This is a genomic window from Chloroflexota bacterium (genome assembly GCA_016219275.1).
Taxonomy (GTDB): Bacteria; Chloroflexota; Anaerolineae; order UBA4142; family UBA4142; genus JACRBM01.
Map to the genome: position 1 here is coordinate 1 of JACRBM010000028.1, position 57,671 is coordinate 57,671.

The window sequence follows — 57,671 nt, forward strand, 5'->3', positions numbered from 1 at the left end:
CGAGTCCTAAAAATGCGGCTTCCCGTTGTGGGCGTGATTGCTGACGAGACATTGCTTGACTCCTGGCGCAAGATTCACACGCACCTGCAGTTTATTCAATAGATGGTTCTACGCAAGCCCCGACACTTTTGCGGTATACTCATTTTCCCGGGCGCAGCTCACACCGTTTTTGCGCAGAGCGAAGCAAACACGCGCGGCATAATCCACAGTCTCGAATTTTACGCGCGCATGCGAAGCATCCACCGGCGCGGCGAAAGCCATTGCAGTTGCCGCATCCGCCCAAGCACACCCACCACCATCGGCGGCGCGAAGATGACCGCGACGAACATCATGTTGACCTGCAAACTTTGCATCACTTTGAAATTCCAAATCCATACGAAATTGGCGGCATACGACAATAACGCCGATGCTGTGAACACGACGAGCACACGGCGCGCGAGGGGATGGCTGACCCAGATGCCGAGAGTGAGGGGCCAAATCACAAACCAGGGCTGAAAGTGCATGCACGCGATTCCGAGATACGCGACGACCAGCCATGTGCTCAACACGATCAGCGAGTACGGTCGTTGCTGGCGCAGAAGCATCCGCAAGCTGAACGCGTACACCAGCAAATACGAAATAAACGACCCGATGATCGTCAATGCTTTAGCCGGTTTGTCGCCTATGCCAGGCAACAGCACGTTGTAGGCAAGCGAGGGAATCGCTAGCAGACTGTAGAAATTCGCTTCCTCCAACAATCCGACCGGCACTTGGAGAAATGGTAGGATAATCGCGCCGATGAACAACGCCGTGATGGCGGACGTCTTGATGAGGTAGGCGACCTGTTGGCGTCGTCCTTCCTGCGCGCGCCAACAATAGATCAGAAAAGGCAGAACCAATATCGCAGTGATATATTTGACGAGCACGGACGCGATGAGCACCGGAATGACCCAAGCCCACCGTTGGCGCACGAGGAGATAGATCGCGCCGAGCGCGAAAAACATCATGATGATACCATTATGCGTGTTGCCGGCGGCTTCGAACATCACCAGCGGGTTCCATGCGAAAAGCAGAGTGCCGATGAGTTGCTGACCAGGGTTTTTGTGTCGCAGCGTCGCGGCGATCACGAGCGCGCAACTCAGCAGAAATACAACCGGCAATCCGCGCATCAAGACGAGGTTCAACATCAGGTCATTGCCGGCGATCAAACTCCCCGGCACGGTGAGCAAAACCCACAGTGGACCGTACGGCGAAGGATGCCGCGCCCAATTCACCATTTTCAAGAACGGATCGCCCTTGAAAACGATTGGTGGAACGGCGAGTGGATTCTGTCCATAGTGCGTCAAGATCCGGCTGTGAAAAACGTACTCGAAGACATCCGTCGCGGTGATCGGATACATCGCGAGCAGGGTCACGGCAAAGAGCGCGGCAAACGCAATGATCAACCAGAGTAAGCGGTGATCGGAGGGGTGGCGGCTCACGATGCGCCAGGCGAGGAGATACAAAAAGAACGCGCCAAAAATCGAGATGAGGAAATCAATGAGCGACGCCTGACTCCAGTTCTGTGCGCGACCAAAGTCGGTGAGGAGGTGCCGCTCTAACATTCCTTGGAGCGGATAAGTCAACGTGAGATGAAGATAAGCAATCCAGCTAAACAAACCGACGACCACGATTTGGAGGAACGGATTGTGAAACCAGGCGGGGAATTTGAGGTGCGATTCGTTCATCGGCGTCCTTGACGATTTACATGTTCAATTCCATTTTATCGCGTCGCGTCGTGTTCGTCAATTTTTTCGTTTTCCTGATTTCAGTTGGACAACACCTTCGCCAAACGGAGTTTCGGACTTGCGAAGTTTTCAAAAACTTCGCAAGTCTTGAGCGGGCGAAATCATTATGGCGAAGATATTGAGTTGGACGGAACGGGTAGAAATGGTGCGGGCGGGATCAAATCGGAGATTCGATCCCGCCCGCTCGCGTTTGCCGCGATAGGTGTCACGTAGGTGAATGGTTCGACGTTGTTGTCTGGTTGCGATAACGATGTGTCTAAATTGTTCGAATGTAGATGAGATTATGGCTCGCGGCGCGCGCGCTTGATTACTTCATCTCCGTCATACCGGCTGGCAATGAGCCGTTCAGGTCTTTGAGCGAGAGTTGCAACAGCGCGACCGAGCGTTTGAAATTGTGCATGGCTTGCGCCTTGCCTTCGTTGCCGTTGCCGGTGTCCGTGCCCCACATCACGCCGTAGACAAGGCGGAAGTTGAACCAGGCACTGCGAAGTTTCAAGTCCGCGCCTTGCGGTAAGGTGGCGTACGGATAGCCCGTGTCCACTTTCTTAAAGCCCTTGGCTTCCAAGGTCTTCCATACGACGTTCAGCAAGCCCTTGACTTCGTCTTGCACGCCTTCGGTCTTGCCGTTGCCGTCATAGTCGGCTTTGGCGGTTAGGTTGAAACTCTTTTGATCGCCGTGGCACGACTTGCAGGACGCGGTGTAATCGAACTTGCCATCCGGGCTTTTGGTGTTGAATGAGTGTCCACCGACTTTGTCATAGTTCGCATCTTTTTGATCGCTGATGGGCGCCCACATGTGGCATGCGACGCACGGACCCGGAATGTTACCCTTGGTGTCTGCCGGCGAACTCCACAGGAACTTGGCGACATCAGGATTCTTGACCGCGTCGTAAGCGGGGTTCGCGACGGGCGCAACGCCAACGATTGTACCATGCGGCGAGTTCGGTACGGTCGCGCCGTAGGTAACGCCGCCGGTGTCGCTGATCAATTCCGCGATGCTACTATAGTGCGGGGTGCTTGTGGATGTGCCAGCAGCAAATGCTTCCGAGCTGACGCGGCTGTTGTGGCATTCAAAGCAGGTTGCCGAGAGACCGACTTCCTTGGTCACTTTGAACGGCAAGCCGACAAGTTGCGCGGTGCCGCTGATACGCAATTGCCACGCGTTCTTGTCGTCGTGCGGATCGTGGCAGGTCGCGCAAGAGATTGTTTGCTTTTCGTTTTCCCAGGCGGCAGGGTTGGTCGGGTTCTTGGTAAAGGTCACATAGCCCGCGCCTGAGTGGCAACGCACGCACGCTTGCTCGCCGATGCCTTCAATCGCGAAGGCGGGCGAGGTGCGATCGGCGTGACCGGCGTTCTTGAGTTGTTCGCCCTTGTCGTGGCGGCTCGAACCATTGTGGCAGATATTGCACACGCCTTCGTTAAAGCTGGTTGCCATCGTGGCTTCACCCTTGACGTGTCCACCGGCAGGACCATGGCATTGTTCGCATTGAATGTTCGCCATGTTTTTGACGGGAGCGGGTGCTTTGTCCCAGTTGCCACCGGCTTCGATTTCTTTCCAGGTTGGCATCTTCCAGCCGGCTTTGGTTGCCGCATCTTTGAATCCACCACTGCCCGCGCCGACGGGGGGCACAAAGTAACCCGTCACGTGACACGACACACAACTTTCAGTATAGTGCGTGGGCTTGACATCAATTTCTTCGGTAAAGATTTTGGCGTGACCGGTTTTCTTCCATTCGACGACCTTGGTCGCGTGGCAGGTTTCGCACTTGCCATCGGTTATGCCGACGAACGTGTTCGCGTACACGCGCACGCCGCCCACTTCACCGCCGCCACCCAGGTTGCAAGTGACGGCGAACCAACCGACCACATCGGGCGTGAACTTGGTTTGCTTGGTGTTGGTGAACGCAAGTGTCGCTTTGGATTCCGCCGGTTTGATCAACGACCACGCAGGCTTGCCAGGATTTTTGGCGTCATCCGATACGCACTGCGCGGTGACGGGCACATTGATCGGAACGTTATTCAAACCGGTCGTGCCCATCGCGATGGTGAGGTTGTACTCGCCCACCGCAGTGTCGGTCACGGTTTTGATCGTGCCGGTGATGACGTTTGGATCTTTGGTCGCGTTTGCCGCGACCGGAACGACGCTGACGACCGCGTTCGGCGGCTTGGGCGTCGGGGTTGGACCTTGCGCCGATACACTCTGCGGCGCGGACAACAGCATTAGCGCCGCAACGGCGATGAGCAAGGCAACCCCAGTGATCATGACGAGGGTCTTGATTTTGGACATGTGATCTCCTCACTGAGAGTAAATTGGGTTATCCGATTGACGTCTGTAGTCGGGATTGCTTCCTCTCCACTCCTCCTTTCGATTGCCAAGCGCGTCAGGGCATTCCCTCGTCAGAATGACCGCGACATTCTTGCCAGTATTTCGTCCAGCATCGGACGGTACGCACAGTGGTGCGTTTGAGCCGCAAACAAAAACGCGTCTCGTTTGCACGCGAATCATGCTCGCGCGCGCCATGACGAGACGCTCGGAAAATGCAACGGGCGCGACATTCGTCGTCGCGCTCAAATCACACACTTGCTCATATCCGAATATAACAAGCAGGAGTTCAAAAGTCAAATTCAGTCTGGTCAAAGAATGGTCAAAAGCGCGCGAAAAACGGGTCGAGCGGACTCGCTCGACCCGTTGGGAGACTCGCCAGGGGAGGGCTATTTCGGGGCGTGATAGTTCTTGGCTTTGGCTTTCAATTCGTCGTTGGTTTTGACGCTTGCTTTGCCGCCTTGAACATGGCACGACTTGCACGCAAAGTCGAGCGTGATTTGCGAAACGACTGCCTTGCCATCCGACGTGAATTGGGCGGTGGCTTCCGGATCAATCGCGAACATGTGCACGCGAATGTCGCCTACAAACTTGGCGGCATCCACGGACGCGCTCGAACCGATCATGCGCGGCATGTGGCAATCCGCGCACGCGACCTTGATCGCGAGGTGCGCGGCAGACGCTTGATTGCGCGCTTCCTTAAAGTGGCAGTTCTCGCACAACGTGCGCGTCGTTTGCTTGTTCGCTTGACGCAAGTGCACGACGCCTTGATGCGGATTGTGGCAATCCACGCACTTGAGCGAGAGGTGCTTGCTTTGATAGAATTCTTCGTACTGTTCGTGGTGATCTATCAAACCGCTCTTTGCATCAATGACCGTGATGTCGCTACGGCGGTGACACTTGCCGCACAACTCCGGATCGCGATCCACTTTCAGCGCGACGCCGTAGGGATTCGCGGCGTGCAAACTGCCGGGACCGTGACACGCTTCGCACTGGATCCCAGTTTCACTCCACGTGCCGACGATGCCAGGCAGATTGTCCTGACTGCCGGTCGGCTTGTAACCGGTCGTGTGGCAGGTACCGCAATCGTACTTCAAGTTCTTAGTGCCAGAGTTGTACTTGCTCCACGCCGCGTCTTTGCCAGCCGCGGGGTTGGTAAAGTTCCACTGGTTCAAATAATTCGTATCGCTGACGGTCGCGCCGGGTTTGTCTGTGATGATGTAACCCTGTTTATCCATAAAGCGATACTTCCAGTTGTAGCCGCCGATGACGTACGAAATGTCATTCCAGGTATATCCTTCTGGAAGTTTTTCGATTTTGGTAAAGGGCAGCGTGGGCGGTTTGCCATCTACGACCTTGTTCACTTTCCACGGGTGTCCCGATTTCATAAACGTGTCGTAGATGCCTTGATGACAGGTCTTGCAGGTTTCCGATTTGACGTATGTTGCGCCAAATGCCGGTCCCTGCGCGTCCGTCGGAAGTGCGAACAAGATTCCCGCGATGGTCAGAGTGACAATCGCGGAAATCAGAACGACGAGGGTTCTTGTGAGATTCATTAGAGTTCTCCTCTTTGATTTTGACTCATCCGCTCAATCGAACGAACCGGTGTAGTTGGGGCATGCCTCCTTTCTATGCGCCACAGGGTTCCCTCGTCAGAACTGGCGCGCGTGGTCCTGCGTCTTCTCGGGGCGCGCGCAAATAAAAAACGTCGCGATGAAACGCGCGCGCAATTCGCGCAAACGCCGCATCAGGACGTTGGGGGACGCAGAGAAAACGAAATGCCTTCCTCGGCATCGCGTTCTCATCGCAGTTTAATGTAACTCGCGGTGTGGGGGTAGGGACAAGTGTCCCGCTTATTTTGCCGTTTTGTCCCGGCGCCGCGCGGCGTTTGCTCAATTTGCATTCGTGCGTTAAAATAATTGTATCGGTGGTGACTGGTGGGCGAATTCTTTCAACTCAATCGCGAGATTGTATTTTTCATATACGGTCAGGCGTTCTTTGTGCTGGGCTTGGCGGTCGCGCTGCAATCGTTCAAGCATAGCGAGATCGCGTTGGCGCGACATCTGGGATTGCTCGCACTCTTTGGGATCGTGCACGGCGTCTACGAGTGGGGCGCGGTGTTCATTCCGATTCAACGCGCATATCTCTCCCCCGATGGAATCAACGCGCTCCGCTTGGTGCGTTTGCTCTTGGAAGCGATTTCGTTTTTTGCCTTGTTCCAGTTCGGCGTCGCGTTGAGCATGCCCAGCGCGCGCGCCGCGCCGCTGGGACTGTTTACGCTGTGGGCGCTGGTGGGCGCGGGCGCGCTCATCGTCGCGCCAATGGACTGGACGGAATCGTTCGATCTCGGCGATATTCTCGCGCGCTACTTGCTCGGCGTGCCCGGCGCGTTTGCCGCCGCGTGGGGCTTGAACCTCCAAGCGCGCCAAGCGCAACGCATGAACCTCGCGCGCATCGCGCGCTATTTTCGCGGCGCGGCATTCGCGTTCGCGGGGTACGGATTTCTCTGCGCCATCACACCGCGCGCGAATTTTTTCCCGGCATCGGTCCTGAATTACGATCTGTTCAATCAAAACCTGGGTGTCTCCGCCGCCGTCTTTCGCGCGCTGTGCGGCATTTCGATCGCGTACCTCATCATTCGCGGCTTGGAAATTTTCAGCGTCGAGACGGAGCACCAGTTGGAAGAAGCCGCGCAAACGCGCGCGGTCTCGGCGGACCGCGAGCGGATCGGGCGCGAACTCCACGATGGCATCATTCAAGCGTTGTACGGCGCGGGGCTAATGCTCGAAGATGCCGCGTTGTCGCTCGACGGGCACGCGCCGCCGGCGAAAGAAAAAATCAATCACGTCATCGGCATGTTGAATCAAACGATTCGCGACCTGCGTAGTTACATTCTCGACTTGCGGCGCGAGACCGGCGCGACCGATTGCGCCGCCGATCTCGGCGAACTCGCGCGCGCGTTTCGTTTGCAAACACTGGTTGACGCCGAGTTGCGCGTCATCGGTACGCGTCGCGATGAACTGACCACGGCGCAGAAAAAAGAAATGCTCGCGATTGCGCGTGAAGCATTGATCAACGTCGCCAAGCACGCGCGCGCCACGCGGGTCAACATCACGTTGACGTACCTTCCAGACGCGGTCGAACTGCAAATCGCGGACAACGGCGTCGGCTGGCAGACCAAACCCAGTCCTGCGCCCGGGCAGGGACAGGGTTTGACGAATATGCGCGAACGCGCCGAGCTCATCGGCGCGCAGCTGGCGATTCAGGCAGAACCTAATCAGGGCACGATAGTGCGCGTGACGGCGCCGCTCACGCGCCAGAAGGAACAGGATGGCGCTGCGAATTCTACTCGTTGACGATCACGAAGTTGTACGGATCGGTTTGCGAACTCTGCTCGCGCGCCACGCCGATTTTGAAATCGTGGACGAAGCGTGTAACGCAATGCAAGCCATCGAAAAAGCGGCGCGGCTCAAGCCGGACGTGGCGTTGCTGGACATTCGCCTGCCCGATCAGAGCGGCATCGAAGCGTGTCGCGCGATCATCGCGCAATCGCCGCAGACGCGCGTGGTGATGCTTACGTCCTACGCCGAAGACGAAATGCTGTTCGATGCGATTGCCGCCGGCGCGTCGGGCTATGTGCTCAAACAAATCGGCAGTGGCGCGCTCGTGGACGCGCTGCTCGCGGTCGGGCGCGGCGAATCGTTGGTGGATCCGACGTTGATGCAAAAAGTGTTTGCGCGCGTCCGCGAGACGGCGCGCCGCGCGGAGACGCACGCGTTCGCCAAATTGAACGAACAAGAAATCAAAATTCTCGCGCACATCGCGGCAGGCAAGACGAATCGCGAAATTGCTGCCGCCGTTTTCCTCAGCGAAAAGACTGTCCGCAATTATGTCAGCGCGATCCTCAGCAAATTGAATCTCGCCACGCGCGCCCACGCCGCGGCGTACGCGGTGACACATCGCATCGGCGACTATGTGCGCGCGGAGTAGCCCTCGCGTTAAATCGAAAACACAGCCATGCTACCTCCTGTGCCTCTCGCAAAACGACGCGATCTGTTCGATGTCGCCGCGCTATTTCTGAAACTCGGTTTGACTGCATTCGGTGGACCCGCCGCGCACATCGCGATGTTGCGCGCTGAGACCGTGCATCGCCGCAAGTGGGTGGACGAACAACGCTTTCTCGATCTGCTCGGCATGGTCAATCTCATCCCCGGACCGAGTTCCACCGAGTTGGCGATCAGTCTCGGTTTTGTGCGCGCGGGTTGGCGCGGCTTGATTCTTGGCGGCGTGTGTTTTATCCTCCCCGCGATGCTGCTCGTTCTCGCGCTGGCTTGGATGTACGTGCAAGTGGGTGCGCTGCCCCAGGTTGGTGCGGTGTTGTACGGCATCAAGCCGGGCGTGATCGCGATCATCCTTCAAGCATTGTGGAATCTGGGACGAACCGCGGTCAAGGGTTGGCTGACCAGTGTCGTGGGGGTTGTCGTTTTTGTCGCGTACCTGCTCGGCGCAAATGAACTCGTGTTGTTGATCGCCGGTGGATTGGTCGTGATGGCAAGCCGAAACCTGGGACGCGTCGGGCGCGCGCAGCTGGTTTATTTGCCAGCATTGGGCAGTGCGTCGCTTCTCGGACTGGTTGCGACGCCGTTCAGTTTGGGTGTACTGTTTCTGACTTTTCTCAAAATCGGCGCGGTGTTGTTTGGCAGTGGCTATGTCTTGCTGGCTTTTCTCCGCGCGGATTTTGTCCTGCGCCTGGGTTGGCTCACCGACCAACAATTGATTGATGCCATCGCAATTGGGCAAGTGACGCCCGGTCCGGTTTTTACCACGGCGACTTTTATCGGTTATCTCGTCGGTGGTCTCCCTGGCGCGTTGTTGGCGACGCTGGCTATTTTTCTTCCATCCTTCATTTACGTGGCGATCATTTATCCACTCGTTCCGCGTCTGCGCGGTTCGACATGGGCAGGTGGATTTCTCGATGGCGTCAATATTGCCGCGCTCGGGTTGATGGCGGCGGTCACGCTCCACCTCGCGCGCGCCGCGTTAGTTGACCCGCTCTCGGTTGGATTGGCGCTCGCGGCACTGCTCCTCATGTTTCGATTTCAAGTCAATCCGACGTGGGTGATCGGATTGGGGGCAAGCATCGGACTGATTACCGGATTGTGGCGCGGCGGATGAACGCGATTCACAAACCCAAGATTGTGCTATAATCCCTGCACTGGAGGTAGACCATGTTTGTCTCGCGTGAAGAATTGGAACAACTCGAACTGGCGCGCCTCGCGCCCTACGGCATGCCCAGCCGCGCTTCGCGCGGACGTAAATATCCCGACCCCGAACACCCCTATCGCACCGCGTTCCAACGCGACCGCGACCGGATCATTCACACGACCGCGTTTCGCCGGCTCGAATACAAGACCCAGGTGTTTGTCAATTACGAAGGCGACTATTATCGTACGCGGCTCACACACTCGCTCGAAGTCGCGCAGATCGGCAAGACCTTTGCGCGCGCGCTCGGCGCGAACGAAGACCTCACCGAAGCGATTTGTCTCGCGCACGATCTCGGTCATCCGCCGTTCGGTCACTCGGGCGGCGATACGCTCAACGCATTGATGAAAGAACACGGCGGGTTCGATCATCAAGTTCAATCGCTCCGCATCATCGAGGAATTGGAAGAACGCTATGACGATTATCCTGGCTTGAATCTCACGTACGAAGTGCGCGAAGGGATTGCCAAGCACGAAACCGAGTACGATGTTGTGAATCCCACCGAGTACAATCCGCTCGAAGCCGCGACGATTGAAGCGCAATTTGCGAGTGCGGCGGACGAAACCGCGTACAGCACCGCCGATCTCGACGACGGCTTGCGCGCCGGTATTCTCGATCCGCGCGATCTGCCCACGATCGAGTTTTGGCAAGAGTGGTGCGCGCAAACCGGCGCGTGCGAAGATCGTTTTACGGATTTAATGCGCCACCGCTTTGTCCGCTGGCTGGTCAATTTGCAAGTGACTGATTTCGTGACGACGACCGATGCGCGGTTGCGCGCAAAGCAAATTGATTCGGTCGCCGCGTTGCGCGCGGTGGGCAAGCCGATCACGGCGTTTTCCGACGAGGTGACGCGCAAGAATCGTGTGCTCAAAGATTATCTGATGGAAAATTTCTATCGCCACTATCGCGTCGCGCGCATGGCGGCGAAAGCCGAGCAAGTGCTGGAGGGTTTGTTCACGGTGTTTATGGAAAACCCACGTGTGCTACCCAAGTCGGTGCGCGCCAAAGTCAACCTTCGCCCCTTGCCGCGCGTCGTGTGCGATTACATCGCCGGCATGACCGACCGTTTCGCGCTGCAAGAGTACCTGCGTCTGTTCGACCCAGGTGTTCAGGTTTGATGGGCTGTAACGCAAATTTCCAATTTGCGAAAAAAACACTATACAATCAATGGAGATTGGGATGAACTCACAATTCGCCGAACTCAAAATTCGCTTGACCGAAATCGCCGACCTGAACAAAATCGGCGCGGTGCTCAGTTGGGATCAGCAAACGATGATGGCGCCGAAAGGCGCGGCGGTGCGCGCCGAACAAATGGCGACGCTCGGTCGTCTCGCGCACGCGAAATTTACTTCGGACGAAATTGGCAAACTGCTCGACGATCTGCGCGAGTACGAAGCCACCTTGCCGTTCGATTCGGACGATGCAAGTTTGATTCGCGTCGCGCGCACGGATTACGAAAAGCAACGCGTCGTGCCGACCGAACTGCGCGTCGAAATGACGCGCGCGGCGTCGTTGGGACAAATGGCATGGGCGGAAGCGCGCAAGCAATCCGATTTCAAATTGTTTCTGCCGCACCTCGAAAAGAACGTCGCGCTCAAACATCGCTACGTCGAGTGCTTCCAGCCGTACGATCACGTCTACGATCCCTTGCTCGACGATTTCGAGCGCGGGATGAAAACCGCCGAAGTCAAGACGATTTTCGACGCGCTCAAAAAAGAGTTGATTCCACTCATCGCGCAAATTCGCGAACGCGCGGACGCGGTGAGCGACGCGTGCTTGCACGGACATTTTCCAATTGACCAGCAACGCGAGTTTGCGCTCAACGTCGTCGAACGCTTTGGCTTTCGTTCGGACTCGTGGCGACTCGACCCAACGGTGCATCCATTCGCGAGCAATTCCGGCATCACCGACATTCGCATCACGACGCGATACTATGAAGATTTTATCAACCCTTCGCTATTCGGTTCGATGCACGAGTGCGGTCACGGCTTGTACGAAAACGGAATTGATCCCGACTTGGAACGTTCGCTCCTTGCACGCGGCGTGTCGAGCAGTTTGCACGAATCGCAAAGCCGCATGTGGGAGAATCTCGTCGGGCGTAGTCGCGCGTTCTGGACATTCTTTTATCCGAAAATCCAAGCGACGTTTCCCGATCAACTCAAACACGTCGAGATGGAAACGTTCTATCGCGCGGTCAATCGCGTGCACCCGTCGTTCATCCGCGTCGAAGCGGACGAAGCGACGTACGGTTTGCACATCATCGTGCGCTTTGAACTCGAACAAGAAATTATGCAAGGCGCGCTCGCGCTAAAAGATATTCCCGAAGCGTGGAACGCGCGAATGAAACAATACCTGGGAGTGGATGTGCCCAACGACGCGCAGGGTTGTTTGCAAGATGTGCATTGGTCGGTGGGGTTGCTGGGTTATTTCCCGACGTATCAGCTCGGCAACATCGTCAGCGCGCAGATTTGGGAAAAAGCGCTCGCGGACATTCCCGATTTGTATACCCAGTTCGAGCACGGCGAGTTTATGGTGTTGCGCGAGTGGCTGCGCGAGAAATTGCATCGGCACGGGCGCAAGTTCACGCCGCAAGAAACCTTGCAACGCGTCGTCGGCGCGCCGATGGACGTTGCGCTGTACATGCGGTATCTCAAAACCAAGTTTGGCGAAATCTACGAACTCAAGTGACGAGTGACGAGCGGCGAGTGATGTAATGAAAGTGTTTTGCGTCAATGCCCTTGCCATCCATCACGACGCCAAGTCGTCAATTGGGCGGCTGAGAGGAGCAGGGATACCCGATGAAAACACAGACAATCCGGGCATGGAGCAGAATACTCCTGCTGTTCCTCGTGACAATTCATCTGGTCACCTGGTATGTCCTGGGTACACACGCCGTCGGCAGTATCGGAATTGAAGCCCTATTTTCTGGACTTTCGCGGGGCGTATTGAATACTGGATTCGTGTTTTGGATGTTGGTCTTGATGTCCGTACTGCTCTTTGGACGAGCATTCTGCGCCTGGTTCTGTTGGTTTGGAGGTTATCTCGATTTGGTTGAATGGGGTATCGGCGACAAACTTAAATTCAAGCTTCCGCACACGTTGCCCTTACATTTGGCGGTGATACCCTTTGTCGCGCTGTTCGCGAAAGTGTACGGCAGTCTGTTGGTAAATTGGCTCAATGGCGTTCCCGCCACGCTCACATTTAACGCGGCGGACACCGAACCTTGGGGCGGGCAACAAACGGGTATTTCGATATTGATTACTTTTGTTCTTTATGGACCAGTCCTGCTTTACTTTTTCGGTCGGCATGCCTGGTGTCGCTACTTGTGCCCGATTGGTGCGTTGTTGAAGATTTTCAACAGAATCGGGATCGGCAAAGTACGCTTGGTGAATCAGGAATGTAATGGCTGTGGAAAATGTAATCGTTTGTGTGAAATGCAGGTAGATGTTTTAGGCAACCTCAAAGATCATGGTCAGGTAAATAGTGCGGACTGTATTCGTTGCCTAAAATGTACCGATGGATGCCCTACAGGTGCAATCGCTTTTAGGATGCAGCGGGAGAAGGGTGTCTCATTGAACGCCGATGCGGCGAGTAGAGCTGTCAAGACGTCTTTCAAACGCCGGCGCAAGTCAGCGTTTGACATGACGGTTGCAGTACTGTGGATTGGCGTAACGATCTTCTTCACGTTCACCGCGCGCCAGGGCGCTCCCCAGGAACTAAAAGTTACCATGGCAGCTGGACTATTACTGGTATGTTATGGATTGGTGTGGATGATGCAAAAAGGGTGGTATCGTTTCGGGAGAAAAGGACGGGAGACTTGGTGAATTCCTTCCACACACGACACGGTTTTTAGACATGATTCGCTTGAAACGACTGTACGCTCACAACTTTAAACAACTGCAAGAAATCGAATTACGCTTTCCCGATCACGCGCGCGTGCTCGTGCAAGGAAAAAACGAAGCCGGCAAGTCCACGCTGTTCGAAGCGATTTTCTTCGCGCTCTTTGGCAGCGCGCTCGCGACCGAGACCGGCGCGCGCGGACTGGACGACCTGATTCGGTACGATGTCGAGAAAGCGCGCGTCGAATTGGACGTGCAATTTGGCGCGCGCGTCTTGAGCATCAAGCGCACGATTGTGCGCGGCAAATCGAACACCTGGGAACTCGACGTGGCAAACGACGGTCAGCCGCTGGAAGAAATTCGCGGCAACACTGCCGTCAATAAACGCCTCGTCGCCGAACTCGGCTTCGACGGCGACGCGTTGCTCAATACCTGTTTCGTCGAGCAAAAGAAGCTCGAAAAACTCGAAGGGCTGAGCCGCGCCAAGCGCGAAGAATCGCTCGCGAAATTATTGAACCTCGATCAACTCGTCGCGCTCGAAGGCGATTTGAAAATTCGCGCGGAAGACAAGCAGCTGCTCGACCGCTTGAAGAAACGCGCCGATCTCGCGGATATCCAAGCCGATTTGCCCGCGCAAGAACTCGCGTTACGCGCCGTCGAAGAGAAACTGCAATTGATTGACCTGAGTCGCTCGGTCTCTGGCGCGGTCGAAGAGACGCGTGCGGTCGCGCAATTGGATGCGACGATTCAAACGCAAAATGCCCGGCGCGCGCATCTCGCGCAACAGGTCGAGCGGATTGACGCGCTCAAGCAAGCGATGCTCGCGGTCAAAGAGGCGCGCGACGCGGTCGAGCGCACGTCCGATAACGCGCGCGAGATCGAACGACTGAAACAAGAGCAGAACGACGCGCAACGCGCGGCGGATTCCGCGCCGCAACTTGTCGCACGCGCCAACACACTCGCGCGGCTCGAACGGCGGCTCAAACGACTAGATTCCATTCGCGCGACGCGCGACGCGGCGCAACAACGCGCCGCGCAAATCGCGATCGTCGAAACGCGCGCGCGCGAACTCGACGCGACGATCACGCGCGAAGAAGCATCGCTCGCGCAAGCCGAGGCGCGCGTGCGCGAGTACGCCATCGGCGACGCGCTGGGCGAGTGGATCGCCGCGCGCAACGAACTGTCCGCGACGACGCGCGTCGCAACCGATCTCGCGGACAAGCGATCCGCGCGCGATGATTTGGCGCGCCGGTTTCGCACTGAGACGTACGGCTTTGCCGCTGTCTTGCTTGCGTTGACTGTCGCGACGATTGCCGCGCCGGCTAGCGTGTTATCGTTGGCTGGCGCAAGCGCGGTGACGACCGCGATTATGTTCGGCGCGATATTTTTCGTGCTCGCGGCAATCGTCGTGATTATGTTTGCGCTCCGCGCGATGACCTTGTGGCGCGACCTGTCGCGTGCGGCGGAGGCGTTGGGGCAGGTCGAGGGCGAGGCGCACGCGGAGCAATCTGCAGTCCAAGCGCGTCAGGCGCGCGTACAAAATGCGGAGGCGCGTCTCGCGCAAATGGATGTCGCGATTCCGGAGACGGTTGACCTCGCGCATACCAAGCGCGTAATGATCGCGCGCGAGATGGAGAATAAGACGGCGGACGAATTGCGGGCGGACGCGCAAGCCGCGCGCGAGCGATTGACGAACGCGCGCGCGGTGCTCGGCGAACTGCAAAAACAAAACGCGTTTGCGGGCGAACCACGCGTCGCGCGGGAACAGTGTGAACGCGTCGCGCAAAAGGCGAACGCGATTCTCGCGCGCGGGCAAGCGCGCCTTCACGAAACGGCGAACACTTCGGGCGTCGCGCCGGAGGCGAACGCATTGCAACGCGCGCGTTTTCAAATTGACGCGGAGCTCGCACAGATTCAACGTCGCGTAAACGACGCGACGCGATTCGCGCAAGACATCGCGCGGCGCGAACAGCAAACGCAAACGTTTTTTGCTCAAGCGCGTGAGGCGTACGAACGCGCGCGAGTCGTCAAGCCGGATGCGGCGGAATGGAATTTGGAATTAGAAGCGGGAAATTATAACGGTTTTGGCAAAGAGTTGCGCGCGGAGTACGACGCGCTTGGCGGCGAAGCCGTCGTCAAGCAAGCGCGCGACCTCGAAGGCGAACTGGGTCGGCGGCAGGGCGAACGCGCGACGCGCGCGCGCAACGCGGCGATCCTGGTCGCGCAGGTGCGCGATCTGGTTGGCGCGGCGAATTTATCCGAGACGCCCACGCTTGCCGAACTCGAACAACTTGCCGCGCGCGTGCAATCGCTCGACCTGGGCGATGAAGCGGCGCTGCGTTTGCACCAACGCGAACTCGTGGGGCGCGTGCATTCGTTGCGCGATCGGCAAACGCAACTCGCGCGTGAACTGGCGTGGGCAGGCGAGCCGCTCGACCCAGCCGCGTGTCGCGCCGAGTGGCAAGACAAGATGCGTGAGTCGCTCGTGCGCGAGCGCGGCGTCGAAATCGTGTCGCTCGCGCGGCGGCGCATCGTGCAAAAGGTCTTGCCCGCGACGATGGATTACATGCGGCGGATTCTGCCGACGATCACGCGCGACCGTTATCACGACGCGCAACTGGATGCGGAATCGTACAAGATTCAGGTGTGGGACGAACGCGCGAACGCGTTCAAGGAAAAGAATATCTTTAGCGGCGGCACGCGCGATCAATTCTCGCTCGCGTTGCGCCTGGCGTTCGCGCTCGCGACGATGCCGCAAGAACGCGGGAGCGCGCCGTCGTTCATCTTTCTCGACGAGCCGCTTGGTTCGTTCGACGACGAACGCGCGGACGCGTTGATCTATTTGCTGACCGAAGGTGAAATCGCGCGCGCGTTCGACCAGATTTTTCTCATCAGTCACGTGCATGTGGACGAGCGTTTGTTCACGCATCGCGTTGTGATGGAGAATGGACGCGTGGCGGCGACCGACCTGCCAGTGAACAGTGAACACTGAATACTGAATACTCTACTTGGAATGAGATGGTTAGAACACTAAACGCAACTCGCTACATTACGCCGCTGCGCGAGGGCGGCTCGATGCCGGCGATTGTCGAAACTGACGACGGCGGACAGTACGTGATGAAATTCGTCGGTGCGGGGCAAGGGCGCAAGGCGTTGATCGCGGAATGGATCGCCGGCGAAATCGGTCGCGCGCTCGATTTGCGTGTGCCCGATCTCGCGTTCATCGAATTGGATGCCGCGTTCGCGCCTTCGGAACCGGATCCGGAAATTTACGATCTGCTTCGGATGAGCGTCGGCTTGAACCTGGGTCTGCGTTACTTGCCTGGCGCGTTCGCGTTCAACCCGGTGCTCAAGCCCGCGCCGGACGCGGAGCTGGCGTCGCGCATCGTGTGGTTCGACGCATTTGTGACGAACATTGACCGCACCGCGCGGAATACCAATTTGCTCTGGTGGCAAAAAGAGTTGTGGTTGATTGATCACGGCGCGTCGCTGTACTTTCATCATCGCTGGGGCGATCATCTTGGCGCGAGCCGCACCGCGTTTTCGCTCGTCCAGGACCATGTGTTGCTCCGTTGGGCGAGCGCGTTGAGCGACGCGGACGCGTTCGCGCGCGCGCGTTTGAATCAAGATACGTTTCAGCAGATTGTGGCGCGCGTGCCGGACGCGTGGCTAGGCGATGAGCCCCAGTTTGCGAATTTGACCGAGCATCGCCGCGCGTACGTCGAGTTTTTGGTCAATCGGTTGGAATCCTCCGCGATTTTTTTGCAAGAGGCGAAAGATGCCCGCGCGCGACGCGTTTGAGTACGCGATGATTCGCATTGTGCCGCACGTCGAACGCGAGGAATTTCTCAATGTCGGCGTGATGCTGTTGTGCCGCGCGCGGCAATTCTTCGATGCGCGGATTCATTTAGATGCCGCGCGTCTCGCCGCGCTCGCGCCGGATTTCGACGTACAGGAAACGCAACGCCATCTTGACGCGATTCCGCACATCATCGCCGGCGATGCGCAGGCGGGTGAACTGGCGGCGCTTTCGCAAAGCGAACGATTTCGGTGGCTTGCCGCGCCGCGCAGTACCGTCATTCAAGTATCGCCGGTGCACGGCGGCTTGACAGATGATCCACGCGCCGAGTTGGACCGGTTGTTCAAGGAGATGGTGGAATAGAGCATAGTCCAATTTCATTTACGGCGTGTGCTGTATTCAAGACCTGACAGTGCCATAAACGCGTCAGGCATTTGCTCTAAAGACCTGGGCGGTTTCACGAAACCGTCCAGGTCTTTAGACGACGGCGGGTGGAGATGATTTTTTGACCGCATCGCGAACACGTGTATAATCGCGGCGGAGGTTCACGATGACGTCACAACAGAGAAACATTTTGACCGCGCTCGTGATTGGAAATGTATTGCTGTTTTGTTGCCTTGCTCCGGTGGGGTACTTTGTCGTAAGTCAGCCACCCGGCACTGATCCAATGCAAGCGGCGTCGGCGTTGGCTCAGTCGTTTTTGCCGGCGACGCCAACGCCGCGCGCCACATTTACGCCAACGCGCCCGGTACCCACACCGACGCTCGCGCCGGGTTGGAAACTCACCCCGATCACGTCAGACAAGTTTGCGATCGCGACCCCGCCGACCTGGGAAGTCAAAACATTGACTCCGTCCAACCTCGCGGCGCAGTTTGACGAAATCGCGAAAAAGAATCCGCAGCTTGCCAGTTCACTCAAAGGGCAATCCACCGAGGTCGTTGCCAAGATCAAGTTCATCGGGTACGAAACATCCGCCAATGTGACTCGCGAAGGATTTATGCCGAACGTGAATGTGATTCACGATGTCGAGAAAACCGATTTGACCTTGGATGATTGGATCAAGGCGTCCGAAAAAGAACTTACCGCGTACAAACCCAGTATTCGTCGGATGAGAAGCGCGGCAGGCGAGATAGTCGAGATCAAATTTACCTTGCCGATGAAACTCGCGAATAATCAAACGGTGAACCTGGCTTCGGCGCAATATCTGATTTTGCGTGGGCGCGATTCGTACGCGATCAGTTGCGTTTCACTCGACAAGCAAGCTGCGACGTACTTGCCGCTCTGCGAGAAAATCGGGCTGAGTTTTCGGTGGATGAATTGATGGAGGACTGAAAAGACCCTTTGGGTTTCTCAAACCCAAAGGGTCTTTTTAATTACGCCAGTTGCGCCGCGAGTTGAATCGCTTGCCACGCGGGCGCGGGTTGAATTTTCTTCTGTTTGACCTTGCCTTTGTTGCCGCCGTAAATTCGTTCGGCAGTGTGCCAGCACACGTTCGCGCGCGCGGTCTCGGTCAGTTGATCGAGGAACACATCGTACCGTTGCAGTTCGGGACCGAGCCGCTCGAATTTCGTCACGAGGTCGGAGCCGAGCATGATCCGGTCGCTGTACTTTTCGGTGAGCGCGAGCCAATCGGGGCTGGGCACGCCGTTCGGCGCGATGACGACATCGTACACGATCCACGAATAATCCACGCAGAGCTGCGGGTACGCTTCGAGCAAACGCTCGACCATTTGATAGTAGAACGGCACGTTCACGCGACGTGACATGCCGCAGTGTGCGAAAACAAATCGCGTGCGCGGAAATTCGCGCAATGCCTCTTCGAGTTCGTGCAAGTACGTCGGGTGATCGTTCTTGGTGACGGACGTGACGTTTTGATGCAACAACACCGGCAGATCGTGATCGGCGGCGAATTGATAGATGGGCCACAACGCTTTGTGATTTGCGCGCGGATTTTCGCCGTACGTGAACGCGGTGAGGTCGTCGTGCCGCAACAAGATTTCACCGATGCCGCTCCACACCTCCGGGTATTGTTCGTACAATCGTTCGATGTGGCGCAGCGCGTACCGATCCACCGGGTTGAATCCGCAAATGAGCGGATAGATGCGCGCTTGTTGTGCGGGCGCGAGTTGGCGGTACAGCTCGGCGACGATCACATCGGTGTACCCATAATAGTAACACGGTGAATCGTTCGCGAGATAATAGTCGGGCGCTTCGCGGTCGTACTCGGTCCACACTTTTGATACCGGCAAACCGAACACCACCGTCTTGCCGATGTTCGCTTGATCCATGTATTGCAATAGCGCCTCGCCGCCCGGCGTTTCCTGGATGAAATTGACGACGTGCAAATGCGCGTCGATCATTTTGTATTTGCTACCGCGCAATGGCGCGAGCGACCCAGGTTTGCTCGCATTGCGCGACCACGTTGAAATTTGTTCATGCGGCATACGGCACCCCCAGTTTTTCCGCGAGCAGTTTGCCTTCTGCTGGTTCGAGCCGTTGCCACAAGTATTCCCAGTCGCGCGGGTTGCCGATGAGCGCGACGATTCGTTCGCGCGTCATCTCGCCGAGCAGTCGCGCGCTGAGGTCGGTGGGCAGCGCGCGCAACAGCAATGCGAGATCAATCCCATCGCGCAGGAGCGCGCTTGCGTTCGCCCACCCGATGCGGTCGAGCAGGTCGCGTTTACCGTTCGCGTCGAGCGCGTTCAGCACGACCGCGAGATCTAACGCGTGGCGCATCACGCGGCGGAGGTGTGGCGTGCCGATCAACTCGATGGCTTGCTGGTCGCACTCGCCGTACAGCCATTCGAGAATCTCGGCGAGTTCTTCGGCGGTCGGAACGAGCGCGCGCAATCCGTCGCCGCCGAGCGTCGTCAGCATTTTGCGCTCGACGGCGACGACTGCCATCGTCGCGAAAATATCGCGCAGGAAACGCGCCTCGCGAATGACGCCGGCGAGCCGCGCGCCAATCGCGTCAATCAAAAAGATTTGATCGTCGGGCGAGAGCGAGGTGAGCGTGCGCGCGAATCCTTGCGGTCCGCCCATAATGTCCGCGAGATGAATTCGCAATTGCGCCAACACGTCGCGGTCGCGCTGACCTTGCAACACGTCGAGCGCGATGGCGAGTTCGCCCGCTGTGCCGATGTGCGTGGTCTCGCCGTCAATCGTGACGGGATACCGGTTGATTTGCATAATCCCTCCTCGAATTTGCAATGCGCCTTTGATAGCCGATTGCGCGTGATTTGTCAAGAGGCGGGGGGGAATTTTGGGACGCGGACTCTTCGCGCGCGGACAAATACGGATTGTTTTGAGTTGGATGGGATGAGGAAATGAAAAGACCTTCGCGGTGAGTGACTCGAAGGTCTGACTGTTAAAAGGTGCGATATGCTTGCCCGCCAATTACCGCCGCCGTCGCGGCTGGTTAGGGGAGGTGGTTTACGCTGGCAAACGTGTGTATCGCAAGATACCTTTCACATTTCCTTCAATCAACTCAACTCAACCCCCACCGCTAGCAACTGCGCGATGATGTCCCGATGAATCGGGATGCCATCGCGCAGATTTATTTCGCGCGTTTGCCAACTGCGGTCGCCGGGAAACGTAATGTCCAATCCAGGTTCGGCGTCGCGCAACCACGCGGCAAGTTGCTCGAATTTGTTCGCGAGTTGTTCGCGTGTACTAAACGCATCCGGGTCGAGTGCGATAAAAAGTTTGCTCGTGTTCGGGTCAAGTCCAGAGTGGTCAATCGCGACAACCTCTTGCGAAAGCATCATCCCCGATAGCGCGCCAGTGAGCAGTTCCATCATCACCGCCAGCCCCGTGCCCTTGTGATCGCCGAACGGCAACAGGCGACCGCTCGCGAGAATTTCTTGCGGGTCGTTCGTTGGATTGCCGTCCTTGTCCAAGCCCCAGCCCGTTGGCGCGTCCTTGCCTTCGCGCGAAAACGTTCCCACTTTGCCGAGCGCGGCTTGGCTCATCGCAAGGTCGAGCACGACCGGTTCGCGTTGTCCGCGCGGCACGCCAATCGCAAGCGGGTTGTTGCCGAGCAATGGTCGCGTCGAATTCCAACCCAGCATGTTCGGTACCGCGTTCGTCATGCAAATGCCAATCGCCCCGGCTTGCGCGGCACGGTACGCATACGCGAACGCGCGTCCCCAGTGCGTCACACGCGTCGCCATGCACGCGCCGATGCCAAACAATTTTGATTTTTCGACCGCGCGATTCATCGCTTGGAGCGAAACGAATCGTCCAGGTCCATTGTCGCCGTCGAGCACGCACGTTGCGCCGCGTTCGCGCGTGAGCGTGATGCTGGGATTGGCGCTCGCCCTGCCTTCGTGAATCGCGCGCACGAGACCGGGCAACATGCGAACGCCGTGTGAAGGCACTCCCATCAAATCTGCTTCTGCCATTATCTCGGCTTCGATTTGCGCGATGTGCGCCGGCACGCCGGCGTGTTCTAGCGCACTGCGAATCGCGGCGATGAGGTTGGAGTGATTGATACGAATTTCGTTACTCATTTTTGGGAACGGGACGCGGACCCTGGCACTTGCGTTCCCGCCAGGGCAAGTGTGAACGCGGATGAACGCGGATAAAAAATAAAATCCGGATTTTTCCGCGTTCATCCGCGTCCTGACTAGATTTTTACTCGCACGCCTTGCTCGGCGGAGTGATACGCGGCTTGCATCACGCGCCAGACGGCGACGGCTTCTTCGCCGGGGAGCGGTGACGGTTCGCCGCGCAACATGCGCGGCACGAGCGCGGCGACGAGTTCGCTGTGCATCACGCCAATGCGCGAAAATTGCATCGGCTCCGCGTCGTGTCCTTTGCGATACAAGACCAACTTGCCATCCACGAGCGAAGACACGCGAATGCTTCCCTCGGTGCCAAAGATGTCGAATTCATTTGTCGAGACCGGCGTGCGTCGCGTGACGAGGAGCGACACGAGCGCGTCGTTGTCGAGCCGCATGTCCACGCCGACGGTGTCGTCCGTTTCGAATCCACTGGCGGTGGACGAGCACAGCGCGACGACCTCGCGCGGTTCGCCGAGCAAGTAACGCACGAGGTCAACCCAGTGCGCGCCGACGTTCGCGAGTGCGTCGCCGCCGGATTTCTCGCGCGACAAGAGCCACGCGCGTTCATTGTCGCCGCTGAACCAATCGCTCACGCCGATGCGCGCTTGCACGATGCGACCGATCGCACCTTCGTGTACAAATTTCTTGATGGCTTGCGTGATCGCCCAGTATCGGCGATAGTACGCGACCGTCAGTGGCACGCCGTTCTTTTTGCACACGTCCACACACGCTTGCGCTTGCGTGGTTGTGACGCCGAGCGGCTTTTCACTCAAGACGATTTTCTTGGCGCGCGCGGCGAGTGCGACGTGTTCGGGATGCAAATAGTGCGGCGACGCGATATACACCGCGTTCACATCGGGATCGTTGACGAGCGATGCTGCGTCGGTGTACCAACGCTTCGCGCCGTGTCGCGTGGCGACCTCGTGCGCTTTATCTATGCTCGTTCGCATGACGGCGGTAAGTTCAGAGTGCGGCGTTTTGTAGAGCGCGGGACCACTCTTGTACTCGAACACATTTCCCGCGCCGATGACACCCCAGCGGATGGTTTCTAGTGACATTGTTGCTCCTGACCCCTGCCTAACCCTCCCCTTAGCAAGGGGAGGGAAGGGTGGGGTTGTCCTTATGTTTCCTGCACATCCAGCACGATCTTGATCGTATCGGGTTGGTCGGAGTCGGCTTGCGCGAACGCGCGTGTAATATCGCGAATCGGCATTTGATGCGTGACGAGCAATTCGGGATGCAGGATGCCTTTCGACATCATTCGAATCGCGCGCGGAAATTCGCCACACGTCACGCGCGACGCGATGAGTTGCGCTTCTTTGATGACGAGCGTCTTGAAATGCACCGGCGAAAGTTGTTCGCCGAGTCCGCACGCGACGATGCGACCCGCGGTGCGAATCATCTTGACCGCTTGTTGCAGCGGCGCGTCTTGACCGGGGAATTCGTGATAATGCCCAATCGTCTCGATGACAACATCCACGCCCGCGCCCTGAGTGATTTCGTTCACGCGCGCAACTGGGTCTTGGTCATGCACATTGATCGCGTAATCCGCGCCGAGTTTGCGTGCGGTCTCCAAGCGGAACGGTTGAAAATCGGTGACGATGGTGAGACCGGGGCTGACGCTGTGGCACAACACATCGAGCACCGAGAGACCTAGTTTGCCTGCACCCAGGATCACAACACTCTCACCCGGTTGAACCAAGCCACGTTGCAGGACGTGATGACCCAGCCCGTACATCTCGACCATCGGCGCGAATTTCATCGGCACGTTATCCGGCAGGGCGAACACATGGCTCGCGGGAATCGCGGTGTATTGTCCAAAGCCGCCGTCGAGATCAACGCCGAACAATTTCAGCGTGCGGCACGCGTTGATATGTCCCGTCAAACACGCGGTACACGCGTGACACGATACAATCGGATCAACGACGACGCGGTCGCCCGGTTTGAATCGCGTCACATTCTTGCCGACCTCGCGCACAATGCCGCCATACTCGTGTCCTTGAATCGCGGGAAACTTGACGCGGCTATGAAACTCGCCGCGATAGATGTGCACGTCCGTGCCGCAAATTCCGGCGAATCCCGTTTCGATGAGCACATCGTCTGGCGCAACGCGCGGGTCGGGCGCAGCGCCGACGCGAATGTCACGATCATTGTAGAGAACGCCTGCCTTCATTTTCGACTCCTATCTTGGAAATTTTGGTTCTACTCAATCCAATGTTGCGAAGGCGCTTGCGCGAAACCTCGCAAGGATGAACAATTGGGAATTTTGACCAAATTGTGTATTGAAGCACTGCGCTGATTGTGCTATATTGTAAATCGCTGGACGACATTATCGTATAGTTGCCTCGGTGTTTTTCAAACGCGCATTTGTGCCTTGATTGTAGGACATTTTGCGCGATTTGTCCATTGCTAAATCAGTCAAAATCCAAATTGGAAGGAGAATCGCGATGAATTATTTTGAATCTGTGCCGAGCGCCAGAGGGCTGAATCGCTTGCCGAGCAACGCGTGCCAGTTGCTCGATATGGAATTGCTCATCTTGAACGACGGCGAAAAATTCCAATCCGCGAGTGGCAACCGCGAGATTTGCGCGGTGATTCTCGGCGGCAAGGCGACGTTTGAAGTGAACGGTCAGACGTTTGCGAACCTGGGTGCGCGACCGAATGTATTTTCCGGCAAACCGTACTCGGTCTACATTCCCTGCCTGGCGAACTTTACGATCACCGCGCATGGTCGCGTCGATATCGCGTTGCCTAGCGCGCCGAGCAACCTCGATACGAACGCATACGTGATTCCGCCGGAACGCGTCGCGAGCGGAGTCTGGGGCGCGGCGAATTTTTCGCGCAACTATCATCAAATCCTCACGCTCGCCAGCCAATCCGATTTGCCGGCGCAACGCTTGATCGTCGGCGAAACGTTTACGCCGTCCGGCAATTGGAGCACGTTCCCGCCGCATCGTCACGAAAAAGACGATCTCCCGCGCGAAGCGTACCACGAAGAAATGTATTTCTTTAAGGTGAATCCCGGCGACGGCTTCGGTATGACGCGTTATTACAACGATGAACTCGACACGGGTTACATCGTGCGCGACAATACGATTTTGATGGCGCCGAAAGGATATCACACCGTCACGAGCGCGCCGGGGTACACGACGTACTATCTCTGGTTCCTCGCCGGCAATCATCGCGTTCAAGCGACGGCGGACGACCCGGCTTATGCCTGGGTCAGTAAAACCGTGCCCATGTTAAAATCGTTGGGACACTAGCGTAAAGGATGAAAGCAGAAGGATGAACGCTTCGCGTGAATTTTCTTCGTTTCATCCTTCATCCTTCATCCCTCATCCTTTCTGGAGTGAAAAATGATTCTCGATCAATTCAAACTCGATGGCAAGGTCGCGTTCGTCACCGGCGCGGCGCAAGGGCTGGGGCATGGATACGCGATTGCGCTCGCGCAAGCCGGCGCGGACATTGTTGCGCTCGATATTTCGGATGTGACGGAAACTGGAAAAGCGATCACGGCGCTCGGTCGGCGCTTTATGCCGGTCAAGTGCAATTTGCGCGAAGCATCCGTGGCTGACTTGAACAAAATCGTCGCCGACATCACCGCGCAGCTGGGACGACTCGATATTCTCATCAACAACGCGGGCATCATTCGCCGCGCGCCCGCGCTCGAGTACAGCGAAAAAGACTGGGACGATGTATTGACGATCAATTTGCGTTCCGTCTTTTTCCTTTCGCAAGCCGCGGCGCGGCAAATGGTCAAGCAAGGCGGCGGCAAGATCATCAACATCGCTTCGATGCTATCGTTCCAGGGCGGCATCCTCGTGCCGTCGTACACCTCGACTAAAAGCGCGGTGGCTGGGTTGACGCGCGCGCTCGCGAACGAATGGGCGAAGCACAACATCAATGTCAACGCGATTGCGCCAGGTTACATGGCGACCGAAAACACTGCGCCGCTACGCGCGGATGCCGCGCGCAGTCAATCTATTCTCGACCGCATTCCCGCCGGGCGTTGGGGCGAAGCGACTGATCTGCAAGGTATCGTCGTGTTCCTCGCGTCTGCTGCATCCGATTACATGCAAGGCGCGATTGTGCCGGTGGATGGCGGGTGGCTGGCGCGTTAAGTTCCCTCATTTTCTTGAGGTTTAAGGGAAATGAGAGAAATGTAGGAACTCAAGGAAACAACACAACGAAGGAGTTTTGTCATGGCTCACTTTACACGACTCGAAGTCCTCAACACGATGGTCGAGACCGGACTCGTGCCGGTGTTTTACCACGGCGATCTCGAACTCGCCAAGAAAATTGTCGAGGCGTGCGCGGCGGGTGGCGCGCGTTGCATCGAGTTCACGAATCGCGGCGACTTTGCGCCGTTCGTCTTCAAAGACCTGAGCGAATATTTCGCCAAGGCGAATCCGAAAGTGATGCTGGGTGTCGGCTCGATTGTGGACCCGTACACCGCGGCGCTCTACATCGCGGCGGGCGCGTGCTTTGTCGTCGGACCCTCGTTCAACCCAGAGGTTGCGCGGTTGTGCAATCGCCGTAAGATCGCGTACAGTCCTGGGTGCGCGACCGCGACCGAAATCGCCACCGCCGAAGAGATGGGCGTCGAGATTTGCAAAATTTTCCCCGGCGGCTTGGTCGGCGGACCGGAATTCGTTAAATCCATTCTCGGACCGACACCCTGGACGCGCATCATGCCAACGGGTGGCGTCGAAGCGACGAAAGAAAGCGTGACCGCGTGGACGAAAGCGGGAACTGCCGCGCTCGGCATCGGCTCGAATCTCATCACCAAGGAACGCATCGCGCAAGGCAAGTGGGACGAAATCGCACAAGCGGTGTCGCAAGTGTTGAGCTGGGTCAAAGAAGCGCGGGGCAAGTAATCAGAATTCAGTAGTCAGAATCCAGAATTCAGAATAAGGGCAAGATTCCGTATCTTCTGAATTCTGAATTCTGGATTCTGAATTCTCGGAGATTAACCATGGCTCAAGTGATCAACTACAAACAAATCAAACCGGCGAACGCGTGCAAGTACGACGGCGTGTCGCTCGGCGAAGTGATGTTGCGTTTCGATCCGTTCGACGTGCCGACCGCGCGCGCGCGCGTGACGCGCTTGTTTCAGGGCGGTGGCGAGACGAATGTCTCGTGCGGCATGGCGTACACGTTCGGCTTGCGCGCGGCGGTCATCACCGCGCTTGTGGACGATGATCTCGGCAAGAACATTCGCAATCAATTGCGCGAGTCCGGCGTGGACACGTCGAAAATTATTTGGTTCACCACCAAGAATGATGGCTCACGTTTCTCGACCGATCAAAAAGGCACGCTGATGAACGGCATCAATTTCACGTTCATCGGCAAGGGCGTCATTCCATCGGACACGCTGTACTATCGCGCGCACACGCCGGTGCGCGAACTGCGCGAAGGCGATGTGGACTGGGACGCGTTGTTCGGCAAAGAAGGTGTGCGCGTGTTTAGCACGGGCGGCATCTACACCTTGATTTCGCCGACCTCATCCGGGCTGGCGATTCAAGGTGTGCAAAAGGCGAACGAGTACGGCACGTTCGTCGCGGCGGATTTGAATTATCGTTCCAAGGTCGAGCCGAGCAAACAACGCGCGCGCGAGATCAATCAAAAGATCACGCCGTACCTGGGATTTCTCGTCGGCAACGACAGCGATTTGCACGACGCGCTGGGCTACGAAACCAAGGTGAGCGGCGAAGCGCCGTACCAGGAATGGATCGCGGCGTATCAAGAAACGGTGCGCCGCGTCGCGAAGGATTATTCGAACTTGTCGCTCATCGGTACGCAGTGGCGCGGTGCGACGAACGCGGACATGGTTAGCTGGGGCGCGGTGCTCTATGATGTCGCCAACGACAAAATGTACCAAGCCGTTTTGCGCGAGGACGTGCCGATTGCCGACCGCACCGGCGGCGGCGACTCGTTCGCATCGGGTGTCATCTCGGCGTTGCTCAAGGGCAAAGACCTGGAGACCGCGGTGCAGTGGGGCGCGGCGCACGGCATCCTCGTGCAAGAGACGCCGGGCGATACGACGCTGATCGAACAGAAACTCGTCGAAGCCGAAGTCAAACGCGCATCGTCGAAAGGTGGCGTGCGCGCGACGCGATAGCTCGAATCGTCGCGGAAATCGAATGCCCATCCGAGATAGTTCGGATGGGCATTTCTAATTCCAGCGGCTAGTTTATTGGGACGTGGATGGACGCGGAGATTTTTTATCCGCGTTCTAGAGCGAATGCCATTTTGATTTAAGGTGTACGTTGTATCCAAGACCTGTCAGGTTTTTAGAAACCTGACAGGTCTGCCATAAACCCATCAGGAATTTGCTCGAAATTTGCCGCTACTTGCTCCAATCCATCACGCGCTCGTTCTCGAAATCGAAACGCAAGGACAAGGTGTCCGTGACATTTTTCAGAACCTGGCGCATGTTCGAACCGTCCGCATCGCTCACAAAAAATTCCCACTTGCCATTCCGATTCGACAGGAACAAAACCTGTTTGCCATCCGGCGACCAGGTCGGCGCGACGCTGTCTACAACTTTGTTGAAGAACGTGTACATGATCGCGTCCTGTTGCGTGATGCCAGTCGCATTACTACCATCCGCGTTGACGACGTTCACTTCCCAGCGGTCGTGCGCCTTTTGCGTGTAAACGATACGCGCACCATCGGGACTCGTCTCCGCGGATTGAATCGCGGGCATGTGCAAAATCGGACGAATGACGTTTGCGCCGGTGTCATAGTACGAACCCTGGGGACCCAGGACGAGCGAAGCCGAACCGGTAATTACGTTCGTCGTCATAATCCCGATGTTCGGGTCAGCATAGTTGAGCGTCAAACTATCCGTGCTCCAACTCAACGCGTAGCACAGTGCGGAACACTGCGGTTCGGTAAGAACATTTTTGGTCGTCGCGCCATCCACCGATTTGTTCAGTTCGATCACACCCAGTTTCCATTTCGGATCGCGTTCGTTCGTCGTCTTGTCTTGCACGAACGCGATGTATTTTCCATCAGGACTCCACTTGGGCGAGCGAATGCGTTGCGCGCCGTAAACGAGATGCTCGTTCGAGCCATCGGCGTTCACGACGTACAGACCGGGATATGCGCCACTCCATCGCGCGAACGTGATTTGTTTGCCATCCGGCGACCACGATGGGTCAATGCCATTGGCGATCAACGTGAGATTCGAGCCGTCGCCGTTCACGGTGTAGATCGCGCCGCCAGTCGCGGTTTGAAAAACCAGCTTGCCTTGAATCGCGCCGGTCGGAATCGTTGCTGCAGTGAATGGCACCGCGACGGTCGGCGTCGGAGTTGGCGCGATGATGGGATAAAGCGTGACGGCTTCGCCCGTAATCGTCAGATGAAACGCGATAGTGTTCGTGGTGTTGTTCGTGACGACAACGAAATACCTGCCCGACGTGTTGAACGCGCCCGACCAGTACAAATCGCGCGTGATTTCGCCGGTCGCCGTACTACGATACGGCGTGCCGCGTCCAACCGGCGCGGTCGTTTGATCGCGCAACCAATCGGTTGCTTGCGTCGGTGTGTAGAGCGCAAATTGCAAATCGGTCGCGCCGTTCGCGGCGACGGACACATCCACTTTTGAACGCGTCGCGCTTGACCCAGGTCGCGGACCGAACCCAGGTCCGCCGCCCGAACTCTCGACCGCGTAATCAAAGTAAAACCACCGCGATGTGTTCGGCGCGAGGGCGCTCCAATCCGTCGGTACCATCAATGGATCGTTCGGACTCGTGCCGGTTGGCTCGCCCGCCGCGACGGACGAAATCGCGAACGACGCCAGGACGAGCGCGATGAAACTAACGAGCAATCCTTTCCAAGCGAAATGAGGTTTCATATATTTTCTCCTTGCTGAGATCTGTAACAAGTCGAACGCGATCCATCAACTTCATACACGCGCCGAATCAACGCGCGCAGGTGCGCGATAACGAGTCGAGCCGAGAATGGCTTGCTGATATAGTTGTCTGCGCCAAGTTGAAACCAGTGAACAATTTCTTCGGCGAGCACTTGATCGCCAAGCACGATCACGGGAATTCGCGCGACGCGACCCTGCGTGTGCATTCGCGTGACGATTTCTTCGGGACCCAATCCCGGTAAAAGGGCGCCCACCAAAACTGCGAGTGGCTTCCGCGATTGAATCAGTGTCCAAGCCAGATTGCCATCGGTAGCTTGGAGCACTTGGAAACCGGCGGCTTGCAATGAAGAGCGCAAAACAGATTGGGTCGCAAAGTCAGATTCGGCGACGAGAACATGTTCACACATACTTACATCCTCACGCGACTGAATACGCGTGGCTTATTTTGGTTTGCAATCGTAAAGTGAAACCTGCATACCACTTGGTCCGCCATCGCGGAATGATTGAGTGGTGTTGTTCGTTGCGCCTGTGCCATCGGGTGCGCCGAAATTCGACGATGCCGTGTCAAAGCCGACGAGCGTGCAGGCGCGTGAGACCCAGGATGAAATCTCTGATTGATTACCGCCAGGTCCGCCGCCTCCACCACGCGTGTCGTAGTAGATAAAACGCAATTCATTGTTTGCAACCATCTGCGTCAACTCTTCGCTCGTGACGACTTTATCCTGTCCGTTGAATCCGCCGAGATAGAGCACTGGGCGTCCGGTCGCGAGCACATAGTCCGCGCCTTGCATCGAGCTGGGCACGGCGAGCAAGTACTTGATGCCCTGGGTATTCGCTTGCAGATAACTGAGCAAAGTTTGATTGGTCTGCGCGCCGCCTTGGTTTGGCGGACCCGATGAGCGTCCATCGTACGCGGCAGGCAACGATTGATTTCCACTCGAATAAAAAGTTGTCAGTCCAGACCAGATGCCCGGCGTCAGCAACATCGCGGCGAGGAGGCAAGCCAATCCAGCAGGCGCGGCGAATTTGAATCGGCGCGCGAACCCAGGAATCCATAGCGCGATGCCCACCGCGCCCAATGCGATCACGAGCGGCAACCACCACGCGTTCTTGACGTACGCGTTCGCCGTCGTAATTTGCACGTACAACGTACCGCTCGCCGCGACGATGAACAAACCGAGTGCGAGCCACGCGTGTTTCGCGCGCAGCTGCCACAGTTCCGCCGCGCCGATGCCGACGAGCGCGGCAAGCGCGGGCGCAAGCATCGCGAGATAATACTCGTGAAAGAATCCGGCAACGCTAAAGAAAATTCCGGCGGTCACGAGCCAGCCACCCCACAACACGACGGCTTGGTGTTTCGGCGCGATGGGCAAGCGTACACGCGCGCGGAAAATCAACAATAGCCCGCTGAATAATCCAAACGGCAAAAGCCAACTCGTCTCTTTGCTCAACGGCGTAGTGAACAAGCGCCATGCGCCAGGTTGCCCGGTGTTGAACATTCCGCCGCCACCACCTGGTCCTCCTGGACCACCTTGCGGTGCGTTCTGTCCCTGGGTTGGTTGAAACCCTTGCGGCGGTTGGCGATCATCGCCATCTCGTGGCGGCTGAAATCCTTGCGGCGCGCCAGTGGGCGATTGTCCCGGCGTTCCATTTTGTCCGCCGCTATTTTGATTGCCGCCGAATATTCCGCTCAAGAATCCGCGTCCGCCCAAGCCGAGCAAGCGTTGCGTTCCGTTGTAGCCCGTAATGAGACTCAACACCGAATTGTCGCCGCTACTGCCGACGTACGGTCGTTGATCTTCTGGTGTGAGGTCAACGGCGATTGTCCACGAAAGTGACACGGCTAACAACACGAGCACGGCTAACGCGAGATTCGCCGATTTGCGCCACCAACGTTCGGGTGAACCTAGGACGTACAACGCGTAAAACGCCGGCGCCGGCAAATACGCTTGGAGCATTTTGATATTGAACCCGATGCCGACCAAAAGCGAACCCAGGATCAAGTAGCGCACGCTTCGCGTGCCGCGCTGCGTCGCTTCGAGGAACGCCCACGCCGCGAGCAATAGCGTCAGGATCAGCGTGCTGTCCATCGTGTTGTTGCGATCGGTTGCGACGGCGACCGGCGTGATCGCGAGCGCCAAGCCCGCGACGAGTCCGGCAATCACGCCGAATGGCTTGCGGACGAGACGATAAACCACGAACACGGAAAGAATCCCCGCCATGATTTGCGGCAAGAGTACGCCAAAACCGTTCACGCCGAAAAAATACGCCGAGATAACTTGGAACCATAATCCGACCGGCGGTTTGTCCACGCTGACCGCGCCGCCCGGTTCGGCGGCGGCGAAGAAAAAGTTGTGCCACGATTGCGACATCGCCTCGACTGCCGCGGTGTAGTAATGATTCGCGTCGCCGAGCGCGCTCAGGTTTGCCAAGCGCAACGCCGCCGCGAGCGCGATGATCGCCGCGAGCGCGATCCACTCGAACGCGCGCGCGCGTGACCAGCGCGATGTTTTCGCCGTAACTGTTTCGGTTGTCATCGCTTGAGAAATCAATGTGCTCATTTTTATTTTTCCTTTCGCTCTTGAGACTGGGTTCGCCAACGCGCCATTCGTTCTGTCTGCGCGATTACCTCCATCGTCGTTGCCGAGTTGGCGCGGTTACGCGCGATAATTCGGGCGACGTACTTCGAAACGTCCAAAGCGTATTCGCGAAATAATTCCAAATGACGCCCACCGCAGTCGCGCAGATTTTAGCCAAGAGCGTGCCATAGCTCGCCAGATTGAAGAGCGTGTCGAACGACGGCGCGAGCGAGAGCACGAGGAGATTATTGATGATCAACGCGCTCAGACTGACGATGGTGAATTGCGTAAACTGGGTTCCCAGCGTGCGTTGTTCCTGATCGGCGAACGTCCATCGGCGGTGCAGAATAAAGTTGTTGATGATGCCCGCGCTGTACGAGATCGTGTTGGCAACGACCGTGGTTATGCCGCAAGCCCGTAACCCGGCGAACAAGGTCAGATCAACCAGCGTGCCCAGCACGCCGACGGCAAGAAAGCGTCCGATGCCGCGCCAGCGGTGATTCGTTTCAGATGGATTATTCAAATGGTTCATCGTAATCTTCGACCTCCGCTTAGACGAGGGTTGATTGTTCTGCACTGGGCTGCAGGTTTTGCTCGCGTAATTTCCGGGTGTGGGCAATGATGGTTTGGCGTTCCGGGTGCCCGCACACAAATCCGTACCCGAACGGCATCGCGAATTCGCAGGACGCCGGTTTTTCGACGAGGCACTCGGCAAAGCGATCGGCTAACGCCGCGGCGCGACAGATTTGCGGATCGGGTAGCACACGCACTGGTTGGTTATTTGGTTTCTCGTTCACGTGAACATCCTCCTTTCGGGGTGAATCGTCATGCGCTTATTCGTACCGCAATGCCTCTATCGGATGCAGACTTGCCGCGCGGTTCGCTGGGTAACTGCCAAAGAACAATCCAACACCCGCCGAGAACAACACCGCGAGCAACACCGAGTCTGGATCAACGACCGTGTTCAGTGTGGTCGTGCCCACGCTCATTCCCGAAATCAATCGTGCGATGAGCGCGCCCAGCATCACGCCGATCAAGCCGCCGGATAGACTCAGGATGATCGCCTCGGTCAAGAACTGGGTCATGATGTCAACCTTGCGCGCGCCGATCGCTTTGCGAATGCCGATCTCGCGCGTGCGTTCCGTCACCGAAACGAGCATGATGTTCATGATCCCGATGCCGCCGACGATGAGTGAAATCGCCGCGACGCCGCCGAGAAAAATCGTCAACGTGCCGGTCACTTGATTCGCCGTGTTCAAAATATCTTGCTGACTCGTGATATTAAAGTCGTCGGTGAACTGAATGTGATGTCGTTCGCGCAATACTTCGCTGATCTCTTGAATCACCGTTTCCTGCATTGCCATATCGGTGATCTTGACGTTGATGACCGAGACCGTATTGCTCCCGCGAAATTGCCCTGGGCGCGAGAGACGGGTCATCGCGGTGGTGATGGGCACGTACACTTGCGAATCGGCGTTCATAAATCCGGTGCCGCCTTTCGCTTCCATCACGCCAATCACGCGAAAGTTTTGTCCGCTGATGCGAATCGTTTGACCGACGGGGTCTTCGGTGTCGAACAGCGCGGTCGCCACACCCGCGCCCAGGACGACGACCGCCGCATTTGCGGTGACGTTGGACGACGAGACGAACTCGCCGCTTGCCAATTTGGTGTTCATCGCGTCGAGATATTCCGGCGTGATGCCGAGCACGCGCGCGTTCGTGTTGTTGCCGAGGTACGCCATCTGTCCGAAACTTTCGACCTGGGGCGCGACGCCGACGATGTACGGCAATTCTTCCAATGCGGTCGCGTCTTCTTTCGTCAATGTCGTCGCCGACCCTTCGGCGGTGCGCACGCCGCTACTCTGGGTTGACCCAGGTCGGACGTAGAGCAAGTTCGTGCCGATGCTCGTGATTTGATCGGTGATCGCGGTCTGCGCGCCGCGTCCGATAGATAACATCGCGATGACTGCCATCACGCCGATGATGATGCCGAGCATCGTCAACCCGGCGCGTAATTTATTCGCGCTGATACTGCGTAATGCAATTCGCATACTTTCAATAAAGTTCATCATTGCCTCCGTTATTAGTGTGTTAGTTAGTTCAATAGTTCGATGGGGCGTTAGTGCGGTAGTGCGATGCTTGAAAGGTGCATCCTCAACTATCGTACCATCGCACTATCGCACCATCGAACTATCGAACTATCGCACCATCGTACTATCGCACTATCGCACTATTGCACTAACATTCCATCGCGCACCCGAATCGCGCGTGGCGCCTGGCTTGCGATGCTGGGATCGTGCGTGACGAGAATCACGGTTAGACCCTGGTCGCGATTGAGCGATTTGAAAACATTCATGATCTCCGCACCCGATTTCGAATCGAGATTGCCGGTCGGCTCGTCGGCGAGAATGATGCTGGGATTGTTGACGAGCGCGCGCGCAATCGCGACGCGTTGTTGCTGTCCGCCGGACAATTCGTTCGGGCGATGATGCAGGCGATCTCCCAGCCCCACCGCTTGGAGCGCGGCGCGCGCGCGTTCTTTACGATCCGGCGCGCCGGCGTAGACCATCGGCAATTCCACTTGGTCGAGCGCGGGCGTGCGCGGCAAGAGATTGAACTGTTGAAACACAAAACCGATTTTCTTGTTCCGCACGCCAGCTTGCTCGTCGTCCGTCATCTTGGACACGTCCGTGCCATCGAGAAAGTACTCGCCGCTAGATGGCGTATCGAGACATCCGATGATGTTCATCAGCGTGGATTTGCCGGAGCCGGACGGTCCGGTGATCGCGACCATTTCGCCTTGCTCGATTTGGAATGTGACGCCATCCAACGCTGAGACCTGGATGTCGCCCATACGGTAAATTTTTTTCACATCGTTGATTTCGATTACGGCTGACATAGTTCACTTCCTGGTTGATTTGCCGCCAAGACCATCGAGCATCTCGACGGCGGTACTTTTTCGTTTGCTTGTAATCTCTTCGCTAGAATCCCGGTTTCTTCGAGAAACCGGGATTCTATTCTATTAATTCGGCGGCGGACCACTCGGACCACCCAGACCTGGGATGCCAGTGCTGCCCGTACTCGTCGTCGTCTTGGTCGTCGTTTGATTGATCACGACCACGTCGCCTTCTTGCACGCCGTTCATGATTTCAACATACGAGTCATTCGACAGCCCGATGGTCACAACCTTTTGAGCGGTTTGATCTTTTTGTTGCACAGTTACTACTTTTTGATTGCTCTTGGTGCTGATGGCGCGCGTCGGGACGAGCAGAACATTGTCGCGTTGTTCGACGATGATGTTCAGGTTCGCGGTCATACCGGGTTTTACCGTGCTGTCGGGATCCGTCATTTCCAGTGTGATGGAATAATTCACCACACCCGATGTGACCGTGCCGACCGGACTGATCGCCGTGACCTTTGCTTGGTACGTTTTGCCGGTCAACGCATCGAGCGTGACCTGCGCCGGGTTGCCGATTTTGATTTTGGGCAAGTCCACTTCGGCAATCGAGACTTTGATTTGTAGACGGTCGGTGTTGACGACCACGATGGCAGTGCTTTCACCCGCGGCGAAATCGCCTTTCTTGAAATTCACGGCAGACACGACTCCATCAATCGGCGCGACGAGCGACACATTTTCCAAATTCGTTTTCGCCGTGTCCACCGCGATCTGCGCGTTATCGAGCGTGGCTTGCGCGACCTGGAGATTTGTCTCCAAATTCTTTTGCGCCTGTTCGAGCGCGACCTGGGCTTTGTCGTACGTCGCCTGTGCTTGCTTGAGCGAATTGTCGTTGATCGTCGCAGCAGTCATTTTATAATTCGCCAACGCCGATTGGTACTCAATCGTCGCGGATTGCAACGTCGCGGCTTCGGTCGTCATGCCCACATCGCCGCGCCATGCGATTTTGTTATAGTTGCCTTGCGCCTGTTGCAACGTGACGGTCGCCTTGTCCAGAGATGCTTTGGCGACGATGATCGAATTGGGGTTTTGCTCGGCGGACACTTTGGCGGCGTCGAGACTCGCCTTGGCGCTTGCCAATTCTGTTTGCGCGTTGCGCAGCGAAAAATTCAAATTGGCTTTCGTCTGCGCGTAACTTGCCGTCGCGCTCGCGAGATTGCTCTGCGCGGTCTTGAGCGCGAGTTCCAAGTCCGATGTTTCTTGTTGCATCAACAATTGGCTGGTCTTGACCACGTCGCCGACCGCGACTTGTACCTTGGCGACGCGTCCGCTGTTTTTGAACGCGAGCGTGGACTGGTCTACCACCGAGACGTTGCCTGCCGCGCTCACGGTCGCGACAAGCGAACCGCGCTTGACTGTGGCGGTTTGAGTGGTGGTCTTGGCGGTGGTCGTGCTCGCCGATGTGCGTTGCCAGACGAAAAAGCCGGCGACGGCGAGCACGACGATCACGAGACTGGTGATGAGGATGATTCTGCGTTTCATTGGTTATTCTCCTGAAAAAAATATGTTTGTTTCCGAACGACTCGGATAAATTGCGCCGACTGTGTGTGCCGCGTGCGCGGCGTCGAACATGATCGAGAACCTGATGTGTTCGAATCTGAGGTGACTGGCTCCGGCGCAACCGAGTGATGGGCGTTAGTGATGCTTGCGGACAACAAGGCGAGCAACGCGATGCTGGTGCGATCGGATGGTATGGTCAAGTGTGTTTCCCTCTTGATGTGATTCGCTTATGTGCCTGCGTTTGATTTCTGCTGAGATTCTAGCCGATGCAACTTGGAATTTGCTAAAGCGCGATTAAAGAAATGCTGAAAAATCTTGCGCGATTTCTCAGCATATCTTTAGAATAAGACTAGTCCCTTTTCAACTGGCTGTGATGTAATACCGGTGGTCGCTGCCCAATGCCAAGTGCTCCAGTGCGAACGCTTGCTAAAGCGTACTCCTTTCGTGCTTTGTGCTATTTTGGGTTATAATCGAGCGCACCAAGGAAACGTGTACCTGATGTGCAACTTCCAAATTGTCATTTCGAGGAGCGGGTTTTGCGACGAGAAATCTTGCCAGGCGCGGGTAAGAGATTTCTCGCTGCGCTCGAAATGACAAACAAGTTGCACATTGCGTAACGTGTCTCTATTAAATGGAGTTGGCGAGATGGGAGAATTGAATCAGGCGCAAACATCATTGCGGATTTTGGCGGTGGACGACGAGCCGAACATCGTCGAGTTTTTGCGCGTGGGGCTGGGATACGAGGGATACCAGGTCGAGGTCGCGATGGATGGACGCGCGGCGTTGGATCGTTTGCGCCAAGAAGAATTTGACCTGGTTATTTTAGATGTCATGTTGCCGGGGGTGGACGGCTTTGAAATATGCAAACGGATTCGCGCGAATAGCCGCGTGCCGATCTTGATGTTGACCGCGCGCGATGAAATTTCCGACCGCGTCACTGGGCTAGACCTCGGCGCGGACGACTATCTCATCAAACCGTTCAGCTTTGCCGAATTGCTCGCGCGGATACGCGCGATTCTGCGCGGACGCGGCGTTACGCAGGAACACGCGATTTTGCGCGCGGCGGACATTGCGCTCGACCGCGACGCGCACACCGTCGAACGCGCGGGGAATCCGATCACCTTGACCGCGAAAGAATTCGAGTTGCTCGAATTTTTCTTGACGCATCCGCGCCAAGTCTTTCGCCGCGATGTGATTCTCGATCGCGTGTGGGGTTATGATTTCGCCGGCGACACGAATCTCGTGGACGTGCACATCGGTCACCTGCGCGACAAATTGGGCGACCGACCGCCGCAATTGCTTCGCACGGTGCGCGGCGTGGGTTATGTGTGGCGGGAGGATTGATGCTGACACGTTGGAATGATCTATCGCTGCGATTGCGTCTTACGTTGCTCTATGTCGGACTGCTTACGATCTTGCTGGTGACGTTCGGCGCGTTTCTCTATTTCGATTCGCGCAACTTTATGATTTCGACGACGGCGTTTCGTTTGCAGGCGCTTGCTTTCAACTCGATGGGGCATCTGGTGCCGGGCGAGTCGCTCGTGCCGCCGCCGCCGCGCCAGATTCCAGACACGCGCGCGCCCATTACCGCGACTGTTGAATTCAGTCCGCCGCCATTCGAGATCGTCGCGCGCAATCTCGCGCGCGATCTGACGTGGCAGGATTACACGACGGTCATCTTGGATCAGAAGGGCGCGATCATCGCGGACGGGCGCGAGTACTCCGGGCAGACCATACTCCCGGCACTTGCCCCAGGTTTACTCGCGCGCACGTGGGCAGGTGAAATGGCGACATCCATCACAACGGTGGCGGGACAAGAGATGCTCGTGGTGTTGATGCCGATTCATTATCCGCGGCGCGAGTCGCCGGTAGTGGGCGTGATCCAGATGACCAATCCGTTGGATTTTGTGGACCAAGTCCTGGGACGCCAACGCGGGTTGATCTTGTTCGGTGTACTCGTGACCTTGTTTATCGGAACGATTGTGGGGTTGTGGCTCACCCAGACCGCGCTCACACCTTTGCGCGTGATGATCGCAGTCTGTCGTCGCATTGCCGGCGGAGACCTGAGTCAGCGCGTCAATTTACCGCAACGCCGCGATGAAACCGGACAACTCGCGTCGGCGTTCGACGAAATGGTCGCGCGCTTGGACGACGCGTTTACGACGCAACGTCAATTTGTCGCGGATGCGTCGCACGAATTGCGAACGCCGCTCACTGCGATCAGTGGATCGCTCGAAGTGCTCCTGCTCGCGCCGGAAGGCGATCCCGAAACGACGCGCCGCGTCCTGCACGGAATGCGTCGCGAGGTGCAACGCCTGACGCGTCTCGTCGCGGATTTGCTCACGCTGACGCGGCTCGATGCGCGGCGCGCGCCGAAGATGCAGATGCTCGATCTCGCCGCGCTCACGCGCGATGTGGTCGAAGGAATGCGGTCGCTCATCAAAAATCGTCAAGTTGTCGTCGAAGCGGAGGGAGCGGTCGAGGGATTTGGCGATGCAGATCAGTTGAAGCAGGTGTTTTACAATCTGTTGGACAACGCGATTCACTCGACGGATGCCGAGACCGGTACGATCACTGTTCGCGTTCAAGGATTGGACGATGCCGTGCGCGTTGCCATCGCGGATAATGGGGCTGGGATTCCCGAGTCGGCGCGCGCGCGTGTGTTTGAGCGGTTTTATCGCGTGGACAAGGCGCGCACGCGTGCCGGTGGCGGCAGTGGCTTGGGGTTGTCCATCGTTCGATCAATTGTGGAAGGACACGGGGGAACCATCGAGCCGGTCGAGAGCGACCTGGGACGCGGCACGACGATTCGATTTGTGTTGCCGCGCAAACGTGTGGAGACGATTACGCCGCGGGAAGCGTGAAGAAAAATATAGACCCTTTGCCTTCGACGCTCTCCGCCCAGATTTTTCCACCGTGCGCCTCGACGGTGTGCTTGGCAATCGCCAGACCCAGGCCGGTGCTCCGCAATTCACCCGCGCCGCGCGTGCGTGCGCGATCCACTTTGTAGAATCGCTCGAACACGCGCGGCAGATCGTTCGCGGAAATGCCGATGCCGGTATCGGCGACGGCGAAGCGCACATTGTCGCCGTCGCGTGTCGCACTAATTTCGATGCGACCGCGCGCATTCGTGAACTTGATCGCGTTGTGAATCAAGTTACCCAAGACTTTGCGAATGCCTTGCGCGTCGGCGAGCACGAGCATGTCCGCATCCACTGCGACATCCAGGTCAATTCCTTTGCGCTCGGCTTGCGGGCGCAGCGAGTTTGCCGCTTCGTTTACCAACTCCACCGCGCGGGTCTCCATCAACTTGATCGGCGCGTGCCCCGATTCGATCAATGCCAGGTCCATCAACTCATCGGTCAGTTGCCGCAACAAATCAATCTGCGCCCGCATCTTGTCAAGCAAGTCGAACAGAAACGATTTGTCATTCATCGTTTCTGCGGTGATGGTTTCGACCAGGAGTTGCAGAGAGGTCACCGGCGTGCGTAATTCGTGCGAGATGTTCGCGACGAATTCGCGCCGCGCGCGACCCAGCCGTTGCAACTCTGTGACCTCGTCTAGCCGAAGCAAAACCCGTGGATCGCTTGATGTGCCGATGGATTGCACGCGCACCGCAAACGCGCGTTCGCCTTTCGCGACGACTTGCTCGAGCGAGTCGGTCTTGCGCTGGAGTACTTCCGCCACCAACGGTTGGAGATCGTAGCCCCACGCGATTTCGCTCAACGGCTGTCCAATTCCATTCTCCACTCCGAGAAAAGAACGTGCGGCAGCGTTCAAAGAAATGATGCGCCCATCCTTGTTCAACAAAACGAATCCGTTCGTCGTGACGCTGTTCATCGCGACGAGCAGTTCGGTTTTTTTCGAGTGATGGAGTTCCTGTTCGTGCCACGCAGTCTCGACCTGGGTGAGACGCGCGGCTTGCGCGCGATTCGTCCACGCGAGCGCGGCAATCGCGATGAGAGCGACGAGCAGAGCACCGAAAAGAAAAAACTCCATTCGCATCAACCTGCGAAACGATAACCCAGCCCGCGCACTGTTTCAATGCGGCTAGGATTCGCCGGGTCGGTCTCGACTTTTTCACGCAAGCCGCGAATGTGCACGTCCACCGTGCGCGAGTCTCCCGAAAAATCGTACCCCCAGATTCGCTGCAACAATAAATCGCGCGTGAGCACCGCGCCCTTGTGGCGAATCAATTCCGCGAGCAAATCAAATTCCTTGGGCGTCAGATTCAAACTTTCACCGCTTCGCCACGCGCGATGCCCGACCAGGTCGAGCGCCAGGTCGCCCGATTCGACTTTGGTCGTTGTCTCGTGTCCGCCGCGCCGCATCACCGCGCGCAAGCGCGCGTACAGTTCGCCGAGCGCGAACGGCTTGACGATGTAATCGTCCGCGCCGCTATCCAGCCCGACGATGCGATCCACCTCGCCGCCGCGCGCGGTCAACAGCACGATCGGCACGTTCGATTCGCGGCGCAATGTGCGGCAAACGGACAAGCCATCCAGTTCGGGCAACATGATGTCGAGGATGATCAGATCGGGTTTGTGTTCGCGCGCGAGGTTGAGCGCGGTAATGCCATCGCTCGCGCGCACCACGTCGTAACCTTCACGACCCAGGTTGTACGCCAGCGTCTCGAGCAAAGTTTGATCGTCTTCGACGAGCAGTAACTTGGTCAACGAACTACTCCACTTACCGCGCCCACTCTTGCAATCTTGGATTCGGCATGATGCCGGGAATGCGTCCGCGTTTCGCAATCGGTTTGCCTTCGATCTCTTTCAAATCGCCGGTGAAATCAATCGGCGGCGCGCCGCTAATCGAACTGCCCACGCCAAAGCCATCCACCGGCGCGCCTTCGCGTTTGAATAGTTCGATGCGTTCCGCGTCCATCCCGCCGCTGACAAAAATCTTGACGCGCGGAAAGCCGGCTTGGTTGAGTCGCGCGCGCACTTCTTTCACCAGGTCAGGCGTCACGCGCCCGCGTTCCGATGGCGTGTCGAGGCGCACACCCCACAGCCGATCACCCAGCGCGGACGCGACGCGCAATGCTTCTTCAGCTTCGTCGCGGAACGTGTCCACGAGCGCGGTGCGATTCACCTCCGGCGGCATCCACTTGTCGAATGCTTGGACCGCGCGCACCGTGTCGCCGAGAATCAAAATCAACGCGTGCGGCATCGTGCCGGAGGGTTGTTTCCCGGCGAGCCGCGCGCCCGCCGGCGTCGCGCACGTCGCACACCCGCCGATGATCGCGGCGTACTCCATTTGCGCGGCGACGTTCGGATGGACGTGGCGCGCGCCGAATGAAATGATCGGGATCGGCGCGGCGGCTTCAACAATTGCGTGCGCGGCGGTTGCCCAGCCGCTTTGCGATGCCAGGATACCCAGGAGCGCGGTTTCGTACAAGCCGAACGCCGAGTACGGCGCGCGAATTCGCAAGACGACTTGCTTGGTTTCCATCGCCGCACCTTCGGGTACGTGCCACACGCGTGCGTCGCGCGGCAACACCGCGTCGAGCAATTGCAACGCTTCGTTCATCCCGCACAACAGCCCGGCGCGGGTCGGGAAAATTTCCATCGTCACGTCGGGGTCAATGCCTTCGCGGCGTAAAATTTCGCGCGTACGGTGGAAATAAATGTCGGCGGTATCGCCGGAAATAATCGCTTCAGAAATTGTCATCGTTCGATTCACCATTTGGTCTAGAGTTTTACAAACTCCGCTTATCCAACCGAATCCCATCCCAACTCGCGAGGGGATCTGTCGAACGAACGAGGCGCATGCCCGCGTCGGCAAAACGTTGGAACGCGGCATCGGCTTGGTCGGTGTAATCCATCACACCCGGCACGACGACCGGCGAGGTGCAATCTTCGAGCAAGTACACTTTTTCGGCGAGGCGATGATCGTGGACGAGAATGTCGTCGAGCAAATCGGCAATCGTCCACGCGACGCAATGGCTCTTGGCTTCGCCGGCGATGAGCACCGCGTCGAATTGTTCGAGCTTGCGGAGAAATTTGTCGGTCTTGTCGGCGAGAGTTTGCCCGTCCGGTCCCTCCCGCACTTCGGGACCCAGCACCGAATAGTGTTCGGTAAACGGATGATCGCCTTTGACGTGGAAATCGGGTTGGCTCACGCGTGCGACGCTGTGAAAGAAAACGGCTTCTTCGAATGCCGACACGAGCGCGTGACCGATGCCGCCCAGCAACGCGTGGTAGGGCCAGATAGTCAGATCGTACTTGCCTGCGCTTGCCAATTGTTGAACATAGTGTTCGAGCAAGCGTTGTCCTTGGTCGGCGCGAATGCCGAGCAAGGGCGCAAGCGCGGGATTGATTTTCCAAACGCCGCATCGAACCGCATCAGCCGAAACGAGTGTGAACGGTGCAGGATGTTCGCCTTGCTCGTTCACCAGGTAAATCGCGTGAAAGATTTGAATGGCTTGATGCGTGTCCATCGTCGGCACGATTTCGGTGATCGCGCCCAGGTTGCGATAAATGAACTCGCACAGCCGGCGATTGTCGTCTATCGCGCCGGTGCCGGAGCGTCCGCCCACGTACAACTCGAACCCAGGAATGCAAAAGGTGTTTTGAACGTCAACCGCGACGAGACAAATCTTGAACGCATCGGCGGAAGCCGGCGCGAGATGATATTGGCGCGCCCATTCGGCAGCTTCAACTGCGCGTTGTTCGTAAGGGACGCGCCAGACCTGACCAACCTGACCAACTTGAAAATGGGATGGGATGGGTAATTCCATAACCGGCTCGTTCTCTTGTGCGATTCCTTCGACAGAATCCAGGTTTCTCCGAAGGGGAGAAACCTGGATTCTGTCGAAAGTGCTACTCGCTGATGACCTCTTCCGTATTCAATTCTTCCAGTCGCCCGGTTGCCGCGTAGATCACGCGCTCGCCGATGTTCGTGATGCGGTCGCCGATGCGTTCGAGATTGTGCGCGGCGAAGAGCAGGTTCATCGCGCGCGTCACCGTGCGTGCGTCTTCGAGCATAAACGTCAATAGCTCGCGAAAGATCTGTTTGTAGAGTTGATCAATTTCATCGTCGCGAACGGCGACCGCGCGTCCCAGTTCGGCGTCGTTCCGCACGAACGCATCGAGCGCCTGCTTCAACATCGAGTCGCAAATATCCGCCATGCGGGGGATATCAATCAACGGCTTGAGCAGCGGCTCATTCCCCATGTGAATCACAATCTCGCCGAGATTCTTGGAATGATCCGCGATCCGTTCCAGCTCGATCGCGATCAACAAGATCGAGAGAATTTCACGCAAGTCACTCGCCAGGGGTTGTTGCGTCGCGATCAATTCGTAGGATTGTTCTTCGATCACATAGCGCAGACGATTGATCTCCTTGTCGCGTTCGATGAGCGACTGCGCTAACACGCGGTCGCGCGTCTTGAGCGCCTCGACGCCATCCGCAATCGTGCGCGAGGTGAGCTGTCCCAGTTCGAGCAATTGATTTTTTAGGTTGGCGATTAATTTTTCAAAAGTATCGCGCGGCATAAGTCTCCTAGTGTCTAGTGCGATAGTGCGATAGTTCTATAGTGCGATAGTGCGATGGTTGAAGTTCGGAGGCGCGGCGACTATCGCACTATCGCACTATCGCACAATCCAACCAAACTATCCAAATCGTCCGGTGATATAGTCTTCGGTTTCTTTTTGTCTTGGATTCGTGAACATGTCGCGCGTCGCGCCAAACTCGATGATGCGCCCCGCTTGCGCTTTGGTCGCGTTGAGCGTGGCAATATTTTCTGCCGTGCGCGGCGCATCGAACGACAACGCCGAGGTCATCTGCCAGCTCATGAACGCAGTATAGTCCGACGCGCGCGCGGCTTGTTGCATGTTGTGTGTCACAATGGCAATCGTGAATTCTTTTCGGAGTTCCTGCATCAACTCTTCGATCTTGTACGTCGAGATCGGATCGAGCGCGGACGCCGGCTCGTCCATCAAAATCACTTCGGGTTCGATGGCAATCGTGCGCGCGATGCACAAGCGTTGTTGTTGTCCGCCGGACAGCGTGAGACCGGATTCGTGCAATTTGTCTTTCACTTCGTCCCACAACGCGGAGGCGCGCAACGATTTTTCCACGATGTCGTCGAGATCGCGGCGTTGGGTCACGCCGAGCAGGCGCGGTCCGTACGCGACATTATCGTAAATGGATTTGGGAAACGGATTCGGTCGTTGAAACACCATCCCCACGCGGCGACGAATTTCGACCACGTCTACATTGGGCGCAATGATGTTTTCACCGTCGAGCAAAACCTCGCCCTCGGCGCGTGTTTTCGGCACAAGGTCGTTCATCCGGTTCAAGGCGCGCAAGAGCGTGGACTTGCCGCAACCCGAAGGTCCAATCAGCGCGGTGATGCGATGTTCGAAAATGTCGAGCGAAATGTTTTCGAGCGCGCGATGCGTGCCGTAATAGAAATTCAGGTTCTTGACCTGCATCTTGACGGCGACGTTCGTCGTCTCGTCCGCATGGACGTTATCGTTCAAAGCCCGCACAAACGCCTTCACTTTTTGAGGATCATTATTCGGCGCGACACGCTGGTCGGTCATCATGGATGCGCTCCCATTTTAGCAGAGTTCTTGGTTAGTGCCAACCCATCTTTTTGAGACGCCACGCCGTGAACAAGCGCGCGGCGATGTTCAAACCCAACACAAGCACGATCAACACAAACGCGGTCGTCCATGCCTTGTCGTGCCAATCTTTATAGGGCGAGATGGCGTACACGTAGATCATGTGCGGCAACGTCGCCGTCGGTTGATCGAGATCGGTGTTCATGTTCGGATTGCCGAACGCGGTAAAGATCATCGGCGCGGCTTCCCCGGCGACGCGCGCAATTCCCAGCATGATGCCGGTCACGACGCCGTTGATCGCGGCAGGCAACGTCACTTGGACCGTCGTTTTCCATTCGGATGCCCCCAGCGCGAGCGAACCTTCGCGCAAATTGCGCGGCACAAGTTTGAGCATCTCTTCGGTCGTCCGCAAGACAATCGGCAACATGATGATCGCGAGCGCAATCCCGCCCGACCACGCGGAAAAATGTTTTTGCGGCAGAACGATAATCGCGTAGGCGAAAATTCCCATTACAATCGAAGGGACGCCGGACAAGACATCGGTGCCGAAACGCATCGCGATGCCCAGCGGTGTGTTGGGATGTTCCGCCGCGTAAAACGCCGCCACAATGCCGACCGGAATCGCGAGCAGGCAAGCGATCCCGACGACGATCCCCGACCCGATAATTCCATTGAACACGCCGCCGCCGGGAACGCCGACCGGCGTAGGCAGTTGCGTAAAGAAATCGAAACTCAGGAATCGTCCGCCTTCCTGGGTTACATAGGCAACGATCCAGATGAGTGGAACGATGGCGAGAAACGCCGCTGCGCCACACAAGAACAACATCACGCGGTTCACCCATTTCCGCGTTTGATAGTGCGCGCCGCCCACTTGGAATCGCGATGAGGATTTAGCAACTGCAATGGTTTGCGTCGTCATGCGCGCGCCTCCGTTGGTGCCCGTCGAGCGACTTGCCACACCAATAATCGCGCAATCGAATTGAGAATGAGCGTAATCACAAATAGAATCAAGCCAATTTCGACGAGCGATTGCACATAGAGTTCGTACGTCGCTTCGGCAAATTCATTCGCGATGATACTTGCCATCGTATACCCAGGATGCAAAATCGAGGAAGTGAGATCGCGATTGTTGCCGATGACCATCGTGACCGCGACCGTCTCGCCGAGCGCGCGCCCCAAACCCAGGATGATCGCGCCGAGAATACCGGACATGCCGTACGGCACTAACACCTGGGAAATCATTTCCCATTTCGTCGCGCCGAGCGCGAGCGCCGCTTCACGTTGCGCGTTCGGAATCGCGAGAAATACGTCGCGGCACAGCGCGCTGATCGTAGGCAAAATCATGACGGACAATACGACGGAAGCCGCGAGCCGGCTAGGTCCAAAAATGGGACCCGCAAATATCGGTAGGAATCCCAGGTTTGTGTTGAGGAACTCGGAAGTCGGTTTGACCAGCACCGGGATCAGGACGTACAACGCCCACAAGCCGAAAATCACACTGGGCACGGCGGCGAGCAGTTCGATGAGGTACCCGACGGGCTGACGCACCCAGTCCGGCGCAAGTTCGGCGAGAAAAATTGCAATGCCCACGCCGACCGGCACTGCCATCAATAGGGCAAGCACTGAAGTCAGGAGTGTGCCGTAGATGAAGGGAAGCGCGCCGAATTCCTCCCGCACCGGATCCCAATCATTGCTCCAGAGAAATCCCAGACCAAATTTCTCGCGCGGCAAAGGCGTGGTATCCCACAGACTATAGCCCGTTGCGAGCACGGTCCCCAGAACCGCAATCCCGGCGAGAATCGTCAGCGCGCGGAAAATCACGTCGCCGTGTCCGGTGCGACGAATCAACGCATTGAACCGCGAAACGGCTGAGCGTTTTTTGGCGGCGGAAACGACAGACATTGTTTTTTCCTCTACGCGCCAAGACCTTCCAGGTTTCCAAAAACCTGGAAGGTCTGACGTGTTGTTATCATTCCAGAATTTAGAACGCCTTGCCCTGGCAAGTGACCTTGCTCACTTTGTCGAGCACTTGCTTCTTCACCGAATCCGGCAGTGGGATGTAATCCAACGACTTGGCGGACGCTTCGGCGTTCGCATCACTCAACACCCACTTGATAAAGTCTACAACTTTTTTGCCTTTGACACAATCGGTTTGGTCCATGTAGACGAGCAAGTACGTGTAGGTCGCGATGGGCCACGAGGTTTTGCCCGGCGCGTTCGCGATCGAGAGCGCGAGCTTGTCGCCCATGTTCGTGCCATATTCTGCCATCGCGGCTTGCACTGCTTCGATGCTGGGTTTCACGAACTCGCCGGCTTTGTTTTGCACCGCGCCGAAGACCAGGTTGTTCTGTTTGGCGTACGCGAATTCGACGTATCCGATCGCGCCATCGTTCAAGCCCACCATCGCGGCGACGCCTTCATTGCCCTTGCCGCCGATCCCTTCGACGGGCCACTTGACGGACGAGGCGCTGCCCGCTTTTTCTTTCCACTCGGCGCTCACTTGCGCGAGATAATCGGTGTAGGCAAACGTCGTGCCACTACCATCCGAGCGGCGGACCACGGCGATGTCCTTCGATGGCAGTTTGATGTTCGGGTTGGCGTTCTTCAAAACTGGGTCGTCCCATTTTTTGATCTTGCCAAGATAAATGTCGGCGAGCGAGGTGTACGGGAATTGGAGCGTGGTAATAATGACTTTGCCATCGGTGTCTTTGATATTGTACACCGGAACGATTGCGCCGGCAACCGTTGGGATCATCTGGATGTTCTTGGCGGCGGTGTACTGCGCGTCGGTGAGAATCGCATCGCTCGCGCCAAAGTCAACGGTCTTGGCGGTGATTTGCGCGATGCCGCCACCGGAGCCGATGGATTGATAATTGAACTTGGCAGATGTGTCTACGAACGCGTAATCGTAGAACCAGCGCGAGTAGAGCGGGAACGGGAACGTCGCGCCCGCGCCGTTAATCGTCACCGCGCCGGCTTTCGGCGCGGCGGTCGGTTGCGCGCTGCTCGGCGCGGTCGTTGGACTGGCGCACGCGGTGGCAAGCACGATGAGACCGAGCAAGGCGGTGAACAAAAAGAACTTGTTGAACATTCATCTCCTCCTGAGAGATTTCGCTTGGCGAGGTTATACTCGCAACAATTGCACTAATTTTTTATCGGTTATTCCATCAGTAACGGCTTCGACTTCGAGATACTGTTCGATTCCCGAACCGCGTAATTTTTCCTTCATCAACTCGTCCACCTGATAAATGCCCGCCGAGTTGTTCATCACAATTCGCACGCGCACGGCTTTCGCCTCGCCGTGGGTGATCTCTACTTTTTCAATCGCGGCAGCGGAGACTGAGTGAACGTTATAGTTGCCTTGCTCGAAGACGATGCGCGAGCGACCCTTGGTCATATCGAGCGCGTCTGCCACGCGCACGACGCCGGCTTCAATCGTCAGCGGCTTGCCTTGGGCGCGATGCGAAATGATCGCGTGTAGAATCTCCGAGCGCATGATTGCGCGCGCACCGGGCGGATACAAGCCGTCGAGTACGCGATCAATCACGGGGATCGCGATGAAGAGCGAATAGTCTTCGTGCGCGACGCGGTGAATGGACATGCCCAGGTCGTGCAACAGCGCGGCGAGGACGACCACGACTTCGGCATCGGCGTCGCCCAGTTTGTACGGGGTGGCATAGTTCACGACGAGGTCGGGTGTTATCGCGCGGTCTACGATCAACCGCAGCAAGCGCAGCGCGATGTTGGCGACGATTTGCATGTGCACCGGACCGTGATCGTTCATGCCGAGTCGTTCGACGGCATTCACATTTTGCGCGTGCCAGAGCGCGTGCAATTCGGTATCGGCATTCACGCGGTCGAGGACTTGCTGTAAAAGGGGATTGTGCCGATTGGGTAGGCGGATTAACGTGGAGGGTTGCTCGACCCAGGCGAGCGAATCGCGGATCAGTGACGGTTCAGTTGGTTTGATCGAATCTATGATCATTGTCAAAATTAATCGTTTCTCTGCTAGGCATTTGCTAGACACGCCATCAACGCACGCCATTCCGAGGCGGTGTTCACCGATTCAAATTCTATCAGCCGAATCTCTGCGATCAAATCTTGCACGCGGGCACGAATCCGCTCGCGCAAGAAGCGAACCTGTTCAACGGATTCGCCGGACAGGTCTTGGAATTCCCAAATGCGCGCCGTGTTGAACGCATACGGTTGAATATCTTTTCCCATCAACACGATGATGTCTGCGCGCGCGGTCGCTTGTTGACTGACTCGTTTCGGAGTACCGGCGCGCAGGTCAACGCCCACTTCCGCCATCACTTGAACCGCGCGTTCATCGAGCGCGTGCGCCGGCATCGTGCCGCACGATTGCGCTTGCCAGGATGCGTCCGCGAGGTGATTGAACCACGCTTCGGCAATTTGACTCCGCGTCGCGTTACGGACATCAACGAAGAGAATTCGTTTCATAAACGAGTGTTTTCCTTTCCTGAACTTGTCCGCTACTCACGAGACCGATTTTAGGGAAAGGGCGTTAAGGATGGTTGATTAGAAGACAAGGAGAAGGTAAATGTTGTGTAAAGTTTTGCTAACACAAAGGCGGTTTGTGGAATTCTTGCGTGGACGCGTGCAGAGTGTTGGTGCGGGGCAAACGAAATAATCGCGCAAAGGCAAAGACCTTTTGGAGGCGGATGAACGCGGATAAACGCAGACGTTTCGCGAAAATAATCCGCGTTCATCCGCGTTCATCCGCGTCCAAATTTACCCTGATTGGCTTGTCCGAGTTAGAGATGTTCAATCGCGTAAAGCAACGTGCGGTTTATTTCCCGATCTCTTGTTGCCACAGCGATTCGAGGATGTGATCAATGCCGTCCTTCAAATGTCGCCGATAGGTGCTGAACGGCAGGTCGAGCATTTCCGCGGCTTGCTCTTGCGTTGGCGCGGGTTTCAAGTACGTATGATATACCGCGCGATACATCTTGGCGAAACGCGGAGCGGACTGGAGTGACTCGGCGGATTCTTTGAGCAACGCTTGCAACGCGGCGATGCGCGCGGCATTCGGCGCGTCCAGCGCGGCGCGCTGAACCACGAGACGCGATTGCAAGAGTGGATTGGTTCGCAAAAGATCGGCGTGCGCGTACTCGCGCAACGCGTCGCGCACTGCCGCCGCGAATTCTTCCTGGCTCAACACGAGCAACGGCTGGGTCGGCAATGTCGCGGTCGGTGCGCCGCTCCCGACCTCGCGTTCTGCCATCAGCGCGAGCCAGGTCATCGGCGGACGCGCGCGCCAATCGTGACCAAAGACACCAAAGTGTTTTCCGCCAATCGTAAAATCCGCTTCCGGTAAACGCGCGATATCGCCGTACGCAAAACCGGCAGACCAGGTGTCGGGTTGCGCGCAAGGAATGAACGTGAACGCGAGCGCGGGCATCGTGAGATAGTGTCGCACGATGATGATGAAGATCAAACTTTGAATCGGCGAGAAGGATTGATACGTATCGCGCGCCATCCAGAACCGGAACAGCGTGGCGATTTCGCCAGCGCGCAACGGCGCGTTCTTGCGGAGGTACTCGTGTGCAGCGCGCGTAGCCGGATCGGCTTTGAGGTCATCCGGCGTCGCTCGGTCGAGCGACACGAGCGCGAGAAAACCGGTAGGCGGCTTGTTCGGCTCGCGAAAGACGACGATGCCTTGCGGTTGACGCGCAAGCCAATGCGCCGCGATGCGCGCGGACGCAACGCCTTCGTGCTGCGTCACCATCGCGAGAATGGTGTCGCGGTCAGTCGGTTGCATCGCGTCCGCCAACGCGCTCGCGCTTTCCTGCCATTGAAAGAGCGACCGCACGACCGGGTTATCGCGATGCAAAAAGATGTAATCGGCGAGCACGCGCGGTTGATCGCCGCCGCTTGCCTGCGCGAGTTGGCGCATGTAATAATTGCGCGCGCGTTTGTGCAGTTCGCGGTACCAGTCTGGGTTGCGCCAACGAATGTCCGCCGACATCGCCTCGCGCGCAAGATCATGTGGGAATAATCCTTGGGGTCCGGCTTGAACGAACGACAGACCGCGCAACCAATCGAATAGTTCGCGCGCGTCCGGCATCGCGAGCAATTCGGAGAGGAGCGATTCCGTCGTGAGTCGCACGAGCACGCACGCCTCGAGCGCGGCGCGGTGCGCGGGTCCCGGCACTTTTTGCGCGAATTGTTCGAGCAGAGTCTTGATGACATCGGGCGCGCGTTCCGGTTGAAATTCCAAGCCAGGTCGCTGCGCGAACACGTCCGCCACGAGCGACAAGGCGAGCGGATGCCCGTGCGTAAAATCGAGCACCGCGTTGTGCTGATGCGCCGGCACTTGGCGGCGTTCGAGCAACACGCGGCTTTCATCGGGGCTGAGATTGCGGAGCGCGATGACGCGCAACAGACTCGACCAACCTTCGTCGGCGCGCCACGGCGGCGTGGGCGCGTCGCGTCCGGCAAGGACGAGCAAAACCTGATCGGAGACCTGGGGTAGAAATACTTCACGCAGCCACGCATCGAGCGGTGCGAGCGTTTCGTACGTGTCTACCAAAATCACGCGGCGGGATGATTGCGCGAGCGTTTGGAGCGGGGTGTCTATTCCCAGCGCAGCGAGAAACGATTCCGGCGCGGGATCGAAATGGCGCGCGTCCACGTAATGCGCGGAGATATGAGCTTGTTCGGCGAGATGCGTAAATTCGCGGAGTAGCGTGGTTTTACCGACGCCACCCGGACCGCAGACGTAAAGAATTTGAAAGGGCAACTCGGACGCGGCAAGCGCGTTAACGAACAGCGCGCGCTCAACATCGCGCCCGACAAAACGCTGGCGTCGCGCCTGCGTGACGCGATCCGTAACTCGCGAGGACATGGTTCAACAACTCCGCGCTTAGCAGTCGTCAGAATTCCCAATTCCGAATTCCGAATTCTGACAACCGCCATTCGATTCACGAGCCGCTGTACTCGATCTGTGAAATTTGATTGAGTTTTTCCCAGCGATGCGTAGCAAGGATGCGGCGCACGGTGCCCGAGCGCGACCGCACGCCGAGCGATTCGGTCGTCGCACCGCCGCTGACATAGTGCACGCCGCGTACCAGTTCGCCGTCGGTGATCCCGGTCACGGAAAAGTACACGTTATCGCTGCGCACGAGGTCGTCATTCAGCAATGGAGTTTCGAGCGAGTAATGCATCTGCTTGGCGTAATCGCGTTCGGCATCATCGCGCGCCCACAAGCGGCATTGAATCTCGCCGCCGAGACATTTCATCGCGCACGCGCTAATCACCGCTTCGGGTGAGCCGCCGATGCCGAACAACACATCCACGCCCGTCCCTTCGAGTGCGGTCGAGAGCGCCGCGGCAACATCGCCATCGGTGATGAGTTTGAGCCGCGCGCCGAACGCGCGCGCTTCATCCACGTACTTTTGATTGCGTGGGCGGTCGAGCACGACGACGGTGAGATCGCTGACGAGTTTGCTTTTCGCGCGCGCGATTGCTTCGAGGTTGTGTTTGACCGGCGCGTTAATGTCCACCTTGCCGCGCGCCGCCGCGCCGACCGCGAGCTTGTCCATGTACACCAGGTGTCCCGGCGCAAACATCGTGCCGCGTTCCGCAATGGCGACGACGGACAAGGCGTTCGGCAAACCAAGCGAAAGCAAACGTGTGCCATCAATCGGATCCACGGCGATGTCAACCGCCGGCACCGGCACGGCGGCTTCGCGCGTGGTCACTGCCGCGCCGACGCGTTCGCCATTGTACAGCATCGGCGCGTGATCCTTTTCGCCTTCGCCAATCACGACCACACCGTCAATCTCAACGGTGTCGAGCATCAAGCGCATCGCGTCCACGGCGGCTTGGTCGGCGCTATTCTTGTTGCCGCGTCCCATCCATCGCGCGGCGGCAAGCGCCGCGGCTTCGGTCGTGCGTACAAGTTCAAGCGCCAGATTGCGTTCGGGAATTGCCATAGATCATTCTCTCCTTTGAGTATGTTGGCGCTATTCTACTCGGAACGCGATAAGTTGACAAGAGTGGTACTTGCCTTGTGACATTTGTCATTGCATCTTCTCTGGTCTCATGCGATAATTTTCGCAATGTCGTTTGAGGTCGAGTCAGAATGGAATCTCGAAAAAATAATGTGCGCGTGAATTTCCCGCGGGAGCATGGCGCGTGGGCGATGTTTCTGGTGCCGTTGTGCGTTGGCATCGCGGCGGGCAAAACGATAAACGTCGCGACAATCTTGTTCGCGCTCACCGCGTTCGGCTTTTTTCTTCTGCGTTATCCGCTCATGCTCACGTTTCGTTCGCGTGATGCGAGTGTGCGGCGCGCGGCGATTCGTTGGAGCATCATCTACGCCGCGATCACCGGCATCGGCGGTGTTGCATTGTTCGTGATGACGCAACTCTGGTTGTTGCTTCCGTTCGCCGCGCTCGGCGCGCTTACGCTCGCGATATACCTGTGGCTGGCGTCGCGCCGCGCAGAGATGAGTCTCGCCGGCGAGTGGCTTGGCATCGCGGGTCTGGCGCTCGGCGCGCCGGGCGCGTATCTCGTCGCGACGCGCGCGCTGGACGAGACCGCGCTCGCGTTGTACATTCTGAACGCGCTCTACTTTGGCGGCACGATTTTCTACGTCAAGTTCAAAGTGCGCGAACAACCGCGCGCCGTCGCGCCGAACGCGCCTTGGCGCGTGCGGTTGTGGGCGGGACGCCAAACGATTTTGTACCACGCGCTCGCGTTTGCGCTCATCGGCGCGTGTACAGTAGTCGGATGGGTGCCCGCGCTTGCGCTCGCCGCGTTTGCGCCGGCGATGTGTAAAATGCTGGGCGGCGTGCTGAATCGCCCTGCGCGCATCAATCTCAAACATCTGGGATTCATCGAACTGGGTTTGAGTGGCGCATTCGCGTTGATCGTACTGGTCGCGTACTGGTAGGACCTGCCCAATGAAAACGCTAGTCAGAATCCAGGTTTCTCTAAGAAACCTGGATTCTTTTTTGGGGGACGCGGATTTTTCATATCCGCAAGTCCACGCGCGAAGCGTCCGCATCCTAATTCGCCCCGATTTTTTTGACACGCGTATACTTGTGTGTTATCATCGCACTGTCCTCACGCGGAAAGGAGTCTCGCCATGTTCAAACGAATTTTGGTCGCGCTGGATGGTTCGGCGCACTCCTACAAGGCGTTGGTTGTCGCACAAGACCTGGCGCGCCAATCCGTCGCGCAACTCGTCGTCGTTCACGCGTTCGGTCCAGTCCCGCATCAATTGGGTGCGCCGGAATTGGATCGGTTCGAGTCGCACGCGATTGCCGCCGGCGAAGCGGTCATCGCCGAAGCCAAGGCGAAACTTGCCGATACGAAACTCGATGTGGTGACGGAATTACTCGAAGGTCGCGCGGCAGACGCGATTTTGAATGTCGCGCAAGTGCGACAATGCGAGTTGATCGTCGTCGGCTCGCGCGGGCTGGGTTCGTTCGAAGGTTTGTTGCTGGGCAGTGTGAGCGACCGGGTGATGCACCACGCGCGTGCGCCGGTGCTTGTCGTCAAATAAATTCGCGCTGAAGCGAACCGTCGGAGTAGACCCTCTTTTGCGTTCACGCGCAAGAGAGGCGTTTTTCTATTTTAAGGAACGCATCAGCCCGCCCATCCTTGCGAAGGTCATCAGCAAGGTTGGGCAGTCACGAGGTAACCCAAATGAAACTGGGAGTGGCGTTAGGCGGTGGTGGCGCGAAAGGACTGGCGCATCTGGGCGCGTTGCGCGTCGTCGAATCCACCGGCGCGCGCATCGAGTACGTCGCCGGGACGAGTGCAGGCGCGATTGTCGGTGCGCTCTATGCCGCCGGCAAATCGCTCGACGAGATCGAAGCGATCATGCGCCGGTGGACGTTGTTGCAGTTGCTCGCGTTCGATCGTACCGGGATGGGCTTGTTCAGCACCGACGGGTTGCGCCACGCGCTCGAAATCGAACTGGGTCGCACGACGCGCATCGAAGAGTTCCAGCGCAAGTTCGCGTGCGTCGCGGTGGATCTGGAAGCCCAAGCAGAAGTCGTGTTCGACGCGGGCATGGCGATTGACGCGGTGTGCGCGAGCGCGGCGTTTCCCGGTTTTTTCGCGCCGGTGAAAATCGGCGAGCGCACGTTCATTGACGGCGGCGCGCTCAACCCGGTGCCGTGCGACGTCGCGCGTCGCCTCGGCGCGGAGCGCGTCATCGCGATTGACCTCTCGGCGGACGTGCCGGTGTTTACGACGGCGGGCGCGCGTCCGCTGAATCGCGATGCGCTCGTGACCGCGATTGTGTCGTCGGCGGAGAATCGCAAGATCGTTCGCGTCACCGCGCGCGCGATTGGCGTGATGAGCAAATTGATTCGTGAGACGCGGCTCGCGCAAGCGCCGCCCGATATCATCATCCACCCGAATGTCCAGCACGTCGGCTTGATGGATTTCGATATGGCGGACGATTGTTTTGCCGCGGGCGAGGCATCCGCGCGCGAACAACTCGCGCAGATTCAAAGGTTGATGACGCCGCCGACGCGTTGGCAAACGATCAAACAGCAATGGCGCGTGCGACTCGTACGCGCGAGCAAGCGGAGATTTCAACGTGACTGAAACGATCACCATGCAAACACAGCAGCGCGAAAAAGGAATGGCGGCAATGACCTCGGTCATTGCCGCGATTTTCCTGACCTCGATGAAACTCGTCATCGGCTTGATGACCGGCAGTCTTGGCATTCTCGCCGAAGCCGCGCACTCGGCGCTCGACCTTGCCGCCGCGCTCATTACGTTTTTCGCGGTGCGCGTCAGTGACCGCCCGGCGGATGAAGCTCACCCCTACGGTCACGGCAAGGTCGAGAACTTGAGCGCGCTCGCGGAAACTTTTCTCTTGTTCATCACGTGCATCTGGATCATTTACGAAGGCATCCAGCGGATCTTTTTCGAGAACGTCGCGGTGGATCCCAGCGTCTGGGCTTTTGTAACGATGGGCGTTTCGATTGTCATTGATTATTCGCGCTCGCGCGTGTTGTATCGCGCCGCGAAAAAATATCAGAGCCAGGCGCTCGAAGCGGACGCGTTGCACTTTAGCACAGACATCTGGAGTTCGTCCGTCGTCATCGTCGGTTTGGCGTTGGTCAAACTAGGCGAACTGATCGGGCGCGGCGACCTCTTGGCGCGCGCAGACGCGGTTGCCGCGCTCGTCGTCGCGGCGATTGTGATTTACGTGAGCATCGCACTGGGCAAGCGCGCGGTGGATGCGTTGATTGATCGCGCACCGCACGGTCTGGCGCAAAAAATCGTGGATGCGGTCGCGCGCGTGGAAGGCGTTTATCATGTTCTCCAAACGCGCGTGCGCGGATCCGGCAATCACATTTTTGTGGATTTGCGCGTGGCGGTACCGCGTTACCTGTCCTTCGAGGAAAGTCACACGGTCACACGCGCAGTGCAAGACGCGGTCCGCGCGGTCGAAGCCAAAGCCGATGTCGTCGTGCATACCGTGCCGGTCGCCGAACACGAAGGCGTCATCGAACGGGTCCAGACGGTCGCCGCGCGCGGACATTTCGCGGTGCATAACATCACGACGCATCTCACGTCGCGCGGAATGTGGATAGACCTCGATCTCGAAGTGGTACCGAACGCGACGTTCGAGCAGGCGCACGCGCGCGCGACCGAACTCGAAACCCAGTTGCGCGCGGAATTCGCGGATGTTCAACGCGCCTATGCGATTGGCGATATCAACGTCCATATCGAGCCGCGCGCTGAAGTGCTCCGCATGGGCAAGGAACTGAATGCGCGCCAATCCGCGCGCTATCTCGAACAGATCCAAACATTGTGGCGTGAGATTCCGCACGCGCGCGGATGCCAGGACATCCAGGTGCAACGCGTGGACGGTCATGTTTATCTCGCGTTACATTTGTTGATTGACGCCCACTTGACGATTGCCGAGGTGCATGCGGTTGCCGAAGAGATGGAGAATCGTCTGCGCCGCGAATTTCCGGAACTGGGACGCGTTGTGGTTCACACCGAGCCGTTTCTGGACAAACTGTAGCGCAAATTTCCAGTTTACAAAATTGGCAAATTGGAAATTAGCCCCACGCAAGGAGTGTGTGTGAAATCCTGGAGCATGATCGCTGTCGCGTTGATCGCGTTCGTACTGTTCGCGTGCGGTCCCCTCAACCTCGCGTCCGCGCCGACGCCGGAACCGACGGCAACCGCGCGCGCGCCGACCCAGGTCGCACCGACCGCGACGCGCGCGCCGACGCCAGTCGGCAGTGTGCCCGCGTGGTGGGTCAGCGATGTCGCGATGCCGACGAATATAGAATTTACCGGCATCGTGCGCGGCAATGCGACGTGGAGCACCACCGATCTGAACGCGGACAAGCTGCGGGATGATTTCGTGCGCCGCGCGCATACCGCCGGCTACGCGACGACGGTCATTACGAAATCGCAAGGCGCGATCTATGACATTCTGATCGTCAAGGAATCCAACGCGTTCGCGCTGAACATCCTCGTGGGCAGTGACAAGACGATTTTGACCGGCAGTCGCGTCGGCGTGTTCCATCTCAAAGCGACTGGCGCGGCGAACCTCGAAGTGGATTTGCCGATGCGTACTCGCGTGGACATTGCGCCGGGGAGCGAGATTTCGATTGGTAC

The 57,671-nt window shown here is 57.6% G+C and carries 50 protein-coding genes (1 of these 50 running past the window's edge); 21 read left to right on the forward strand and 29 right to left on the reverse strand.

Features of this window, described 5'->3' with window-relative positions; translation table 11 throughout:
- Positions 1-218: 218 nt before the first annotated feature.
- From HY868_05595 to HY868_05605, 3 genes are all read right to left on the reverse strand, one after another.
- Positions 219-1,706: a hypothetical protein gene (locus HY868_05595; protein MBI5301591.1), complete on the reverse strand. Its 1,488-nt coding sequence runs from the start codon at positions 1,704-1,706 to the stop codon at positions 219-221.
- A 367-nt stretch (positions 1,707-2,073) separates the two neighbouring features.
- Positions 2,074-4,053 (reverse strand): hypothetical protein, encoded by a 1,980-nt coding sequence (locus HY868_05600; protein ID MBI5301592.1) that lies wholly within the window; start codon positions 4,051-4,053, stop codon positions 2,074-2,076.
- A gap of 425 nt (positions 4,054-4,478) precedes the next feature.
- On the reverse strand, positions 4,479-5,645 hold the full coding sequence (locus HY868_05605) for a cytochrome c3 family protein (GenBank protein MBI5301593.1): 1,167 nt from the start codon (positions 5,643-5,645) through the stop codon (positions 4,479-4,481).
- Positions 5,646-6,026: 381 nt separating this feature from the next.
- On the opposite strand from HY868_05605, the gene HY868_05610 reads away from it, so the two are divergent.
- The 10 genes from HY868_05610 to HY868_05655 all read left to right on the forward strand — a co-directional run bounded on the left by HY868_05610 (position 6,027) and on the right by HY868_05655 (position 18,310).
- Positions 6,027-7,445 (forward strand): sensor histidine kinase, encoded by a 1,419-nt coding sequence (locus tag HY868_05610; protein MBI5301594.1) that lies wholly within the window; start codon positions 6,027-6,029, stop codon positions 7,443-7,445.
- Positions 7,420-8,079: a response regulator transcription factor gene (locus HY868_05615; protein ID MBI5301595.1), complete on the forward strand. Its 660-nt coding sequence runs from the start codon at positions 7,420-7,422 to the stop codon at positions 8,077-8,079. Before HY868_05610 ends, HY868_05615 begins: the two co-directional genes overlap by 26 nt.
- 27 nt (positions 8,080-8,106) lie before the next feature.
- Entirely contained in the window at positions 8,107-9,264 is a 1,158-nt protein-coding gene (chrA, locus tag HY868_05620) for a chromate efflux transporter (protein MBI5301596.1), read from the forward strand.
- A gap of 53 nt (positions 9,265-9,317) precedes the next feature.
- Positions 9,318-10,469: a deoxyguanosinetriphosphate triphosphohydrolase gene (locus HY868_05625; GenBank protein MBI5301597.1), complete on the forward strand. Its 1,152-nt coding sequence runs from the start codon at positions 9,318-9,320 to the stop codon at positions 10,467-10,469.
- A gap of 61 nt (positions 10,470-10,530) precedes the next feature.
- Positions 10,531-12,039 carry a carboxypeptidase M32 gene (locus HY868_05630; protein MBI5301598.1) on the forward strand — a complete coding sequence of 503 codons (1,509 nt, stop codon included), beginning with the start codon at positions 10,531-10,533 and terminating at the stop codon, positions 12,037-12,039.
- Positions 12,040-12,149: 110 nt separating this feature from the next.
- Positions 12,150-13,175 carry a 4Fe-4S binding protein gene (locus tag HY868_05635; protein ID MBI5301599.1) on the forward strand — a complete coding sequence of 342 codons (1,026 nt, stop codon included), beginning with the start codon at positions 12,150-12,152 and terminating at the stop codon, positions 13,173-13,175.
- Between the two features lie 31 nt (positions 13,176-13,206).
- Entirely contained in the window at positions 13,207-16,182 is a 2,976-nt protein-coding gene (locus HY868_05640; GenBank protein MBI5301600.1) for an AAA family ATPase, read from the forward strand.
- A gap of 26 nt (positions 16,183-16,208) precedes the next feature.
- A complete protein-coding gene (locus tag HY868_05645) occupies positions 16,209-16,991 on the forward strand; it encodes an aminotransferase class I and II (GenBank protein MBI5301601.1) in 783 nt (260 codons plus the stop codon).
- On the forward strand, positions 16,969-17,352 hold the full coding sequence (locus tag HY868_05650; GenBank protein ID MBI5301602.1) for a DUF3037 domain-containing protein: 384 nt from the start codon (positions 16,969-16,971) through the stop codon (positions 17,350-17,352). Before HY868_05645 ends, HY868_05650 begins: the two co-directional genes overlap by 23 nt.
- A gap of 187 nt (positions 17,353-17,539) precedes the next feature.
- Positions 17,540-18,310, forward strand: a complete 771-nt coding sequence (locus HY868_05655) for a hypothetical protein (protein ID MBI5301603.1) — start codon at positions 17,540-17,542, stop codon at positions 18,308-18,310.
- Positions 18,311-18,362: 52 nt separating this feature from the next.
- On the opposite strand, the gene HY868_05660 is transcribed toward HY868_05655, so the two are convergent.
- From HY868_05660 to HY868_05680, 5 genes are all read right to left on the reverse strand, one after another.
- Positions 18,363-19,433, reverse strand: a complete 1,071-nt coding sequence (locus tag HY868_05660; protein MBI5301604.1) for an amidohydrolase — start codon at positions 19,431-19,433, stop codon at positions 18,363-18,365.
- Positions 19,423-20,178 (reverse strand): hypothetical protein, encoded by a 756-nt coding sequence (locus tag HY868_05665; GenBank protein MBI5301605.1) that lies wholly within the window; start codon positions 20,176-20,178, stop codon positions 19,423-19,425. The genes HY868_05660 and HY868_05665 overlap by 11 nt, the downstream gene beginning before the upstream one ends.
- A 293-nt stretch (positions 20,179-20,471) precedes the next feature.
- Positions 20,472-21,500: an Ldh family oxidoreductase gene (locus HY868_05670; GenBank protein ID MBI5301606.1), complete on the reverse strand. Its 1,029-nt coding sequence runs from the start codon at positions 21,498-21,500 to the stop codon at positions 20,472-20,474.
- 116 nt (positions 21,501-21,616) lie between these two features.
- Complete coding sequence (locus HY868_05675; GenBank protein ID MBI5301607.1) at positions 21,617-22,612, reverse strand: Gfo/Idh/MocA family oxidoreductase; 996 nt, start codon at positions 22,610-22,612, stop codon at positions 21,617-21,619.
- A 62-nt stretch (positions 22,613-22,674) separates the two neighbouring features.
- Positions 22,675-23,727, reverse strand: a complete 1,053-nt coding sequence (locus HY868_05680; GenBank protein ID MBI5301608.1) for an alcohol dehydrogenase catalytic domain-containing protein — start codon at positions 23,725-23,727, stop codon at positions 22,675-22,677.
- 274 nt (positions 23,728-24,001) lie between these two features.
- Between HY868_05680 and iolB the strand changes: the two genes are divergently transcribed.
- From iolB to HY868_05700, 4 genes are all read left to right on the forward strand, one after another.
- Positions 24,002-24,817, forward strand: coding sequence for a 5-deoxy-glucuronate isomerase (iolB, locus tag HY868_05685; GenBank protein ID MBI5301609.1), 816 nt, complete (start codon positions 24,002-24,004; stop codon positions 24,815-24,817).
- Between the two features lie 93 nt (positions 24,818-24,910).
- Positions 24,911-25,675 carry a 2-dehydro-3-deoxy-D-gluconate 5-dehydrogenase KduD gene (gene kduD / locus HY868_05690; GenBank protein ID MBI5301610.1) on the forward strand — a complete coding sequence of 255 codons (765 nt, stop codon included), beginning with the start codon at positions 24,911-24,913 and terminating at the stop codon, positions 25,673-25,675.
- Between the two features lie 81 nt (positions 25,676-25,756).
- Positions 25,757-26,431, forward strand: a complete 675-nt coding sequence (locus HY868_05695; protein MBI5301611.1) for a bifunctional 4-hydroxy-2-oxoglutarate aldolase/2-dehydro-3-deoxy-phosphogluconate aldolase — start codon at positions 25,757-25,759, stop codon at positions 26,429-26,431.
- 98 nt (positions 26,432-26,529) lie between these two features.
- Positions 26,530-27,675 (forward strand): sugar kinase, encoded by a 1,146-nt coding sequence (locus HY868_05700; GenBank protein ID MBI5301612.1) that lies wholly within the window; start codon positions 26,530-26,532, stop codon positions 27,673-27,675.
- A gap of 228 nt (positions 27,676-27,903) precedes the next feature.
- Here the strand turns inward: HY868_05700 and HY868_05705 are convergent, their stop codons facing one another.
- The 8 genes from HY868_05705 to HY868_05740 form a co-directional block, all read right to left on the reverse strand.
- Positions 27,904-29,415: a PD40 domain-containing protein gene (locus HY868_05705; GenBank protein MBI5301613.1), complete on the reverse strand. Its 1,512-nt coding sequence runs from the start codon at positions 29,413-29,415 to the stop codon at positions 27,904-27,906.
- Complete coding sequence (locus tag HY868_05710) at positions 29,412-29,840, reverse strand: response regulator (GenBank protein ID MBI5301614.1); 429 nt, start codon at positions 29,838-29,840, stop codon at positions 29,412-29,414. The genes HY868_05705 and HY868_05710 overlap by 4 nt, the downstream gene beginning before the upstream one ends.
- A gap of 33 nt (positions 29,841-29,873) precedes the next feature.
- Positions 29,874-31,994 carry a glycosyltransferase family 39 protein gene (locus HY868_05715; GenBank protein ID MBI5301615.1) on the reverse strand — a complete coding sequence of 707 codons (2,121 nt, stop codon included), beginning with the start codon at positions 31,992-31,994 and terminating at the stop codon, positions 29,874-29,876.
- A 64-nt stretch (positions 31,995-32,058) separates the two neighbouring features.
- On the reverse strand, positions 32,059-32,544 hold the full coding sequence (locus HY868_05720) for a GtrA family protein (GenBank protein ID MBI5301616.1): 486 nt from the start codon (positions 32,542-32,544) through the stop codon (positions 32,059-32,061).
- Positions 32,545-32,563: 19 nt separating this feature from the next.
- Positions 32,564-32,809 carry a hypothetical protein gene (locus tag HY868_05725; GenBank protein MBI5301617.1) on the reverse strand — a complete coding sequence of 82 codons (246 nt, stop codon included), beginning with the start codon at positions 32,807-32,809 and terminating at the stop codon, positions 32,564-32,566.
- A gap of 36 nt (positions 32,810-32,845) precedes the next feature.
- A complete protein-coding gene (locus HY868_05730) occupies positions 32,846-34,081 on the reverse strand; it encodes an ABC transporter permease (protein MBI5301618.1) in 1,236 nt (411 codons plus the stop codon).
- Positions 34,082-34,242: 161 nt separating this feature from the next.
- Complete coding sequence (locus tag HY868_05735) at positions 34,243-34,911, reverse strand: ABC transporter ATP-binding protein (protein MBI5301619.1); 669 nt, start codon at positions 34,909-34,911, stop codon at positions 34,243-34,245.
- Between the two features lie 123 nt (positions 34,912-35,034).
- Positions 35,035-36,450: an efflux RND transporter periplasmic adaptor subunit gene (locus HY868_05740; GenBank protein ID MBI5301620.1), complete on the reverse strand. Its 1,416-nt coding sequence runs from the start codon at positions 36,448-36,450 to the stop codon at positions 35,035-35,037.
- Positions 36,451-37,113: 663 nt separating this feature from the next.
- Here HY868_05740 and HY868_05745 point away from each other — a divergent pair.
- Positions 37,114-37,812 carry a response regulator transcription factor gene (locus HY868_05745; GenBank protein MBI5301621.1) on the forward strand — a complete coding sequence of 233 codons (699 nt, stop codon included), beginning with the start codon at positions 37,114-37,116 and terminating at the stop codon, positions 37,810-37,812.
- Positions 37,812-39,332, forward strand: coding sequence for a HAMP domain-containing protein (locus HY868_05750; GenBank protein ID MBI5301622.1), 1,521 nt, complete (start codon positions 37,812-37,814; stop codon positions 39,330-39,332). The genes HY868_05745 and HY868_05750 overlap by 1 nt, the downstream gene beginning before the upstream one ends.
- On the opposite strand, the gene HY868_05755 is transcribed toward HY868_05750, so the two are convergent.
- The 13 genes from HY868_05755 to glpX all read right to left on the reverse strand — a co-directional run bounded on the left by HY868_05755 (position 39,313) and on the right by glpX (position 52,999).
- Positions 39,313-40,467: a PAS domain-containing sensor histidine kinase gene (locus HY868_05755; protein MBI5301623.1), complete on the reverse strand. Its 1,155-nt coding sequence runs from the start codon at positions 40,465-40,467 to the stop codon at positions 39,313-39,315. The genes HY868_05750 and HY868_05755 overlap by 20 nt on opposite strands.
- A gap of 5 nt (positions 40,468-40,472) precedes the next feature.
- Positions 40,473-41,144, reverse strand: coding sequence for a response regulator transcription factor (locus HY868_05760; protein ID MBI5301624.1), 672 nt, complete (start codon positions 41,142-41,144; stop codon positions 40,473-40,475).
- A 13-nt stretch (positions 41,145-41,157) separates the two neighbouring features.
- Positions 41,158-42,156, reverse strand: a complete 999-nt coding sequence (locus HY868_05765) for a nicotinate phosphoribosyltransferase (GenBank protein MBI5301625.1) — start codon at positions 42,154-42,156, stop codon at positions 41,158-41,160.
- Positions 42,157-42,169: 13 nt separating this feature from the next.
- Entirely contained in the window at positions 42,170-43,210 is a 1,041-nt protein-coding gene (locus HY868_05770) for an isochorismatase (protein ID MBI5301626.1), read from the reverse strand.
- An 82-nt stretch (positions 43,211-43,292) separates the two neighbouring features.
- Complete coding sequence (gene phoU / locus HY868_05775) at positions 43,293-43,967, reverse strand: phosphate signaling complex protein PhoU (GenBank protein MBI5301627.1); 675 nt, start codon at positions 43,965-43,967, stop codon at positions 43,293-43,295.
- 117 nt (positions 43,968-44,084) lie between these two features.
- Positions 44,085-44,909, reverse strand: a complete 825-nt coding sequence (gene pstB / locus HY868_05780; protein ID MBI5301628.1) for a phosphate ABC transporter ATP-binding protein — start codon at positions 44,907-44,909, stop codon at positions 44,085-44,087.
- A gap of 145 nt (positions 44,910-45,054) precedes the next feature.
- Complete coding sequence (pstA, locus tag HY868_05785; GenBank protein MBI5301629.1) at positions 45,055-45,960, reverse strand: phosphate ABC transporter permease PstA; 906 nt, start codon at positions 45,958-45,960, stop codon at positions 45,055-45,057.
- Positions 45,957-46,943: a phosphate ABC transporter permease subunit PstC gene (gene pstC / locus HY868_05790; protein MBI5301630.1), complete on the reverse strand. Its 987-nt coding sequence runs from the start codon at positions 46,941-46,943 to the stop codon at positions 45,957-45,959. The genes pstA and pstC overlap by 4 nt, the downstream gene beginning before the upstream one ends.
- Before the next feature lie 79 nt (positions 46,944-47,022).
- Positions 47,023-48,132 (reverse strand): phosphate ABC transporter substrate-binding protein PstS, encoded by a 1,110-nt coding sequence (gene pstS / locus HY868_05795; GenBank protein ID MBI5301631.1) that lies wholly within the window; start codon positions 48,130-48,132, stop codon positions 47,023-47,025.
- A gap of 33 nt (positions 48,133-48,165) precedes the next feature.
- Entirely contained in the window at positions 48,166-49,026 is an 861-nt protein-coding gene (locus tag HY868_05800; protein ID MBI5301632.1) for an HD domain-containing protein, read from the reverse strand.
- A gap of 23 nt (positions 49,027-49,049) precedes the next feature.
- Positions 49,050-49,502: a low molecular weight phosphatase family protein gene (locus HY868_05805; protein ID MBI5301633.1), complete on the reverse strand. Its 453-nt coding sequence runs from the start codon at positions 49,500-49,502 to the stop codon at positions 49,050-49,052.
- Positions 49,503-49,851: 349 nt separating this feature from the next.
- A complete protein-coding gene (locus HY868_05810; protein ID MBI5301634.1) occupies positions 49,852-51,909 on the reverse strand; it encodes an AAA family ATPase in 2,058 nt (685 codons plus the stop codon).
- A gap of 76 nt (positions 51,910-51,985) precedes the next feature.
- Positions 51,986-52,999: a class II fructose-bisphosphatase gene (gene glpX, locus HY868_05815; GenBank protein ID MBI5301635.1), complete on the reverse strand. Its 1,014-nt coding sequence runs from the start codon at positions 52,997-52,999 to the stop codon at positions 51,986-51,988.
- Positions 53,000-53,148: 149 nt separating this feature from the next.
- Here glpX and HY868_05820 point away from each other — a divergent pair, with 149 nt between their 5' ends.
- The 5 genes from HY868_05820 to HY868_05840 all read left to right on the forward strand — a co-directional run.
- Positions 53,149-53,961, forward strand: coding sequence for a YwiC-like family protein (locus HY868_05820; GenBank protein ID MBI5301636.1), 813 nt, complete (start codon positions 53,149-53,151; stop codon positions 53,959-53,961).
- A 195-nt stretch (positions 53,962-54,156) separates the two neighbouring features.
- Positions 54,157-54,576: a universal stress protein gene (locus HY868_05825; GenBank protein ID MBI5301637.1), complete on the forward strand. Its 420-nt coding sequence runs from the start codon at positions 54,157-54,159 to the stop codon at positions 54,574-54,576.
- A gap of 143 nt (positions 54,577-54,719) precedes the next feature.
- The gene (locus tag HY868_05830) at positions 54,720-55,631 is read left to right on the forward strand and encodes a patatin-like phospholipase family protein (protein MBI5301638.1); all 912 of its coding nucleotides are present in this window, start codon (positions 54,720-54,722) and stop codon (positions 55,629-55,631) included.
- Positions 55,624-57,066 carry a cation diffusion facilitator family transporter gene (locus HY868_05835; protein ID MBI5301639.1) on the forward strand — a complete coding sequence of 481 codons (1,443 nt, stop codon included), beginning with the start codon at positions 55,624-55,626 and terminating at the stop codon, positions 57,064-57,066. The genes HY868_05830 and HY868_05835 overlap by 8 nt, the downstream gene beginning before the upstream one ends.
- A 60-nt stretch (positions 57,067-57,126) precedes the next feature.
- A protein-coding gene (locus HY868_05840) for a hypothetical protein (protein MBI5301640.1) crosses the window boundary here: on the forward strand, positions 57,127-57,671 show its 5' portion. It continues 289 nt past the right edge of the window; 545 of the gene's 834 nt are visible here — the first part of the coding sequence; its start codon is at positions 57,127-57,129; its stop codon lies off the right edge, out of view.

Bases quoted from the DNA above. Each gene is read 5' to 3' on its own strand.
- chrA (MBI5301596.1), top strand. From the start codon at position 8,107: ATGCTACCTCCTGTGCCTCTCGCAAAACGACGCGATCTGTTCGATGTC.
- pstA (MBI5301629.1), bottom strand. From the start codon at position 45,960: ATGACGACGCAAACCATTGCAGTTGCTAAATCCTCATCGCGATTCCAA.
- HY868_05730 (MBI5301618.1), bottom strand. From the start codon at position 34,081: ATGAACTTTATTGAAAGTATGCGAATTGCATTACGCAGTATCAGCGCG.
- HY868_05625 (MBI5301597.1), top strand. From the start codon at position 9,318: ATGTTTGTCTCGCGTGAAGAATTGGAACAACTCGAACTGGCGCGCCTC.
- HY868_05700 (MBI5301612.1), top strand. From the start codon at position 26,530: ATGGCTCAAGTGATCAACTACAAACAAATCAAACCGGCGAACGCGTGC.
- pstB (MBI5301628.1), bottom strand. From the start codon at position 44,909: ATGCAGGTCAAGAACCTGAATTTCTATTACGGCACGCATCGCGCGCTC.
- HY868_05830 (MBI5301638.1), top strand. From the start codon at position 54,720: ATGAAACTGGGAGTGGCGTTAGGCGGTGGTGGCGCGAAAGGACTGGCG.
- HY868_05800 (MBI5301632.1), bottom strand. From the start codon at position 49,026: ATGATCATAGATTCGATCAAACCAACTGAACCGTCACTGATCCGCGAT.
- HY868_05650 (MBI5301602.1), top strand. From the start codon at position 16,969: ATGCCCGCGCGCGACGCGTTTGAGTACGCGATGATTCGCATTGTGCCG.
- HY868_05705 (MBI5301613.1), bottom strand. From the start codon at position 29,415: ATGAAACCTCATTTCGCTTGGAAAGGATTGCTCGTTAGTTTCATCGCG.
- HY868_05755 (MBI5301623.1), bottom strand. From the start codon at position 40,467: ATGGAGTTTTTTCTTTTCGGTGCTCTGCTCGTCGCTCTCATCGCGATT.
- HY868_05770 (MBI5301626.1), bottom strand. From the start codon at position 43,210: ATGGAATTACCCATCCCATCCCATTTTCAAGTTGGTCAGGTTGGTCAG.
- HY868_05615 (MBI5301595.1), top strand. From the start codon at position 7,420: ATGGCGCTGCGAATTCTACTCGTTGACGATCACGAAGTTGTACGGATC.
- HY868_05600 (MBI5301592.1), bottom strand. From the start codon at position 4,053: ATGTCCAAAATCAAGACCCTCGTCATGATCACTGGGGTTGCCTTGCTC.
- HY868_05605 (MBI5301593.1), bottom strand. From the start codon at position 5,645: ATGAATCTCACAAGAACCCTCGTCGTTCTGATTTCCGCGATTGTCACT.
- kduD (MBI5301610.1), top strand. From the start codon at position 24,911: ATGATTCTCGATCAATTCAAACTCGATGGCAAGGTCGCGTTCGTCACC.
- HY868_05595 (MBI5301591.1), bottom strand. From the start codon at position 1,706: ATGAACGAATCGCACCTCAAATTCCCCGCCTGGTTTCACAATCCGTTC.
- HY868_05810 (MBI5301634.1), bottom strand. From the start codon at position 51,909: ATGTCCTCGCGAGTTACGGATCGCGTCACGCAGGCGCGACGCCAGCGT.
- pstS (MBI5301631.1), bottom strand. From the start codon at position 48,132: ATGTTCAACAAGTTCTTTTTGTTCACCGCCTTGCTCGGTCTCATCGTG.
- HY868_05630 (MBI5301598.1), top strand. From the start codon at position 10,531: ATGAACTCACAATTCGCCGAACTCAAAATTCGCTTGACCGAAATCGCC.
- iolB (MBI5301609.1), top strand. From the start codon at position 24,002: ATGAATTATTTTGAATCTGTGCCGAGCGCCAGAGGGCTGAATCGCTTG.
- HY868_05680 (MBI5301608.1), bottom strand. From the start codon at position 23,727: ATGAAGGCAGGCGTTCTCTACAATGATCGTGACATTCGCGTCGGCGCT.
- HY868_05825 (MBI5301637.1), top strand. From the start codon at position 54,157: ATGTTCAAACGAATTTTGGTCGCGCTGGATGGTTCGGCGCACTCCTAC.
- HY868_05665 (MBI5301605.1), bottom strand. From the start codon at position 20,178: ATGCAAATCAACCGGTATCCCGTCACGATTGACGGCGAGACCACGCAC.
- HY868_05740 (MBI5301620.1), bottom strand. From the start codon at position 36,450: ATGAAACGCAGAATCATCCTCATCACCAGTCTCGTGATCGTCGTGCTC.
- HY868_05640 (MBI5301600.1), top strand. From the start codon at position 13,207: ATGATTCGCTTGAAACGACTGTACGCTCACAACTTTAAACAACTGCAA.
- pstC (MBI5301630.1), bottom strand. From the start codon at position 46,943: ATGTCTGTCGTTTCCGCCGCCAAAAAACGCTCAGCCGTTTCGCGGTTC.
- HY868_05735 (MBI5301619.1), bottom strand. From the start codon at position 34,911: ATGTCAGCCGTAATCGAAATCAACGATGTGAAAAAAATTTACCGTATG.
- HY868_05710 (MBI5301614.1), bottom strand. From the start codon at position 29,840: ATGTGTGAACATGTTCTCGTCGCCGAATCTGACTTTGCGACCCAATCT.
- HY868_05765 (MBI5301625.1), bottom strand. From the start codon at position 42,156: ATGGTGAATCGAACGATGACAATTTCTGAAGCGATTATTTCCGGCGAT.
- HY868_05720 (MBI5301616.1), bottom strand. From the start codon at position 32,544: ATGAACCATTTGAATAATCCATCTGAAACGAATCACCGCTGGCGCGGC.
- HY868_05660 (MBI5301604.1), bottom strand. From the start codon at position 19,433: ATGCCGCATGAACAAATTTCAACGTGGTCGCGCAATGCGAGCAAACCT.
- glpX (MBI5301635.1), bottom strand. From the start codon at position 52,999: ATGGCAATTCCCGAACGCAATCTGGCGCTTGAACTTGTACGCACGACC.
- HY868_05645 (MBI5301601.1), top strand. From the start codon at position 16,209: ATGGTTAGAACACTAAACGCAACTCGCTACATTACGCCGCTGCGCGAG.
- HY868_05805 (MBI5301633.1), bottom strand. From the start codon at position 49,502: ATGAAACGAATTCTCTTCGTTGATGTCCGTAACGCGACGCGGAGTCAA.
- HY868_05670 (MBI5301606.1), bottom strand. From the start codon at position 21,500: ATGAGTAACGAAATTCGTATCAATCACTCCAACCTCATCGCCGCGATT.
- HY868_05675 (MBI5301607.1), bottom strand. From the start codon at position 22,612: ATGTCACTAGAAACCATCCGCTGGGGTGTCATCGGCGCGGGAAATGTG.
- HY868_05745 (MBI5301621.1), top strand. From the start codon at position 37,114: ATGGGAGAATTGAATCAGGCGCAAACATCATTGCGGATTTTGGCGGTG.
- HY868_05635 (MBI5301599.1), top strand. From the start codon at position 12,150: ATGAAAACACAGACAATCCGGGCATGGAGCAGAATACTCCTGCTGTTC.
- HY868_05715 (MBI5301615.1), bottom strand. From the start codon at position 31,994: ATGAGCACATTGATTTCTCAAGCGATGACAACCGAAACAGTTACGGCG.
- HY868_05695 (MBI5301611.1), top strand. From the start codon at position 25,757: ATGGCTCACTTTACACGACTCGAAGTCCTCAACACGATGGTCGAGACC.
- HY868_05820 (MBI5301636.1), top strand. From the start codon at position 53,149: ATGGAATCTCGAAAAAATAATGTGCGCGTGAATTTCCCGCGGGAGCAT.
- phoU (MBI5301627.1), bottom strand. From the start codon at position 43,967: ATGCCGCGCGATACTTTTGAAAAATTAATCGCCAACCTAAAAAATCAA.
- HY868_05655 (MBI5301603.1), top strand. From the start codon at position 17,540: ATGACGTCACAACAGAGAAACATTTTGACCGCGCTCGTGATTGGAAAT.
- HY868_05750 (MBI5301622.1), top strand. From the start codon at position 37,812: ATGCTGACACGTTGGAATGATCTATCGCTGCGATTGCGTCTTACGTTG.